The organism is Variovorax sp. N23, from assembly GCF_025486315.1.
In the GTDB taxonomy this organism is placed as follows: domain Bacteria; phylum Pseudomonadota; class Gammaproteobacteria; order Burkholderiales; family Burkholderiaceae_C; genus Variovorax.
In genome coordinates this window covers 228,389-283,375 of the sequence record NZ_JAOOPY010000005.1, presented here as the reverse complement: position 1 = coordinate 283,375, position 54,987 = coordinate 228,389, and the positions used below count along the sequence as shown (strand labels likewise).

Genomic DNA, 54,987 nt, shown 5'->3' with positions numbered 1-54,987 from the left:
CGCATCGCCGGGCTCGGCGATGCGCACGTTCGACGGCCAATCGGGCGCACCTTCGAGCGCCCGTGTGAAGGCCGCGCGGTCGGTGCCGTCGACCAGGCGCAGGTCGATGCGTGTGAGCTGGCCGACGCGCCCGAACAGCTCCTGCGCGGCGCCGATGTCCATCACCGCCAGCGCCGTGCCACCGGCCGAGACGCTGCCGGCAACCTGCACCTCGCGGCGCTGCGTGCCGATCTGCAGCGTGACGCGTTGCACCGTGTCGCCCAGCGCCGTGCGTGCGGCGGCATTGAGGAAGACCTGGCCCGGTGCGAAGAGCGAGAAGCGTTCTGCACCGTCGGCCGGCACCGGCATCAGCGCCGGCGCGAGCGTTGGCAGCACCAGCGCATCGACACCGACGATGCGCAGCGGCAGCCGCCGATCGCCCACCACGGCGGTTGCAGAAGCCTCGACCACCGGGCTGGCCAGCGCCACCTGCGGATGGCGCACCACCCGCGCGAACAGCGCCTCGTCGAAGCTGCCTTGCGCGGCGCGCAGCTCCAGGTCGGGCTGGCCGTTGACCGAGCGCACGGCGCTGGAGAACTCGTCGAGCGCCGAGGCGTTGATGAGGTGCACCGAGAAGGCCAGCGCCACGCCCAGCATCACGGCGACCACGGCGGCCGCGTTGCGCCACGGGTGATGCCGCAGTTCCTGCCAGGAGAAGGTGAGAAGCAGCGCGCGCATCGTTCGATTGTGGCCCGCGGCGTCGGACGCCATGCCGCCATTGTTTCGTTCCCGAGAACACCGTGGTTCATTTCGGCCCGTGTTGCACGTGGGTGTGCGGCGGACAATTCATCCCAACAGAGCAGCAGACGCAACCGGGTTGAAGACGCTGATCTGGGTGAGCTAGGCACCGAGCGCGGTGGCCGCCCCCATCAAGAGGACGGCGCCCCCCGATACCGGTTCGAAATTCATCCAAACTTTTGAAGGAATCATCATGAAGACCCCGCAACTGAAGACCTCGCAATTTCTCGGCGCCGTCGTTCTTTCCATCCTCGGTGTCGCCAGCGGCGCGCAAGCGGAAACGTACCAGGGCGTGCAGACCGTGAACTCGACGGTGAGCCGTGCCGACGTCGCTTCGCAGGCCCGTGTGGCGGCGCGTGCCGGTGATCAATTCAGCGAAGCCTCGTACGGCGGCGTCGCTCCGGTGACGGACTCGGGCCTGAGCCGCGCTGCCGTCCGCGCGCAAGCCAGCCAGGCCGCTCGCCAAGGCGACATCTACAGCGATGCGGCGATGTATGGCTTCCCGGCACCGACCGTTGGTCAGGCCGATCGCGCCACGGTCCGTGCGGAGGCCCGCGAGGCCGCACGCAACACGACGGCCATGCCGCTCTGATCCGCGCCGCCAGCTTCGCTGGCTTTGAAACGAGGCCGTCGTCGAGAGACGGCGGCCTTTTTCATGCCCAGGGGTGTGCACGGTGGCGGAGGCGATCCGCTAAGCTTCCCGCATGATTTCACTGCCCACCTACGACGATGTGGCCGCCGCCTCCGAACGGCTGGCGGGCCACGCCCACCGCACCCCGGTGCTGCGTTCGGCCACCGCCGATGCGCGCTGGGGCGCGCAGTTCTTCTTCAAGTGCGAGAACTTCCAGCGCATGGGCGCCTTCAAGTTCCGCGGTGCCTTCAACGCGCTGTCGCGCTTCGATGCGGCGCAGCGCCGGGCCGGCGCCATCGCCTTCTCCTCGGGCAATCATGCGCAGGCCGTCGCGCTGTCGGCCCGGCTGCTCGGCATGCCGGCCGTGATCGTCATGCCACTGGATGCGCCGGCCGCCAAGGTGACGGCCACGCGCGGCTACGGTGCCGAGGTGGTGACCTACGACCGCTTCACCGAAGACCGCGAGGCCATCAGCAAGCGCCTGGCGAGCGAACGCGGCATGACGCTGATTCCACCGTACGACCATCCGGACGTGATCGCCGGGCAGGGCACCGCAGCGAAGGAACTGATCGAGGAGGTCGGCCCGCTCGATGCGCTGTACGTATGCCTGGGCGGCGGCGGGCTGACCAGCGGCTCGGCGCTTGCGGCGCATGCGCTGTCGCCCGGCTGCAAGGTCTACGGCGTCGAGCCCGAGGCCGGCAACGACGCGCAGCAGTCGCTGCGCGCCGGCCACATCGTGCACATCGAGACGCCCAAGACCATCGCCGACGGCGCGCAGACGCAGCACCTGGGCGCGTACACCTTCGGCATCATCCGCCGCGATGTGGCGGACATCCGCACCGTGAGCGACGCGCAACTGGTCGAGGGCATGCGCTTCTTCGCCGAGCGCATGAAGATGGTGGTCGAGCCGACCGGCTGCCTGGCCTTCGCCGGCGCGGTGGCCGATGCGCCGTCGCTGCAGGGCGCGAAGGTCGGCGTGATCGTGAGCGGGGGCAACGTCGACCTGGCGCGCTATGCGGCGCTGTTGACGACCGGCGCCTGAGACGCCCGCGCGCCCGCGGCGCTCAGCGCGCGATGCCGTCCGCCTGCAGGTGCAGCACGCGATCGGCGCGCGCCGCGGCGGTCTCCGAATGCGTGACGAGCACCAGCGACGCGCCATGCTCGCGCGTCTGCGCGAGCAGCACGTCCATCACCTTGGCGGCGGTGGTCGGGTCGAGGTTGCCGGTCGGCTCGTCGGCCAGCAGCAGGGCGGGGCGGTGCACCAGTGCGCGGGCGATGGCGACGCGCTGCAGCTGGCCGCCACTGAGTTGCTGCGGCAGGCGCGCGCCGAAGCCGGCCAGGCCGACCACCTCGAGCATGCGCGCGACGCGCGCATCGTCGCGTTGCTTGAGCAGCATCAGCGGCAGCGCCACGTTCTGCGCGACGTCCAGGTGCGGCAGCACGTGGAAGGCCTGGAAGACGAAGCCGACGTGGCTGCGCCGCCAGATCGCGCAGGCCTCGGCGTCGAGCGCACCGATGTCGGTGCCGTCGTGCACGATGCGGCCGGCGTCCCAGCGGTCGAGGCCGGCCATGCAGTTGAGCAGCGTCGACTTGCCGACGCCCGATTCGCCGACGATGGCGACGAACTCGCCGGGCGCCACGTCGAGCGAGACGTTGGCGAAGACGGTCGCGTCGCCGTAGCGCTTGGCCAGGCCGTCGACGTAGAGGGTCATTGAATTTCCAGAATGCGGTCGACCACCTGCGCGGTGGCGTCCGGTGCCTCGGCGGCGACGACGTGGCGCTGCGGCATGCTGCGCAACCAGGTGATCTGCCGCTTGGCGAGCTGGCGCGTGGCGGCGATGCCGCGCTCGCGCAACTCGGCCAGGGGAAAGTCGCCGTCGAGCGCTTCCCAGGCCTGGCGGTAGCCCACGCAGCGCATCGACGGCAGGTCGGGGTCGAGGTCGCCGCGTGCGCGCAGCGTCTGCACCTCGTCGATGAAGCCGCCGGCCAGCATGGCGTCGAAGCGCTCGGCGATGCGGCTGTGCAGCCAGGCGCGGTCGGTGGGTTCGAGCGAGACCAGCAGCGCGCAGACGGGCCGATCGGTGGCCGATGCGGCCTTGCCCGCGGCATGAAAGTGCGACAGCGGCTGGCCGCTCGTGTGCCAGACCTCCAGCGCCCGCTGGATGCGCTGGCTGTCGTTGGGCGCGAGCCGCGCGGCCGTCACCGGGTCGACCTCGGCCAGGCGCGCATGCATCGCGGGCCAGCCATGCGCCGCGGCGTCGGCCTCGAGCCTGGCGCGCACGGCCGGGTCGGCCGCGGGCATGGCGTCGATGCCGTCGGCCAGCGCCTTGAGGTACAGCATCGTCCCGCCGACCAGCAGCGGCAGCCGGCCGCGCGCCGTGATCTCGCCGATCAGGCGCGTCGCGTCGGTCACGAAGGCGGCGGCGCTGTAGCGCTCGCGCGGATCGCGGATGTCGATCAGGTGGTGCGGCACCGCGGCGCGCTCGGCTGGCGTGGGCTTGGCGGTGCCGATGTCCATGCCGCGGTAGACCAGCGCCGAGTCGACGCTGACGATCTCCACGGGCCGCCGCGCCGCCACGGCCAGCGCGGCGGCGGTCTTGCCCGACGCGGTGGGGCCGGCGATGGCGGCATAGCGCAAGCCGCGTTCAACCATGCTTCTGCACCACCGTCCACGCCAGCAGCGCCACGCAGACGCTCCAGAAACCCATGCCGTAGGTCAGCGGCAGCACCGTGCCGTCGAGGTGCGTGCCCAGCCAGCCGCCGACGCCGAAGACGGCCAGCATCATGACGAAGCCGTTGAGCGCCGACGCCGCGCCCGCCGCCTGCGGGAACGGGCCGACCGCGCCGCTCTGACCGCAGGGCTGGTGCACGCCATGGCCCAGCATCATGAGCGTGAGCGGGCCGACGATCGCCGCCGTCGAGCGGACGCCCGCGAAGGCCAGGCCGGCCATCAGCAGCCCGCCCGACAGCGTGAGCACCGCGCCGCGCGCCACGCTGCCGCGCACGCCGTGGCGCGCGAGCCAGTAGCGGCAGACGAAGGTGCCGCCGATGTACGACAGCGAATTCCACAGCATCACGAGCCCGTACTGCGTCTTCGTCAGGCCCAGCACCTGGATGAACACGAAGGACGAGGCGGCCAGAAAGGTGAAGAGCAGGGCGTACGACGCGGTCGTGAGCGCGCAGAAGGCCTGGAAGGTGGGCTGGCGCAGCACCGTCGCCCAGGTGCGGACCAGCGTGCCGGGCTGCAGCGCCTGCGGGTCGCGGCGGGCCAGCGATTCGTCGAAGCGCCAGGCGACCAGCCCGAACGACACGGCGCCGAACAGCGCCGGCACGAGCAGCGCAACGCGCCAGCCGGCCAGGTCGGACACCAGCCCGCCGACCGGCGCGCAGAGGCAGGCGATCACGCCCAGGCCGGTGAGCGCACGCGACATGACGCGCGCGCCGTCGGCCGGTTGATACAGGTCGCGCACGATGGCGCGGGCCGCCATCACCGCCGCGCCCATGGCCGCGCCCTGCAGCGTGCGCCAGACGATCAGCAGCGCCATCGATGGTGCCAGCGCCGCGCCCACCGCCGCCAGCACATAGGCCGCCAGGCCCCACAGCAGCACCGGCCGGCGGCCGAAACGGTCGGACAGCGGGCCGAGCAGCAACTGCGAACAGCCGAAGGCGAGCAGCAGCGCCGTGAGCGTGAGCTGCGCATGCGCCACGGGTGCGCCGAAGCCGCTCGTCAGCGCCGGCAGCGCGGGGAGATAGAGGTCGGTGGTGACAGGCTGGATGCCCAGCAGCAGGGCCAGCGTGAGGACGACCAGTTCGGGCGGCATGCCGAGGGCGGGCCGCGCGGAGGGCGAGACGGCCTGTGCAGGCGAAGAGGGCGGCATGCGCCCAAGGGTAACAAATGAAGCGTGCCCCGCGCGTCGGCCGGGCCGGCCGCTCAGCCTCTCAGATGGCGTGCGCGTTATTGCCGGCGACGTCGGTGCCCGGCGGCTTCATGCGGAACAGCTGCGACAGCGCGGCCCGGTACTGCGCCGCGCCGACCGAGTTGGTGTTGTGGTGCGAGCCGCCCTCGACCAGCACGAACATCTTCGGCACCTTGGCCGCCTCGTAGAGCTTGCGGCCGAGCGTCGGGTTGATCAGGCTGTCGGCGGTGCCGTGCACCACCAGCAGCGGCGCGCCGATGTTCTGCACCTTGCTGATGGCCTCGAAGCGCTGGGTGATGAGCGCGCTGAAGGGCAGCCAGCCCCACTTGAAGCTGCCCACCACGTCGGCGATCGAGGTGAAGGTGCTCTCGACGATGGTGCCGCTCTCGTCGTTGACGCTGGCGGCCAGGTCGATGCCGATGGCCCCGCCCAGCGAGTGGCCGAAGATGTAGCGGTGCTGTTGCGGGTGACGGGCGGCCAGCCAGGTCCAGGCGGCGCGGGCGTCTTCGCGGGCGGTGGCTTCGGACGGCAGGCCGGCCGAACTCTTGCCGAAGCCGCGGTAGTCGATCGCCAGCACCGAGAAGCCGAGGTCATGCATGCGCCGCATGCGGGGGGCCGAACCGGCGACGTTGTAGCGGGCGCCGTGCAGGTACAGCAGCACGGGGGTGTCGGCCCTTTCGGGCGCGCCGCCCAGCCAGAGCCCGTGCAGGCGGGCCGGCTCACCGGTGACGTTGGACTTGAAATCGATCCAGACGTGGTCCATGCCCTCGGTCATGGCTTCCGAATTGCCCCAGCTGCGGTCGCTGGGCTGGAAGATCCACTCGCGCTGGCGCTCGTCGAGCGTCGAGCAACCGCCGGCCAGCAAAGCGAGGGCCGCGGTGGCCGTGGCGAACAGGGACCAGTGTTTCATGCGTGGGCAGACAGACAGGCGATGACGTCGGAAAGTTCCGACAGGGAGCCCATGCAACGTGCGTGCCCGCTCGGCCGATGACGATCGGAAACCCCGATATAACTTTTGTTACCGGCCGCGCAGGAAAAGCCCGTCGAGCTCCCGCACCGAGAGCTGCCGCCAGGTCGGGCGGCCGTGGTTGCACTGGTCGGAGCGCTCGGTGGCCTCCATTTGTCGCAGCAGCGCGTTCATTTCGTCCACGGTCAGCTTGCGGTTGGCGCGCACCGCGCCGTGGCAGGCCATGGTGCCGAGCAGCTCGTTCTGGGCGCGCTGGACCACGGTGCTGGCGTCGTGCTGCGCCAGCTCGGCCAGGACGCTGCGCGCCAGTTCGACCGGGTCGCCGTCGGCCAGGGTCCCCGGCACGGCGCGCACCGCCAGGGTGCGGGGCGAGAAGGGCGTGATCTCCAGCCCCAGCGTCGGCAGCACCCCGGCGCAGGCCTCGGCCGTGGCGACTTCCTGGGGGGTGGCCGCAAAAGTTGCGGGAATCAGCAAGGGCTGGCTGCTGATGGCCGCGCCGGCGAGCTGGGTCTTGAGACGCTCGTAGACGATGCGCTCATGCGCGGCGTGCATGTCGACGATGACCAGGCCCTGGGCGTTCTCGGCCAGGATGTAGATGCCGTGCAGCTGGGCCAGGGCGCGGCCCAGCGGCCAGACCGGGGCGGTGTCGGGGGCCGACGTGGGTGCAACGGCGCTGGCCGCAGGCGTGCCGAGCCCGAGGTCCGCCCAGGTCCGGGGGGCTGCCGGGGCCGCAGCGGGCGCGCCGGGCCACATCGCGGCGGCGTCGCCGGTGCCGCGCTCGGCGGCGAAATGCATGCGCGGCTGGGTCCAGACGGGCAGGGCCGGTGTCGGAGCGGGCGGGGGAAACAGGGTCGCAGCGGCGGGCGTTTCGGCCTCCCCGGCGCGCGGCGCCGCCAGGGCCTTCTCGACCGCCTGGCGCACCGCCTGGTGCACCTCGCGGCCATCGCGAAAGCGCACCTCGATCTTGGTCGGGTGCACGTTGACATCGACCCGGGCCGGGTCGATGGTCAGGTACAGCGCATACACCGGCTGGCGCTGGCCGTGCAGCACGTCCTCGTAGGCGCTGCGCACGGCGTGGTTGAGCACCTTGTCGCGCACGAAGCGGCCGTTGACGTAGAAGAACTGCTGGTCGCCCCGCGCGCGGGCCGCATCGGGAATGCCGGCGCGGCCTTCGACGCGCACTGCGCCGAGCAGATGCTCGACCGCGACGCTGCGCGCGACGAAGTCGTCGCTGAGCGCGTCGGCCAGGCGCGGGTCGCGTGCGGTGGTGGCACGCCACTGCTCGACCAGCTTGCCCTCGTGCCACACCGCGAAGCCGACGTCGGGCCGCGCCAGCGCATGCCGGCGCACGGCCTCGACGCAGTGCGCGAGCTCGGTCGCGTCGGTCTTCAGGAATTTGCGCCGGGCCGGCGTGGCGTAGAACAGCTCGCGCACCTCGACCGTGCTGCCGACCGAGCGCGCCACCTGGCGCAGTTCGCCGGTGCGGCCGTCGAGCGCATAGGCCGCGTCGGCGCCGCGGGCGCGCGAATGCAGCGTGAGTTCGGCGATGGAGTTGACGGCGGCCAGCGCCTCGCCGCGGAAGCCCATGGTGCCGACGGTCTCGAGGTCGCCCAGGCTGGCGATCTTGCTGGTGGCGTGGCGGCGCAGGGCCACCGACAACTCGTCGCGCGGAATGCCGTGGCCGTCGTCCTCCACCGAGATCAGGCGCACGCCGCCGGCCGACAGCCGCACCGTCACCTGCGTGGCGCCGGCGTCGAGCGCGTTGTCGACCAGCTCGCGCACCACCGACGCGGGCCGCTCGACCACCTCGCCGGCGGCGATCTGGCTGATCAGCTCGTCGGGCAGCTCGCGGATGGGGCGGCGGGCGCTGGCGTCGGCGTCGGGCGGAATGGGCAGGGGAATGGGCACAGAGGAGGGAAGAGCACTCACCGGGGCATTCTAGAAGTCGGCATCGGGATAATGCGCGGCATGGACATCGTGCACTTTCTTCTGGATTTCATCCTCCACATCGACAAACACCTCGAGGCCTTCGTGATCGCCTACGGGCCCTGGGTGTATGCGCTGCTCTTCGCCATCGTGTTCGTGGAGACGGGCGTCGTCGTGATGCCCTTCCTGCCGGGCGACTCGCTGCTCTTCATCGTCGGGGCCTTGTGCGGCATCGGCCTGATGAGTTTCCCCATCGCCTGCGCGGTGCTGATCGCCGCCGCCATCCTGGGCGACCAGTGCAACTACAGCATCGGCCGGTATTTCGGGCCGAAGGTGTTCCAGTGGGAAGACTCGCGCTTCTTCAACAAGAAGGCCTTCAACCAGGCGCACGGCTTCTACGAGCGCTATGGCGGCGTGACCGTCATCCTGGCGCGCTTCATGCCCTTCATCCGCACCTTCGCGCCCTTCGTGGCCGGCGTCGCCGAAATGAACCGCGCCAAGTTCACGATGTTCAATGTCGTCGGCGCGCTGATCTGGGTGCTGGGCATCGCCACGGCAGGTTACTTCTTCGGCAATCTGCCCCTGGTGCGCCAGCACCTCGAGAAGATCATCTGGGGCCTGATCCTCGTGCCCGGCCTCGTCGCCATCTTCGGCGCCTGGCGCGCCGGCCGCGCCGAGAAAGCGCGGGCTGCAACAACCCCAGGTTCCTGATCGCCAAACGGAGTAAGGCGCACAACGTGCGCCTTACGACTGTTCCAGAGATACCGCGGAACCGGCTCTGCCGGGCCGCAGGTATCGCCCCCGGTGAGGGGGTGGGCGGCTACACGCAGTGAGCCAACCTGGGGGAGAGCCTAGTACCGGGGACCATTGTTCGGGTAGTAAGAACGTTGTTGGTTGCGCTGATCGGCATTGCGGCCGACTTCGTTGCCCACCAGTCCGCCGATGGCCGCGCCGCCGACCGTCGCCGCCGTGCTGCCGCCGATCGCATTGCCGATCAGGGCGCCGCCGACGGCACCGCCTGCCACACCCAGTTGCTGGTTGGGGCCCGTGCCGGCGCAACCGACCAGGGTCACGAGGGAAGCGGCCGCCGCCGCGCTGATCCAGAGACGTGTCTTCATGGTGTCCACCTTTCGATGATGTGATGAAGCCATTGTCTGGACCGTCCGCGCCGAACCTGTAGGAGCAGACCACCGCTGCCTGCGCGACACGGCGCGCCATCCCTGCGGGACGGCCTGGCTCACCTGGCTCACAACTGCCGGCTGCGCGCCAGCGGCGGGTTCTGCGCGAAGTAGCGCTGGATGCCGCGCATCAGCGCATCGGCCAGGTTCTCCTGGTACTGCGTGCTGCGCAGCTTGGCTTCCTCGTCGGGGTTGCTGATGAAGGCGGTCTCGACCAGCACGCTGGGGATGTCCGGCGCCTTCAGCACCGCGAACCCGGCCTGCTCGACGCTGCCCTTGTGCAGGCGCGCCCCGATGTTGCGGATCTCGCCCAGCATGGCGCTGCCGAGCTTGAGGCTGTCGTTGATCTGCGCGGTGGTGCTCATGTCGAGCAGCGCCCGCTGCACCTGCACCTCGTGCTCGCCCATGTTGAGCCCGCCGACCTTGTCGGCCTGGTTCTCCTTGTTGGCCATCCAGCGCGCGGCGCTGCTGGAGGCGCCCGACTGGCTCAGCGCGAACACGCTCGCGCCGCTGGCCGCGGGCGTGGTGAAGGCGTCGGCGTGGATGCTGACGAACAGGTCGGCCTGCACGCGCCGCGCCTTCTGCACGCGCACGCCCAGCGGCACGAAGAAGTCGGCGTCGCGCGTGAGGAAGGCGCGCATCGGGCTGCCGTTCACGCTGGCCGCGTTGATGCGCTCGCGCAGCCGGTGCGCCACCTGCAGCACGATGTCTTTCTCGCGCGTGCCGGCGGGGCCGATGGCGCCCGGGTCTTCGCCGCCGTGGCCGGGGTCGAGCGCGATGATGATGATGCGGTCGGTGCGGCTGGCGGTGGCCGTGGTGGGCGGTGCGCTGCGTGATGGTGCGGGTGCGGGCGGCGCGGCCGGTTTCAGCGGTGCGGTCGCCACCACCGGCGGCAGTTGCGGTGGCGCGACCAGCGACGGCGCGCCCGAGGTTTGCGTTGCCGGTCGGGTCGACTGCTGCGCCATCAGGTCACCCAGCGGGTCGACGCCGGGCGGGGCCGCGCGCGTGGGTGCGGGCGGCGCACCGAGTGTGGCCAGATCGCGTGGCGCGATGCCGGCCACCGTTGTGTCACTGCTCCCGGCGCGCGGCGCGTCGCGCAGGCGCTCGGCGATCAGCGCTTCCATCGGGTCCACCGGCCGCTCCGGGAAGAGGTCGAGCACCAGCCGGTGCCGGTAAGCGGCGATCGGCGCGAGCGAGAACACCTGCGGCTGCACCGCCTGCTTGAGGTCGAACACGATGCGCACCACGCCGGGTGCGAACTGGCCGACGCGCAGCCCGTTGATGAACGGGTCGCCCGGCTTGATCTTGCCGACCAGCTCGCGCAGCGCGGGGTTCAGTTCGATGCCCTGGATGTCGACCGCCAGCCGCGGTGGGCTGCCCACCGTGAGCTGTTGCGTCTGCAGCCGGCCGTCGGACTCGATGGTGACGCGCGTGTAGTCGTCGGCGGGCCAGACGCGCACCGCCATGATGGTGGCGCCGCGCGCGATCTCCTGCACGCCCAGCAGCAGCACCAGGCTGCCGGCCTTCAGGAAGGCGCGGCGCGGCGACGGGAGGAGGGGCTGCGCCTTCGTCATGCGGCGGCGGCCGCCAGCAGCGTGTGGCCGCGCGGCGTGCCGGCGGTCAGGTGGACGGTGCGGGTGTCGTCGGTCATGGCTTCGATCCTAAGGGTGAGGTCCGCGGGCGGCAGGTGGCCCGCGGCGTGGTCCGGCCACTCCGCCAGCTTGAGGCCGGGGCCCGCGAACAGATCGCGAAAGCCCGCGTCTTCCCACTCGCGTGGGTCGCTGAAACGGTAGAAGTCGAAATGGAAGATGGGCAGGCCGTCGGGCGCCTCGTGCGGCTCGACGACGGCGTAGGTCGGGCTCTTGATGCGGCCGGTGATGCCGAGCGCGCGCAGCAGGTGCCGCACGAAGGTGGTCTTGCCGGCGCCCAGTTCGCCCTGCAGCGCGATGAAGGCATCGCGCAGCGCCGGGGCGCTCGCGAGCGCACGCGCGAAGGCCTCGGTGTCGGCTTCGCCTTGCCACGTCAAGGTGGCGCTGGGCGTTTCTACAATCGGCAGGTGATCGGCAGCCATCAACTCGTCAATCGGATTCAGGCCTGGGCCCGGGAACTGGGATTCTCCCAAATCGGCGTCGCGGGCATCGATCTGTCGAGCGCCGAGGCGGGTCTGATGCAATGGCTGGCCCAAGGGTTCCATGGCGAGATGCATTACATGGCCGCCCACGGCACGCGCCGTGCCCGGCCGGCCGAGCTGGTGCCGGGCACCGTGTCGGTCATCACCGCGCGCATGGACTACCTGCCGCGCGCCACCGCCGATGACTGGCAGGCCGTCGAGTTCGACCGGCTGACGCGGCCCGGCGAGGCGATCGTCTCGCTGTATGCGCGGGGCCGCGACTACCACAAGGTCTTGCGCAGCCGGCTCGCGAAACTGGCCGAGCGCATCGCGCAGGAGGTCGGCCCCTTCGGCCACCGCGCCTTCACCGATTCGGCGCCGGTGATGGAAGCCGAACTCGCCTCACGCAGCGGCCAGGGCTGGCGCGGCAAGCACACGCTGGTGCTCGACCGCGACGCCGGCTCGATGTTCTTCCTGGGCGAGATCTATGTCGACATGGCCCTGCCGCCGAGCGAGCCGGTCAGCGCGCACTGCGGATCGTGCAGTGCCTGCATCGACGTGTGCCCGACGCAGGCCATCGTCGCGCCGCAACGGCTCGACGCACGGCGCTGCATCTCGTACCTCACCATCGAGCACCCGGGTGCCATCCCGCTGGAACTGCGCGCGCTGATGGGCAACCGCATCTACGGCTGCGACGACTGCCAGCTGATCTGCCCCTGGAACAAGTTCGCGAAGAAGAGCGCGCTGCCCGACTTCGATGCGCGCGACGGGCTCACCGGCCGCATGCTCGCCGACCTGTTCGCGTGGACCGAGGACGAGTTCCTGCGCCATACCGAAGGCAGCCCGATCCGCCGCATCGGCCACGAGCGCTGGCTGCGCAACATCGCCGTGGCGCTGGGCAACGCGGCGCGGGCCGGGCAGGGCGAGGCCGTTGCGGCGCTCGCGTCACGCCGGGACGATCCGAGCCCGCTGGTGCGCGAGCATGTCGCGTGGGCCCTGGCGCAGGCCGTCTGAAGACGCGCTATTCGTCGTGCGAATCGTGCGTCGCGGCCGTGCCCGCGCGCCAGTAGCCCGAGGCACGGATCCACTTCGGGTTGGCGCGGCATTCGTCGATCAGGTGCGCGCGCAGCGCCTTGGCATGGGCGGACTCGCAGCCGATCCATGCGTGGAAGGCGCCGGTCGGCAGGCGCGTGGCGTGCAGCGCGGCCAGCAGCGGCGGCGTGTCGGCGATGGCGCCGGTGCGGTGGACCCAGGTGATGTCGACGTCGGCCCCGCTCGGCAGCTCGACATGGTCGGCAGCGCTGTCGACTTCGGCCAGCACGACGGCGCGCGCGCCCTTCGGCAGTTCGGCCAGGCGCCGCGAGATGGCCGGCAAGGCGGTGTCGTCGCCGATCAGCAGATGCCAGTCGAACGCGGTCGGCACGATGAAGGAGCCGCGCGGGCCGCCGACGCCCAGGCGCTGGCCGACGGCCGCCTGTTCGGCCCAGCGCGTGGCGGGGCCGGCTTCGTGCAGCGCGAAGTCGATCTCCAGCGTCTGCGCCGTGGCGTCGAAGTGGCGGGGCGTGTAGTCGCGCATCGTCGGCTTGCGGCCTTCGGGCCAGATCGGGCCGTCCGGGCCGACGGTCGGCAGCGTCAGCGCGCCGGTGGCTTCGTCGGGGAAGAAGAGCTTCACGTGGTCGTCGAAGCCGGGGCTGGTGAAGCCGTCGAGCGCCTCGCCGCCGAGCGTGATGCGCACCAGGTGCGGCGTGACGCGCTGCACCGCCTGCACCGCGAGCTCGCGAAAGCGCAGCGTGTGGCGCACGCGCTGCGGCGTGCGGTCGGGGAGGAGGGAGGTGTCGTTCATGGCTAGATCTGTTCGAGCTGTTGGGCCGCATGGTCGAGCACCGCGGCGAAGGCGTTGGCTTGCTCGGGTGTCAGCGCTTCGCGCGACAGCCGCATCCGCATGGCGAGCTTGAGGTTCTCGATGGCGCGCGTGACCTGCGGTGGCCGGCCGCCTCGCGGGCCGGCGCCGTCGACGCCGCCCTGCATGCGCGCCAGCATGGCGTCGGCGGTGGCGCGGTTGTCGGCCAGGAAAGCCTGGCCGGCGTCGGTAATGCGGTAGCGCTTGCGGCCGCCGGCATCGGCCTCCTCGACGCTGAGGCAGCCCTGTTCTTCCATCAGCGTGAGCGTCGGGTAGACGGTGCCCGGGCTCGGGCTGTAGGCACCGCCGAGGCGGTCCTCGATGGACTTGATCAGTTCGTAGCCATGGCTGGGCTTGTCGGCGATCAGCTGCAGCAGCACGAAGCGCAGGCCGCCGTGGCCGAAGATGCGGCCGCCGCGCGGGCCGTCGCCGTCGCCGCGGTGGCCGCGGCCGCCACCCAGGCCGTCGTCGTGCTCGCCGCGACGGATGCAGGCGTGGTGATGGCCGTGGGCAGGGTGGTGGTGATGAGAAGGGTGCATGACATCTATTTCGTTGTATCGAATTTAATAACGATATATCTAAATAGAGTCTAAGTCAACCTCGCCGAACGCTTCTTCGCTAGGGCGTGGCCGTCATCGCCTGCTGGACCAGCGCGCTGTCGACGTACTGCTCCATGCTCTGGATCTTGCCGTCCTTGAGCCTGTAGAGATGCGCGAAGGTCGCGCTCATGGACTTGCCGGTCTTCGCGTAGGTCCCGGAGTACACGCCGAAGGCCGCGACGCGATCGCCGTCGGCCAGGTAGGTATGGACCGCGGCCTTGTAGCCCACCCACTCGGTCGCCAGCCGGCGAAAGACTTCGTCGAAGATTTCCTCGGGGCCGGTGTAGGTGCCGGCGTAGGGGAAGCCGGCCGCTTCGGTCCAGGTGGCGTCGGGGGCCAGGGCGGCGAGCAGGTGCTTGCCGTTCTCTTCCGACGGGCCTTCGTAGGTCGCGCGGATGATGTCCAGGTTGGTGCTCATCGCATCAACCCCACTTCATCTCGCCCTTGGCGACTTTCGCTCCGATCTGCAGCGCGACGCCCATGCCGGCCGTCGGATAGCGCCGGGTCATGGCGGCGATGAGGGCGGCGCTGTCGGCGGCCTTGGCCAGTTCTTCCTCGAACGCCACGAGGTAGTCGCGGGTGTAGCGGATCGCCGATGCGTCCGTCGCGGCGCCGGGTGCCATGTGGCCCGGGATCACCACGGCCGGCTTGCGGGCCGCCATCGCATCGAGCGTCCTGACCCAGGCGCGGCGACCCTCGGCGCCCGGGGTGTCGGCTGTCCACACGTGCACGCCAGCGAACACCAGCACGCCGCCGAAGAGGGCGTCGAGCGACTTGACCGCGAGGTAACGGCGGTTGGCGAGGCCATCGGCATCGACGATCTCGATGGACTGGCCTTCCAGCGCGATCGAGGCGCCGTCGAACACCTCGGGCATTACGATGTCCGACAGGGTCTGCGGGCCGTTCTCCTTGAGCTGGGGACCCCAGGTCGCGAGCTTCTTCTCGACGCTGCTCTTGATGGCCGCGATGGTGGCCGACGCGGCGATGACGCGCGCCGCAGGAAACGCCGCCTTGATCGGGCCCAGGCTGAAGTAGTAGTCGGGATCGCTCTGGCTGATGTAGAGGGTCGTCAGTGTCTTGCCATTGGCCTTGATCGCTTCGGCGAGGGCCTTGCCGTCGGGCAGCGTGAAGCCGCCGTCGATCAGCACGGCCTCGCGCGCGCCGGAGACCAGGACCGGGGCACGGAAGAAGCCTTGTTCACCGGCGGGGAAATGCTGGAGGGTCAGGGGGGTCGATGCAGCCATGGCGTTGTTCACTCCGAGGATGGCCGTCGCGACACCCGCGGCGGCGAAAGTCTGAATCAGGTCTCTGCGTGTTGTCATCGTGTTTTCCTTTGGGAAAGTAAGAAGAGGTTTTCAGGCGCGTTGCAGCTGGCTGATCAGCGCGCGTGGATCGGTGTAGGCGGCACCGGCATCCACCTGCCAGCGCTTCGCGCCGGACTCGGCGATCAGGGTCGGCACGCCGCGCGCGCCGAACTCCCGCATCAGTGCCTGGCCCCGGCCCACACGGGCCCGGTCGGCGGCGACAAGCGCCGCGTCTGGTTGCGCGAGCCGCGCGGCCGCCTGCGCGAGCCCCAGCCCTGTCAACAGCTCGGCCAGCGTCGTCAGCGAGGTCACGTCCTTCCCGTCGACGTAGCGTGCGTGCTGAATGGCCTTGAGGGTTTCGAGTTCGCGGGCCGGGTCGGTCAAGGACACCGCGGTCAGCGCCAACATGGCGGGACCGCTGTCGAAGGGCCGCTGGCGATCACCGAGCACCTGCTGGCGATAGCGTTCGGTGAAGCGCTGCCCGGTCAGCTGTTCGATGCGCTGGTCGTTGGTCCACGCGAAGGCGGCGAAACCATCGTCCATCGCCCGCGCACCCGCACCGGAGAACAGGCCGGTGGCCCGCAGTTCGACAGCGATGCCGGGCTCGTCGGCCAACGCTGAAATGGCGGGCGTGGCGCCGTAGCACCAGCCACACAGCGGGTCGAACAGGTAGTGCAAAGTGATGTCCATGAGCCTGGGTCTTTCGTTGTCGGGTGCATCGTAGGCAGCCTGCATTGATTCTTAAATACATACGTGATAAACACACTGTGTGCTTAAAACAAACAATCAAGGGGATGAGGGCCCAGGCGGACTGGGAAACCTGCGGCGCCTGGCCTACTTCGTCGCCGTGGTCGAAACCGGGTCGTTCACCGCCGCCGCGGAACGCCTCGGCATCACCAAGGCCGTGGTCAGCCAGCAGGTGGCTCGGCTGGAGCGCGAGTTCCGGACCTCCCTGCTGGTGCGCACCACGCGCAAGGTGCAGGCCACGGAAGTGGGCCGGGCCTTCTACGAGCGGTGCGCCGTGGTCCTGCGCGAGGCGGAGCATGCGTTCGATGGCCTGGCCGAGCGGTCGGCCGAGCCCTCGGGCATGCTGCGGCTCACCGCGCCTTTCGACTATGGCGTCGGCGTGGTCGTGCCTGCCATCGCCGCGTTCACGAAGCGCTATCCCGCGTGCAAGGTCGACGCCGTGCTCAGCGACCAGACGCTGGACCTGATGTCCGGCAACATCGAGATGGCCATCCGCGTCGGATGGCTGACCGAGACGGGCGAGCAGGCGCGAAAGATCGGCGCCTTCCGCCAGTTGCTCGTCGCGTCGTCGTCCATGCGGCGGGAGGTCGCGGCGCTCGAGCGCCCCGCGGACATGGCCGCCTTGCCGTTCGTGGCCAACACCGCCTTGCGGGATCACCTCCGATGGCGTTTCTCCCTGGACGGGACCGAGGACCAGGTGGTTCAGGTGCAGGCCTCCATCTTCCTGGACGCGACGCTCGCCGTCCGCGAGGCCGTGCGTCAGGGTGCAGGGCTGTCGGTGCTCCCGGACTACGCGGTCGCCGACGATCTTGCCGCCGGGCGGCTCATCGAAGTGCTGCCGCGCTGGCACCTGCCTTCCGGCGGCATCCATGTCGTTTTTCCGGCGGCGCGTTATCGCCCCGCGAAGGTTCGTGCCTTCGTCGATCTGCTGGCGGACAGAGAATCGCAAAGACAGGGCGACAACAGTGCGCGCAGCGGCTCGGCCGATGCCGTACGTTGATTAACCACCCTCGCTCACCCGCACGTCGGGCGCACGTGACCCTCGTTCAGCGCGAGGGCGACAGACCGCCACTCAGTTGCGGCGATGCGCCAGTTGGAAACTCTCGATGCGCTCGTCGGCGCCGAGCACCTGCGCGAGTTCGGCCATCGGCAAGTGCGTTTCTCGCGTTGCAGCAGTGGCGATGAAGTGCCACTCTGCCAAGCTGTCTTTCATGCTGATCGATAGCGTACCGGGTGCGATCTTGTAACCCTGTTCGTGAACCGACCGCTCGAGTGTTTCAGCGAGCGGCGCCGCACCTGGCTTGAAGCGAACGACGACGGCGATGCCAGCGTGTGCCGGAAGCCACTTCTCGAGACGATGTCCCCACATCATGCAGACAAGTGAAAGTGCCGAAAGCGAGATTGCGGCACCGTAGAAACCAACGCCGACCAGAATACCGATGACACTTGACGACCAGACCGACGCTGCAGTCGTCAAGCCACGGATATTCAGCCCGTCCTTGATGATGATTCCGGCGCCGAGAAAGCCTATTCCGGTGACGATGCCCTGCACCACGCGCGTCGACGCCACCGCGCGCGTCCGCCCAGACCCATTCCAGATCGCGCTCGGTCCCTGCCTTGAGCAGCACCTGGTAGGAGGCCTTGTGCTTCAGCAGTTCGAAAAGGCCGAGCATCTCGCCGGCCAGTTCGGGGCTATTGACGAACAAGCCGAATTCGGTGTTCAGCGCCTGGGAACGGGGGTCGAAGTTCACGGAGCCGATGAACACACGCTCCCTGTCGACCAGGGCGGCTTTCGTGTGCAGGCGCAGCAGGGTGTTCGACGCCTCGCCCGGTAGCAGCAGTTGCTGACCGAGACGGGGATGCAGTTCGAACAACTCCATGCCAGCCCGCAGCATCTTGTCGCGGTAGCGCCGATAACCTGTGTGCACCACGGGTTCGTCTGTGGCGGCCAGCGAGTTCGTGAGCACGCTGATGCGAACACCTCGCTGGACGCTCGCACGTGCCCCTTTCAGACCCTCGGCACCGGGAATCAGGTACGGCGAGGAAAGCAAGATCTCGCTTTGGGCGGTGTCGAACAAAGCCGTCAACAGTCCGCGGCTGCTGTCCAGCAATGCCCCACTGGGCAGTCGCTCAGTCTCCAGCAAGCCCGACGCCTTTGCCGGCGAGTCGGCGAAGGCCTGTGCGGTCCCGTATGCCATGCGCACGCGACCCGCGGTCAACTCGTCGCCCACCGGCGCATGGCCCAGCCGGTCTCGTCCCCGAAAAGGGAGGGGATCGGGGGTGTCGGCGCCGTCCACGCGCGCATCGAAGATGCGGCGCAAGTCCTCTGCCTGTTCGGTCGGGTGCAGTACCGAGGCGGCCGTACGCACCTCGGGGGCATTCCAGTACGCATCAAACAGGCTGGCCGCTTGCGAGATCACCGGGCCGGCCATGAGCACGTCGTAGTCGAAGAAATTCGATTCGGCGCTGCGCATGAAATACTCGTCGCTCAAGTTGCGCCCACCCGTGACGGCCAATGCGCCATCGGCGATGAACAGCTTGTTGTGCATCCGGTGATTGAGGCGGCGGAAGTCGAACAACGCTTGCGCAAACCGCGTCGGGATGGTGCCCCGCGTGGGGAAGGGGTTGAATAGGTGGGCAACCAGGTGCTGTGCATCATGGATGCGGCGTCCTTGCTGATCCCCTTCATCACCAGCGGCAAGCTGCGCCCGATTCTGGTGACGGGCAATGCACGGCTGCCCGCGCTGCCGGACGTTCCCACCGCTAAGGAGCTCGGGGTCAAGGACTTTGTCGTGACCGTCTTCGTCGGCCTCTGGGGCCCGCCCAAGCTGCCGGCCAGCCAGGTGGCGCAGCTCAACGCCGCGATGAACGCGGCGCTGTCGGAGCCAGCCATCGCAGAGCAGATCACCAAGAACGGCGATGTGGTCGGTGGTGGTACCGCGGAGCGATTGAGCGTCCTCACACGCGAGAACTACAAGCTCTGGGGCGAGGTCGCCCAAAGGAACAAGATTCGCGCGGAATGAGGCGCGCAGTCGGGGCCTGACCGCCACTGCCCAAGCAGCACTCGGCGCGGCTGCCCAACAGGAACCGGCCTCCGATCAGAAGCGTCGGTGGCCGCCGTCGAGCGACATCGGTCCTCCTGATCTATGGAAAACCCTAAGCAATCAGTCCGTGAATCGGTTGAAATATGAAGCGCTTCAAATTAGCATGAAAGGCGCGTTCTTTGCGAAGAAATCGCCTGACTTCACGAAACAAATGAAGCGCTTCAAGTTTTTGTTTTTAATCGGAGACACCATGCAGCCCCTCAAGACCCTCGTCGCCTCGCTGGCGTGCATCGCGGCACTCGCCGCGCCCGTGGCCCATGCGGCCGACCTCAAGCTCGGCGCGCTCTATCCGTTCAGTGGCGGCCTCGCCCTGCTGGGCGACGAGAGCTTCCGCGGGGTGCAGTTGGCCGTGGACGAGCGCAATGCCGCTGGCGGTGTGAACGGCAACAAGATCGTGCTGGTCAAGGCCGATGCGGTCGATGCCAACCAGGCGGTCGGTGAGGCCCGTCGACTGACCTCGGTCGAGAACGTCACGGCCGTGTTCGGCAGCTATGCGTCGGGTGTTTCGGCTGCGGCGACGCAGGTGACCGAACTGGCGGGGGTGCCGTACTTCGAGCTCGGTGCCGTTGCGGACACCATCACGGGACGCGGCATGAAGTACGTTTTCCGCAGCAACTCGACCGCCAAGAACTTTGCCGAGCGCAGCATCGAAGCGGTGGTCAAGGTCATCGCTCCGCAGTTGAAGGTCGACCCCAAGTCGCTGAAGATCGCGATCATCTTCGAGGACGGTTCATACGGCACGCTGGTCAGCAGTTTTCAGAAGGACGAAGCCAAGCGACTGGGCCTGAACGTGGTCGAAAGCCAGTCCTATTCGGCCAAGAGCGTCGACCTGTCCTCCCTGGTCCTCCGCTTGAAGGGAGCCGGCGCCGACGTGGTGCTGCAGACCTCCTACCAGAACGACACGACCTTGTTCTTCAAGCAGGCGGCGAACGCGGGCTTCAAGCCGAAGGCGCTGATCGGTGCCGGCGGTGGCTACTCGCTGACTGACACGGCCAAGCAGCTCGGCGCCGCGATGGATGGCGCCTATGACGTCGACTTCCCGCAGGACACCATGGCCGAAAACGGCGCACCAGGGCTGCGTGCCTTCTCGGCGGCCTACCTGAAGCAGTACGGCACGGCCCCGCGCTCGGGCCACAGCCTGGTGAACTACGTCGGCGCCAAGGCCTTCCTCGATGTGTTGGCCAATGCCAAGTCGACCGACAAGGACAAGATCCGCGAGGCCGTGCTGGCCTACAAGAAGGCGCCGGGCACCAGTGCTTCGGGCTGGGGTTTCGACTTCGCCGAGAACGGCCAGAACAAGCTGGCCACGACCAACCTGATGCAGTGGCAGAAGGGCAAGCTGGAAACGGTCTACCCCGAGGGTGTGGCGACGGCCAAGCCGATCGCCGGCGCCAACTGAGCGACGCTCTTCTGTCCAAAGCTTCAGCCGCGCGCACGCCGCGCGCGGCAGGGGAGACCTCATGTCCATCATTCTCCAACTGCTCGTCAACGGCCTGCTGCTGGGTGGCGCTTACGCCATCATCAGCATCAGCCTGACGCTGATCTTCGGCGTGGTGCGCGTCGTCAACTTCGCGCATGGCGAGCTGCTGATGATCGGCCTCTACGCCACCTGGCTCATCACATCGCACACCGGAATACATCCTTATGCAACGGTCATTCCGGTGGCACTGCTGCTGCTGGTCATCGGCGCCGGGATGCAGCGTTTCGTCATCCAGCCGCTGCTGTCGGCCGAACCGCATATCCAGATCTTCGCCACGGTCGGCGTGTCGACCGCGCTGCTCAACTTGGCACTGATGGTCTTTGGTGCCGACGTTCGCAGCGTCCAGGCGAGCTTCGGTGCGGATGCGTTCCAGATCGGCCCGATCAGCATCGTCACCGGGCAGCTCGTCACCTTCGTCGTGGCACTGCTGGTGGCTCTCGGCGTGTACCTCTTCCTGCAGCACACCTTCACTGGCCGCGGCTTCCGGGCGCTGGCGCAGAACCGTTCGGCCGCCGCGTTGATGGGCGTGAACGTCAACCGCGCGTACGTCCTCGTCTTCGCCATGGGCACCGCACTTCTCGGCCTGGCGTCCGGCCTGCTGGCCGTGCAGTACCCGGTCTTTCCGACCGTGGGCCAGTACTTCGTGTTGACGGCGTTCGTGGTCGTCGTGCTCGGCGGGCTGGGCAGCCTGCCCGGTGCGGTGGTGGGCTCGCTCTTCATCGGGCTCATTGACAGCTTCGCAGGCTTCTATGTCGGCTCGGACCTCAAGGAGGTCGTGTACTTCGTGATCTTCCTGGTGATCCTGACGGTTCGCCCCACGGGACTCTTCGGTCTCGGCCGGGGTTCGGAATAGCGGAACAGGTTGAAACCATGCTCTTTCCACGATTGACTCATCCGCGTGCCTACGTCGGCGCCGCCGCGCTGCTGACGCTCCTGGTCGCGCCGCTCCTCATCAACTCGCCCTTCGTGTTCCACCTCGCGGTGCAGGTCTGCATCTTCGGGGCGCTGGCGACGGCCTGGAACATCGTCGGCGGCTATGCCGGGCAGCTCTCGCTCGGGCATGCCGTGTTCTACGCCATCGGCAGCTATGTCACGACGATGCTGGTGATCCACTTCGGCCTCTCGCCGTGGATCGGCATGTTCGGCGGCGCGGCGGTCGCGGTCGTCGCGGCGCTGGTCATCGCCTATCCGACACTGCGGCTGCGGGGGCCATTCTTTGCGCTGGCAACGATCGCCTTCCTCGAAGTCTGCAAACTTCTCGTCATCCATTTCGAGGGGTTCACGGGCGGCTCAGCCGGCCTGAACGTGCCGCTCAACATCGGGCTGAAGTGGATGATCTTTCGCGAGAAGTGGGCCTACCTGGCGATTGCCTTCGGCTTCCTCGCGGTCACGCTGTGGATCAGCTGGGCCATCCGCTACTCGCGCTTCGGCTTCTACCTGATCGCCGTTCGGGAACGTGAAGACGCTGCGCGTGCCGTGGGCGTCAATGCGGTCCGGGTGAAGATCGCGGCCGCCGTGATTTCGGCTGCACTGACCAGCTTCCTGGGTTCGTTCCACGCGATGTACCTGACCTTCCTGGAGCCGTCGGCCGCCTTCTCGCTCGAACTCTCGATCCAGATCGCGATGTTCGCCCTGATCGGCGGCCTCGGCACCGTGGCCGGGCCGCTGCTGGGCACGGTGCTGGTGCTGCCGGCGGCCGAGCTGTCGCGCGGCTGGCTCAGTGCGCTGGGCAACGGCACGCACGGCTTCGTGTATGGCGTGGTGCTGGTACTGGTGGTGCTGTTCTTCCCGCGCGGGCTGGTCGGCCATCTCGGCGGTCGTGCACTGGCCTTGATCGACCGGCTGCCGGGTGGCCGGCAGCTGGCGCGCAAGCTGCCGGCCACCCGGCACGCGGCCAACGCCGGCGCATCGGCGACGACGACGGTCGGCCAGCCATTGCTGGTCGCTGAAGGCCTGCAGAAGCGCTTCGGCGGTCTGCTGGCCACCGACAACGTGTCGCTGACCCTGCACGAGGGCGAAATTCTGGGCGTGATCGGCCCCAACGGTGCCGGCAAGACGACCGTCTTCAACCAGCTGTCGGGCTTCATCGCGCCGGACGCCGGAACCGTGAAGGTCCGCAAAGCCGACGGCGAATGGACGCAGCCCACCTCGCCGGAAGCGTTTGCACATGCCGGCGTCGGCCGCACCTTCCAGATCGTGCAGCCGTTCTCCGGCCTCTCGGTGCGCGAGAACATCATGCTGGGCGCCTTCATGCGCACGCAGAACACCGAAGAGGCGCAGGCCATCGCCCACGAGGTCGCCGAGCTGACCGACTTGACGAGCCTGCTCGACCACGAGGCTCGCGGCCTCACGGTGGGCGGCATGAAGCGGCTCGAGGTCGCGCGTGCGCTCGCGACCGGACCGAAGGTGCTGCTGCTCGACGAGGTGCTGGCCGGCCTCAACCCGACCGACGTCGCGCGTGCGATCGAGATGATTCGCAAGATCCGCGCTTCGGGCGTCTCGGTGCTCATGATCGAGCATCTGATGCAGGCGACCATGGCACTGTCCGATCGCATCATCGTCATCAACGCCGGGAAGCTGCTGCGCGAAGGCAAGCCGGCCGACGTGGTCAACGATCCTGCCGTCATTGAAGCCTACCTAGGCAAGGGATACCTCGATGCTCAAACTGCGTGATATCAGCGCCGGCTACGGCAAGAGTGAAGTGCTTCGGGGCGTGTCGCTCGATGTGCACCAGGGCGAGGTCGTGACCCTGGTGGGTGCCAACGGCGCCGGCAAGACGACGACGCTCAGGACACTGTGCGGGCTCATTCCGGCCACCGGCGGCAGCATCGAATTCGAGGGCCAGAAGCTCTCGGGCAGGGCGCCGCACGAGATCGTCGAACTGGGTATCAGCATGGTGCCGGAGGGGCGTCAGCTCTTTCCCTTCCTGACCGTGCAGGAGAACCTGCTGATGGGCGCCTACAAGCGCTCGGCCCGCAGTGCCCGCGATCAGCGGCTTGCCGAGGTGCTGAAGATATTTCCCCGCGTCCAGGAACGACTGCCGCAGCTCGCCGGCTCCCTGTCGGGCGGCGAGCAGCAGATGGTGGCCATCGCGCGCGGCATGATGGCCGGGCCGAAGCTGCTGATCATGGACGAGCCGTCCCTCGGCCTGTCGCCGCTGCTCGTCGAGCAGATGTTCGACGTGGTGCGGCTCGTCGCGTCGCGCGGCGTGACGGTGCTGCTGGTCGAGCAGAACGTTTTCCACACACTGAAGCTGGCCGACCGCGGCTACGTGCTCGAGAACGGCACGATCACGCTCACCGGCACGGGCAGTGAGCTGCTGGCCAACCCGCACGTGCGGCGGGCTTACCTGGGGCACTGACATGACCGCTGCACACCCGCTTCAGCACAACGGCCGCGTGGCGTTGATCACCGGTGCCGCCGGCGGCATCGGGTCGGCGCTGGCCGAGGCGTATGCGCGCGATGGCGCGGCCGTCGGCCTGGTCGACTTCGATGCGACGGCCGGACAGGCGCTCGCCGCCCGCCTTTCGGCCGCAGGCCACCGCGTGCACTTCATGCAAGCCGATGTGGCGGACTACGACGCTTGCGTGGCAGCATGCGCCGGCATCGAAGCGGCGCTCGGCGCCATCGACACGCTGGTCAACAACGCCGGCATCTCGCCCAAGCATGCGGGCAAGCCCGCGCCCATCTGGCAGATGGCGCCGTCGGAGTGGCATCGGGTGATCGATGTCAACCTTCACAGCGTTTTCAACTTCGTGCGCGTCCTCTCGCCCGGCATGGTCGAGCGCCGGTTCGGCCGCATCGTCTCGATGTCGTCGGTGGCGGGCAAGGCCTACCTGGACATCGTGGCGGCGCACTACGGCACGACCAAGGCCGCGCTGATCGGCATGACGCGGCATCTGGCCGGCGAACTCGGCCCGCACGGCATCACCGTGAACGCGCTGGCGCCGGGGCGCATCGACACACCGATGGTGGCCGGCGCGCCCCGCGCCGCGAACGACGCGGTGATCGACGTCACGCCCTTGCGGCGCCTCGGCAAGCCGAGCGAAGTGGCCGACACCTGCGTATTCCTCACGTCGCCGAAGGCCGCGTTCATCACCGGACAGGTGGTTGACGTCGCTGGTGGCTGGCTGATGACCTGACTTTCGAATCACGTGGACTCCAAGATGACTGCAGAACTCAAGAAGAATTTCGTCGCTGGCGATTGGCTTGCCGGCACCGACGTGAACCGCAACGTCAACCCGTCCGACACCAGCGATGTCGTCGGCGAGTACGCGCGGGCCGACGAGAAGCAGACGCTGCAGGCCATCGACGCGGCCTTCGACGCCAGGCTGTCGTGGCAGAGAAAAACCGCCGAAGAGCGCGCCGACGCGCTGGACCGCATCGGCACCGAGATCCTCGCGCGCCGTGACGAACTCGGCCGGCTGCTCTCGCGTGAAGAGGGCAAGACGCTGGTGGAGGGCATCGGCGAGGCGACCCGGGCCGGCCGGGTCTTCAAGTTCTTCGCTGGCGAGGCCTTGCGCCTGGGCGGAGAGAAGCTGGCGTCGATTCGTGCCGGCGTCGAGGTCGATGTCGTGCGTGAAGCAGAAGGCGTGATCGGCATCATCACGCCGTGGAACTTCCCCATCGCGATTCCCGCCTGGAAGATCGCGCCCGCCTTGGCCTACGGCAACACGGTCGTGTTCAAGCCGGCCGACCTGGTGCCCGGCAGTGCCTGGGCGCTGTCCGAAATCATCGTGCGCGCCGGTGCCTTGCCGACCGGCGTGTTCAACCTGGTGATGGGCGCGGGCTCCAAGGTGGGGAACACCCTGGTGACTTCGCCCAAGGTGCGCGCCATGACCTTCACGGGATCGACCGGCACCGGCCGACAGATCGGCCTGCGATGCATGGAGCGCGGCGCCAAGGTGCAGCTCGAGATGGGCGGCAAGAACCCGCTTGTCATCCTCGACGACGCCGACCTGGAGCAGGCCGTGTCGGTGGCCATCAACGGATCGTTCTACTCGACCGGGCAACGCTGTACGGGCTCCAGCCGCCTCATCGTGCAGTCTGGCATTCACGACCGGTTCGTGGCCGCCATGACAGAGCGCATGGCAGCGCTGCGCACCGACCACGCGCTCAAGGACGGGACGGACATCGGGCCCGTGGCCTCGAAGGACCAGCTCGACCAGGATCTGTTCTACATCGCGAACGCCAAGGAAGAGGGCGGTCGCATCGCGGCGGGCGGCGAGTTGCTGCAACGCGAGCACCCAGGCTTCTACCTGTCGCCCGCGTTGATCGTCGACACGCACAACGCGATGCGGGTGAATCGTGAAGAGGTCTTCGGCCCGGTGGCCAGTGTGATCCGCGTCAAGGACTACGACGAAGCGCTCGCCACCGCCAACGACACCGAATTCGGTCTCTCGTCGGGCATCTGCACCACGTCGCTGAAGTGCGCGTCGGACTTCAAGCGCAACTCGACGGCCGGCATGGTGATGGTGAACGTGCCGACCGCGGGCGTGGACTACCACGCGCCCTTCGGTGGCCGCAAGGGGTCGAGCTACGGCTCGCGCGAGCAGGGTTCGTATGCGCGCGAGTTCTACACCTCGGTCAAGACGACCTACACGCAAGCCTGAGCATGACGAACATCACCGGACACACGCGCATCTTCGGCATCCTGGCCGACCCGATCCACCACGTGAAGACGCCGCAAGGCATCAACCGCCTGCTCGACGCGCACGGCTTCGACGGCGTGATGGTGCCGATCCACGTGAGTGCGGGCCACCTGGCGGACATGGTGCAGGGCCTGCGCCGCATGAACAACCTTGGTGGCTTCGTGGTCACCGTGCCGCACAAGACGGCCATGCCGGCGCTGTGCGACGAACTGACGCCGGCGGCAGCGCGCATCGGCGCGGTCAACGTCGTGCGCCGCACGGCTGACGGCCGCTTCGTCGGCGGCATGCTCGATGGCGAAGGCTTTGTCGCGGGCCTGCGCGGCGCGGGCATCGAGCCGGCCGGGCGCAGCGCCTACCTCGCTGGTGCCGGTGGCGCGGCGAGCGCCATCGCCTATGCGCTGGCGCAGTGCGGCGTGGCACGCCTGACCGTCGCCAACCGCACCACGGCCAAGGCCGAGGAACTGGTGGCCCGCCTGAAGGAGGATTTCCCCCACCTGTCGATCGCGGTCGGCGCCGACGACCCTTCGCACCACGACCTGGTCGTGAACGGCACGTCGCTGGGCTTGCGTGACGGCGACGCGTTGCCGCTCGACGTCGATCGGCTCACGCCCGAACAGACCGTGGCGGAGATCATCATGCAGCCGGCAGAAACGCCGCTGTTGCGTGCGGCTGCGGCCAAGGGATGCCGGGTGCATTTCGGCGCGCCCATGCTGGCGAGCCAGGTGGCGCTGATGGCGGAATTCATGGGCGGGCCGGCCGCAAAGGCGCCGACCCAAGATGCCCAACCGACCGAGGCGCAGCGACCATGAGCGACACGCTGTTGATCGACGCCCTGCGTGTCATCGTGGGCGAACGCGGCGTCGTGACCGACCCGCACGACCTCGAGAACTACAACGTCGACTGGCGCCACGTCTTCAAGGGCCAGGCGCGCTGCGCGGTGCTGCCGCGGTCGACGCAGGAGGTGGCGGCGGTGGTTCGGCTGTGTGCCGACCAGCGCATCGCCATCGTGCCGTACGGGGGCAACACCGGCCTGTCCGGTGGCGCGACGCCCGACGACAGCGGCCGCCAGGTGGTGCTGTCGCTGGCACGCATGAACGCCATCCGCGACATCGATGTCCTGGGCGAGACGATGGAGGTCGAGGCGGGATGCATCCTGCAGACCGCGCAGGATGCCGCGACGCAGGCGGGGCTGATGCTGCCGATCAGCCTGGCGGCCGAGGGGTCGGCGCGCATCGGGGGGATTCTTTCGACCAATGCCGGCGGCACGAACGTTCTGCGCTACGGCATGTCCAGGACACGGGTTCTGGGCCTGGAGGTCGTGACCGCGCAAGGCGAGATCGTGAGCGGGCTGCGCCGCCTGCGAAAGGACAACGCCGGCTACGACTGGAAGCAGTGGTTCATCGGCGCCGAAGGCACGCTCGGCATCATCACGGCGGCCGTGCTGCAACTGGCGCCGCAGGCGCGCCATCGCGTCACCGCGCTCCTGGCGGTGCCGACGCCCGACGCGGCGCTGAAGGTGCTGCGCGCGGCGCGCCATCACATCGGCGAGACCTTGAACGCCTTCGAGCTGATGTCCGGGGCCGCGCTGGAACTGGTGGCCCGGCATCAAGCGGTCAAGACGCCGCTGGCTTCTTCCGATTGGTTCGTCCTGGTCGAGGCCAGCTCCTGCCTGCCGGGCTTGCGCGATGCCGTGGAAGCACTGTTCGCGCTCGTGCTGGAAGAGGGCGAAGCGACCGACGGTGTCATCGCCGAATCGGAACGCCAGGAAGCCGAGCTGTGGCTGCTGCGCGAATCGATCACGGAGGCCGAGGCCCGCGAAGGGCGCTCGCTCAAGCATGACGTGTCCGTGCCCATCGCGCGCATTCCCGCCTTTCTGCACGAGGCGGACGCGGCGGTGGCGCAGGCGTTTCCCGGCTCGCGCGTCAATGCGTTCGGCCATGCGGGCGACGGCAACATCCACTACAACGTGATCATGAGGGCCGACGCGGACGGCCACGCGTTGAACAGGCTCGTCCACGATCTCGTGGTCCGGCAGGGCGGCAGCATCTCGGCCGAACACGGCATCGGCCAGTACCGCGTGAGCGAACTCGAACGATGCCGAGCCGCTCCCGAACTTCAATTGGCCCGGCGCATCAAGCGGGCCCTGGACCCGGCCGGAACCATGAATCCCGGCAAGGTCATGACGCTCACCCAACAGGCAGACTAGACATGGACGCTTACGACTACGTCATCGTTGGGGGAGGCACCGCCGGGTGCATCCTCGCCAACCGGCTGACCGCCTCCGGCACGAACCGCGTGCTCATGCTGGAAGCCGGCGGCGAGCCCGCCAGCATGTGGATCAACATCCCTGCGGGCTTCAGCAAGCTGCTGACGAACGCGCAATACAACTGGCGCTTCCAGACGGAGGCGGAAGACAACACCAACGGGCGTGTGATCTCGGTGCCACGCGGCAAGGGGCTCGGCGGCTCGACGCTGATCAACGGCATGGTCTACGTGCGCGGGCAGGCCGGCGACTACGACGCCTGGCGCGACGCCGGTGCGCATGGCTGGGGATGGAAGGATGTCGAACCCTACTTCCGCAAGCTCGAGAACTACGAGAAGGGCGGCCCGACGCGCGGCCACGACGGGCCGATGAAACTCGAGCAGGTCAAGGAGCGGTTTCCCATCTCCGATGCCTTCATCGCGGCGGCCCAGGAAGACGGTCTGCCGTTCAACGACGACTACAACGCTGAGCGCCAGGAAGGCGTCGGTTACTACCAGGTGACGCAGAACCGCGGCCGACGCTGGAGCGCCTACGACGGCTACCTCCAGCCGGTGTTGTCCCGGAAGAACCTGACGGTCACGACACACGCCCACGTGCTTCGTTTGGAGATCGACGGCCAGCGCTGCACCGGCGTGACCTACCGCAAGGATGGACAGGAGATCACGGTTGCCGCGCGCGTCGAGGTCGTCCTTGCCGCAGGTGCCATTCAGTCGCCGCAGTTGCTCGAGCTCTCGGGCATCGGCCAGCCTGCGCTGCTGCAGGCGCACGGCATCCCGGTGCGCCACGCGCTGCACGGCGTCGGCGAAAACTACATCGACCATTTCTGCACCCGCATGAACTGGCGCGTGAAGAACGCCGTCACGCTCAACGAGATGTCGCGCAGCTGGCGTCTGGGCCTGGCCGTGTCGCAGTACTACGCGCGGCGCACCGGCATCCTCACGCTGGGCACGGGCCTGGTGAACGCCTTCGTGAAGACGCGGCCCGAACTGGAGACCGCCGACGCCCAGTTCTTCTTCGTGCACGCCAGCTATGCCAATGCGGCGGAGCGCGTGCTGGACAAACTGCCCGGCATGACGATCGGTGTGACGCAACTGCGCCCGCATTCGATCGGCACCATCCACATCAAATCCCCGGATGCCTCCGCCGGGCCGGCGATCCGGCCGAACTTTCTGTCGAACCCGATCGACGAGGAATGCATGGTGCGCAGCATGCAGATCGCCCGCCGCATCGTCGAACAGCCGGCGCTGCGCAACCATGTCGTCGAGGAAATGAGCCCCGGTGCCGCAACCCGGACCGATGCCGATTGGCTGTCGTTCGCTCGCCGCAACGGCCAGACCATCTATCATCCGATCGGCACTTGCCGGATGGGCGAGGACGAGGGCGCGGTGGTCGATCTTCGCCTGCGGCTGCACGGCATGGCGGGCCTGCGGGTGGTGGACGCGTCAGTCATGCCCAGGATGGTGTCCGGCAACATCCAGGCGGCCGTCATGATGGTGGCGGAAAAGGCCGCCGATCTGATTCTGGAGGACGCCGCACGGTGAGCTTGAACAACGCGATGATTTCTGGCTTTCGATGACTCTGGAACGGCGCTCGACCCTCGAAGACGTGGCCCGGCTGGCGGGCGTTTCGCTCGGGAGCGCGTCGCGCGCTCTTTCCGTGCCGGACCAAGTGAAGCCCGCCACGCTGGCCAAGGTCCGGCATGCCGTGTCCCAACTCGGCTACGTTCGCAACGGTGCGGCGCAGGCTTTGGCGTCGCGGCGTACCCGGATGGTGGCGACGATCTACCCGACGCTCAGCAACCCGATCTTCTCGGTGGCGATCCATGAGCTTCAGCAGACACTGTGGAAGTTCGGCTACCAGCTCCTCGTCGCCAGCCACGAATACGAGCCCGAGCGCGAGATCGACCTGCTGAGAACCATCGTCGAGCGGGGCGTCGATGCGCTGGTGCTGGTCGGGACGGACCATTCGAACGAAGTCTTCGAGCTCGCGCGGCAGTACGCCCTGCCGTACGTGATGACCTGGTCGATCGACGGTTCGCACTATCCGCATTGCGTCGGTTTCTCCTACTACGACGCGGCTTTCGATCTTGCGTCGCTGGTGGTGCAGAAAGGGCACCGGCGCATCGCGTTGTGCAACGGCTTCGAGCGCACGAACGAACGCGCGCGCGCACGCGCAGCAGGCACCCGCGCCGCGCTGAAGGCGGCTGGGCTGTCACTCGACCCGTCGCTTGTCACCGAACAGCCCTTCAACTTCGAGGGCGGGCGGGAGGCTGTCCGCCGCTTCCTCGGGCTCGCCGCGCCGCCCACCGTGCTGATATGCGGTACCGACCTGCAGGCCATCGGCGCGATCGACGAATGCCGACGCCGCGGCATCCGGGTGCCCGAAGATCTCTCGATCACCGGCTTCGACGACATCGAGCATGCGGCCATCGTGGTGCCGCCCTTGACAACGGTGAAGGTGCCGACCGAAGAGATCGGCGTGCTGGCGGCCCGCCGTGTCGTTGCGTTGCTGGAGGGCCAGGCCGTACCGCCGGCCAGACCGCTTGAGACGAAGGTGATCGTGCGTGAGAGCCTCGGCGTCCCGCCGACGCGCCAGTGACTGAGCCGTCGTCGGGTCACGTATCTTGCGAGGACATGATGAATGAACTGACGCCGGCGCTGATCGCCGAACATCAGATCGAGGCGGGCTGGCACTTCGGGCTGACGGCCCAGGCACGCTGGAGCGATCTGGATGGCTTTTCGCATGTGAGCCATCGGACGCATCTCGTCTGGTTCGAGGAGGCACGCAACGCCTACTTGGCCGCGCTCGGGTTCCCGCTGGTTTCCGCGGACGTTCCGGGGCCGGTCATCAGGGAACTCGCCTGCAGCTATGAACGGAGCCTGGGCTTCGGCGACGGGGTCGTGATCACTGCACGAACCGTCTGGTTCGGCCGAACCAGCTTCGGGATGGACTACGCGGTCTGGCGCCAGGGTCTGGTTGCGCGCGGCAACGCGATCTGCATCTGGTTTCACAACCGCGCTTCGTCCAAAGTGCCGCTGCCGCTCGCGCTATGCGACGGAATGAGGCTTGACGGCGCAGCATTCCGGTCGACTCAAGCGCCTCGGGAGTCGCGGCTGTTTGGTTTGAGTCAGACAAACCCCGCCGCCGCCTGATCGGCGATTTCCCACCCGGGCGAAAGCCGCGCTGGCAAGCTTCAGTATCTCGTTCGCCCGGCGCAGCCTCGTTTTCGCGCCCAGTCTCAGGGCACGGTCCATGACATCAGAAAGCCTTCAGCTTCCGGCGTTTCAATGAGCCTATGCCTTCGGTGCATCCGGCACCGGGCAGCTCAACCATCCTCCAGGAGTGACGCCATGAAGAAGACCACCACCGCTTTCGTCCTCGCGCTCGGCCTGCTCGGCGCCGCCGCACCTGCGCTCGCGCAGTACACCGGCCCGACGTCTGGCGCGCAGCCCGCGGCAACCGCCGCACCCGGCTATACGGCCCGAGTTCGGTGCCGACGATGACGGTCAAGCAGTTGCTCGACACCGCGACCGATGATCAGCATGTGCGCCTGCAGGGCCGCATCGTGTCGCACGACGGCGGCAAGAACTACACCTTCGCCGACGACACCGGCCGCATGCCGGTCGAGATCTCCGCCAAGCGCTTCCCGGCGGGCCAACCCATCGGTGCCGATCAGCGCGTGGAACTGGTGGGCGAGGTCGACAAGGACTTCCGCAAGATGGAGTTCGAGGTGGAGCAGGTGCGCCCTCTGCCCTGATCAGGCAGGCTGCGGTGCCCCGTCCGGCCGGGCGGCTTTCGGGCTCGGTGCGGCATCGCCGTCCTCCACGCGCAGGCGCGGCAGGAACTGCGGGTATTCGCGCTGCATGTAGCCGATTACGCCTTCGCGCACGGCGCAGCGCAGGTCGAAGGCCAGGCTCGAATTGGTCGCCGTGCACAGCACGCGCAGCTGCATCGTGCGCTCGGTGGTGTCGGTCACCTGCAGGTTGAAGAAGCGGCCGTCCCATTGCGGTGCCGCCTTCACCAGGCGCTCGACCTCTTCGCGCAGCGGCGCGAGCGGCATGCCGTAGTCGGCGTAGATGAAGACCGAGCCCAGCAGCTGCGAGCCCGTGCGCGTCCAGTTCTGGAACGGCTTCTCGATGAAGTAGCTCAGCGGCAGGATGAGCCGCCGGTCGTCCCAGATGCGCAGCACGACGAAGGTGCCGGTGATCTCTTCCACACGGCCCCATTCGCCTTCGACCACCAGCACGTCGTCGATGCGGATCGGCTGCGCCAGCGCGATCTGCAGGCCGGCGATCAGGTTGCTGAAGACCGGCTTGGCCGCCAGGCCCGCCACGATGCCGATCACGCCCGCCGAGGCCAGCAGGCTGGCACCGACCTGGCGCGCGCCGGGGAAGGTCATCAGCATCATCGATGCACCGGCCACCAGCAGCACGCTGTTGGCGGATCGCGCCAGCACGCGCGTCTGGGTCAGCACGCGGCGCGCCTGCAGGTTGTCGGCCGCGTCGTAGGGGTGCTTGGCGATCAGGCCGTCGGCGAAGCCGTTGACGGCGCGCACCAGCACCCAGGTCGCCATGGCGATCAGCAGCAGGCCGTTGAGGTGCCGAACGCCGGCGATGAAGCGCAGGTCGTCAGGTGCCGCCTGCCACACCGCCTGAAGGGCGATCAGCGGCAACAGCGCCTGCGCCGGCACTCTAATGTTGACGAGCAGGGCATGCAGCACCGGCAAGTGGCGAGTCACTCTCTGGAGCACCACGCTGGCCAGTCGATGCGCGATCAGCGCAAGGCACACGGCAATCAGGGCGGAGAGGAGGGGCGGGAACCACGGGTGGCCGAGCAGCATGTCTTTGGTCATCGTTCAGGGGATCCTTTCATGGGACGTCGGTTTCGGGGTGGTCGAGGGATTGCAGGATGCGTGCCGCATCGTCGCGCAGCTGGCTCGAGATGGCCGTGGCGAGGTCGAGTCTGCGCAGCAGCCAGGGGCTCACATCGTTGTCGAACGGGTCCGGCAAGGGGACCGCCCCGGCCAGCGTCGTGGCGGGCGGGCTGGCGGGCAGATTGCTGCCGGCGATCGGGGTGCTGCCGATGGCCGCTTCGATGCGTGCGGCCGTGCGTTCCAGCGGCCCTTCGATGTCCGCGGTCGTGAGCCGGTCGCGCCGCAACACCAGCATCGACTTCACGGCACTCAGTTGCGCCAGCAGCTGGTAGCTGTGGGCCTGCAGATGTTCCAGCGGTGCGATGGGCGGCCGCACGGCGCGGGGTTCGGAGAGCGAACGCTGGGTCGCCTGCACCAGCGCCGAGAGACTGTCGAAGGCCTCCTTGCGCGCCAGCCGCCATTCGAGTTCGTGGCGGGTGTCGACCGCATGCAGCTGGCCGAGGCCGAGCGCGAGCCGCGCGTGCCGTGCCTGCGCCTTCAGCGTGCGCGACACCAGCGATGCGATCTGGTTGCGCTCCCACGAGGGCAGCACGTAGCAGAAGGCCCAGGCCAGGGCAGCGCCGATCAGCGTGTCGGCCATGCGCTCGAACAGCGCGAAGGTCGGGGCCGCGCCGACGTTGAGCATGTGCGCCTGCACCAGGCCCAGCACCGTCGCTGCGACCGAGGTGATCAGGTAGCGCCGTACCGCGAAGCCGTGCGCGATGGCCTGCGCCACCACCGACGCGACCAGCATGCCCATGGGCGAGGGATGCGTCGACAGCAGCGCCACCGCGAAGACGCAGCCCAGCAGCGTGCCGGCCACGCGGCTGTTGCGGCGCTCCAGCGTCTGCGAGAGGCTCCCGCGCAGCACCACCACGATGGTCAGCAGGATCCAGTAGTCGTGCGAGCCCCAGGGCAGCATCAGCGCGATGCCGTAGCCGGCCGCGATGGCGAGCGAGGCGCGGATCGCATGGCGCAGCGGCGGGGCATCCCAGCGCCACAGCGTGAGCAGGGGGCGCCACGACCAGTCGGTCGGGCTCACGAACATCTGCCAGTTGGCGCGGACCACGGCCAGGTCGGGCGCGACGTCGCCGCGCGCCATCGCCACCAGGCGCAGCACCTCGTCGTTGATGTGGCCGATGCGGCTGGCCAGGCCGCGGGCGAGCATGGCGGCGGTGGGGCCGGACGCGCCGTGGGCGTGCGCGGCATCCGGCGCGAGATGGATCGCCGACAGCTGCGGGCGCCGGTCGGGCACCGGCTCGGGTGTGCGGCCCAGCAGCAGGGCGTCGGCCAGGGCGGCGGTGTCGTCGGCCAGCGCTTCGAGCACGCGGCGCATCTCCCGGAGCGCCGGGGCGTGCGCGGGGTTGGACTGCAGCGCTTCCAGGTCGAGTTCGCTGGCGAGCAGCTGGTCGCGCATCTCCAGCACGATCACCAGCATGCCGGCCAGGCGCTGACGGTAGGCGGTGCGGGGCGATTCCAGCACGATGTCGCGCGTGGCCTGCAGCTGGTCGGCCAGCGCTGCCTGCTCGCGCAGCAGGCGGCCCAGCAGCGGCGCGGGCACTTCGCGCACGTCGCCCGACTCCTCGCGCGAACTGAACTGGCTGGCCTCGGTGCGCATCAGCGCCGCCAGCGACAGCAGCACGTCGGCCATTGCCTGCACGCGGTAACGGCGGTTGAGCGCGAGGTTGGCCAGCACGGCGTACACCACGTACAGCGCGGCGCCCAGGCCGAAGATGACCGTGCGGTGCAGTGCCTCGTCCAGCCCCTCGGGCTTGGGCGTGGCCATCGAGAAGATCATCGAGAACATCACCGCGATCGCGATCGGGATGCCGCGCTTGCCCCAGGCCATGGCGGTGAAGGCCAGGAAGGTGGCCGGCACCAGCACCAGCCCGAGGCGGATGGGTGCAGCATGCAGCATCTGCACCGCGAAGAACAGCGGCAGGCCGATGAGCGGTGCCGGCAGCATCTGCCAGAACTTGCCGCGGCGCGGGCCCGGGAGGTCGGGCGGCGCGGTGACGATCACGCCGACCGCCGCCGAAGCCGCTGCCAAGGTGCCGAGCCAGACGTGCACGCCGGCGGAGATCAGGAACAGGCCGAGCGCGACCGACAGGCCGTTGGCGATGTAGTGGCTCAGGCCGATGCGCAGGGCGGCCCGGCTGCGCTGGACGGCGGCGCGCGGCGCCTGCATCAGCGCTCGGCGGTGTCGCCCTCGGCGGGCGGGACGGGGGCGTTGTCGCCCGCCGGGTCGCGGCGGATGCGGGTGAGCTTGCGCGGTGCCGGTGCGGCGGCCGCAGCGGGTGCCGCGTCGGCCGCGGACTCGTCGTCGCTCGCGATGGTGCTGCGCGCATAGATGTCGGCTGACGACGCATCGGCGTTCGGCGCGATCGAGGCCGACACGGCACGCGCGCGGTCGCTCGCGCGCATCTTGGCGTCGAGGCCGGCGAACTTGGAATACTGCGACAGCAGCGGCACCAGCTGGCCGTAGATGCGCGGGGCACCGGCCAGGCATTCGCGCTGCTCGAGGAACTCGGGCTCGCCGGTGAAGTTGCCGATCAGGCCACCGGCCTCGGTCACCAGCAGCGAGCCGGCCGCCACGTCCCAGGGGCTCAGGCCGGTCTCGAAGAAGCCGTCGGTGAAGCCGGCCGCCACGTAGGCCAGGTCCAGCGCCGCGGCCCCGGGGCGGCGCAGGCCGGCCAGCTTGGGCATCAGGTCGGCCATGATGGCCAGGTACTGCTTGAAGTTGTCGCCGGTGCGGAAGGGGAAGCCGGTCGAGATCAGGCACTCGGGCAGCTTGGTCCGCTTGGAGACGCGGATGCGCCGCTCGTTCATGTAGGCGCCGCGGCCCTTGGTGGCGGTGAACAGGTCGTTGCGGCTCGGGTCGTACACGACCGCCTGCTCGACCTTGCCCTTGACGGCCAGCGCGATCGACACGCAGTAGACCGGGAAGCCGTGGATGAAGTTGGTGGTGCCGTCGAGCGGATCGATGATCCAGACGTAGTCGGAGTCCTTGGCGCCGTGCTCGGTGCCGGATTCTTCCGCGAGGATGCCGTGGCCCGGGTACGCGGTGAGCAGCGTCTCGATGATGACGCGCTCGCTGGCGTGGTCGACCTCCGTGACGAAATCGTTCACCTGCTTCTGCGAGATGCGAACGGCTTCGACGTCGAGCGCGGCACGGTTGATGATGGCACCGGCGGCGCGGGCGGCCTTGACGGCCACGTTGAGCATGGGATGGAGGTTGGGCGACGACATGAATTGTGGGAAGAGCGGGCGAGGGCGGGTGCCCCGGGAATGCGGCCCGGCGATGCGGGCGGCGAGAATCGGGGGATTTTACCGGCTCGCCGATTTCCGCGCGCTGCCGGGTTTCCTCTGCCGACGTTTCCAGCCCATGCGCACCCGCTTCATCCTGATCCAGACCAGCCATGCCGGCAATGTCGGCGCCGCCGCCCGCGCCATGAAGACCATGGGCTTCGGCGACCTGGTGCTGGTCGCACCGCGCTGGGCCAACGTGCTGCGCCGCGAAGAAACCATCCAGCGCGCCAGCGGCGCCCTCGACGTGCTGGCCAACGCCCGCATCGTGGAGACGCTCGACGAGGCGCTCGACGGCGTCACGCACCTGTGCGCCACCGCGATGATCCCGCGCGACTTCGGCCCGCCGACGCGCACGCCGCGCGAGCACCTCGAGCCGCTGGCCCAAAGCGACCCGCCGCAGCACGTCGGCTTCCTCTTCGGCTCCGAGCGCTTCGGCATGCGCAACGAGGACGTCTACCGCTGCAACGTGGCGCTGAGCATCCCGGCCGACCCGAAGTTCGGCTCGCTCAACCTGGGCGCGGCGATCCAGCTGATCGCCTACGAATGGCGCCTGGCGCTGGGCGGCTTCCCGGTGACCGAGGCCATCGCGCCGACGCAGGCAGCCGACGCCCAGGCGGTGGCCGGCATGCTCGCGCACTGGGAGCGCTCGCTGGTGCAGATCGGCTTCCTCGACCCGGACGCGCCCAAGAAGCTGATGCCGCGGCTGCAGCAGCTCTTCAACCGCGCCCAGCCGACGCCCGAAGAGATCCACATCCTGCGCGGCATCGCCAAGGCCATGGCCGACGCGAAAACCCCGCCGCCGGCGCGCCCCGACGGCGCGGCTTAGACTGCGCGCCCGCTGTCCTTATAACGACAACATCCATGCTCTCGCGTCTGCGTTCCGACATCCAGTGCATCCTCGACCGCGACCCCGCGGCGCGCACGCGCTGGGAAGTGATCACCCTGTACCCCGGCTTCCACGCCGTGGTGCTGCACCGCGCGGCGCACTGGTGCTGGACGCACGGGCTCAAGTGGGTCGGCCGCTTCGTCTCGCAGTTCTCGCGCTGGGTCACCGGCATCGAGATCCATCCTGGCGCCAGGGTCGGCGAGCGCGTCGTCTTCGACCATGCGATGGGTGTCGTCGTCGGCGAGACCGCCGAGATCGGCGACGGCTGCACCATCTACCAGGGCGTGACCCTGGGCGGCACCTCGCTCTACAAGGGCACCAAGCGCCATCCGACGCTGGGCCGCGACGTGGTCGTGAGCGCCGGCGCCAAGGTGCTGGGCGGCTTCGTGGTGGGCGACGGCGCCAAGATCGGCAGCAACGCGGTGGTCATCAAGCCGGTGCCTGCGGGCGCGACGGCCGTGGGCATCCCGGCGCGGATCATTCCGTCGAAGACCGGCGCCAGCGCCGACGTGACCGGCACCGAGCGCAAGTTCTCGGCCTACGGCATCACGCTGGACGACGACCCGCTGTCGCAGGCGATGCGCGGGCTGATCGACAGCGCCAAGGGGCAGGAGCACCAGATCGCGCTGATCTGGGAGGCGATCGAGAAGCTCTCGTCGAGCACGGCCGACAGGGGCGACTGCATGCCCTGCGATGCCGCGCGCGAGGAGTGCTTCGAGGCGGAGAAGCTGACGCAGCTGGTCGGCAAGTGAGCCGACCGAGGCCGCGGGCCTACATCCCCACGTAGTTCGGCCCGCCGCCGCCCTCGGGCGTGACCCACACGATGTTCTGCGTCGGGTCCTTGATGTCGCAGGTCTTGCAGTGCACGCAGTTCTGCGCGTTGATCTGCAGCCGTTCTTTGCCGGCGCTGGCCTCGTCGGGCACGAACTCGTACACGCCGGCCGGGCAGTAGCGCGCCTCGGGGCCGGCGTACTCGGGCAGGTTGATGCGCACGGGCACCGTCGCGTCCTTGAGCGTCAGGTGCGCCGGCTGGTTCTCTTCGTGGTTGGTGTTGCTGATGAACACGCTGGAGAGCCGGTCGAAGGTGAGCTTCCCGTCGGGCCGGGGGTAGGCGATCTTCTTGCACGCGCTTGCGGGCTTCAGGCGTGCGTGGTCGGCCTCGGTGCGGTGGATGGTCCACGGGATGTGGCCGCGCAGCACGAACTGCTCGATGCCGGTCATCACCGTGCCGACCGTCAGGCCCTTCTTGAACCACTGCTTGAAATTGCGCGCCTTGTTCAGCTCGGTGTGCAGCCAGCTCTTCTCGAAGGCGGCCGGGTAGGCGGCGAGTTCGTCGTGCTGTCGGCCGGCAGTCACGGCCTCGAAGGCGGCCTCGGCCGCCAGCATGCCGGTCTTGATCGCGGCATGGCTGCCCTTGATGCGGCTCGCGTTCAGGTAGCCGGCTTCGCAGCCGACCAGCGCGCCGCCCGGGAACACCGTCTTGGGCAGCGACAGCAGGCCGCCGGCCGTGATGGCGCGCGCGCCGTAGCTCAGGCGCTTGGCCGGCTTCAGGCCCTTGTCCTGGCCTTCGAGGTACCAGCGGATGTTCGGGTGCGTCTTGAAGCGCTGGAACTCCTCGAAGGGGCTCATGTGCGGGTTCTGGTAGTCGAGCCCGACCACGTAGCCGATGATGAGCTGGTTGTTCTCCGCGTGGTAGACGAAGGAGCCGCCGTAGGTGTCCGAGGGCAGCGGCCAGCCGGCCGTGTGGATGGCCAGGCCCGGCTCGTGGCGGGCCGGGTCGATCTCCCACAGCTCCTTGATGCCGATGCCGTAGCTCTGCGGGTCCTTGCCGTCGTCGAGCTTGTACTTCGCGATGAGCTGCCGGCCGAGGTGGCCGCGCGCGCCTTCGGCGAACACCGTGTACTTGCCCAGCAGCTCCATGCCGAGCTGGAAGTTCTCGGTCGGCTCGCCGTCCTTGCCGATGCCGAGGTTGCCGGTGGCCACGCCGCGCACCTGGCCGTCGTCGGTGTAGAGCACCTCGGCCGCCGGGAAGCCGGGGAAGATCTCCACGCCGAGTTCCTCGGCCTGCTGCGCCAGCCACTTCACCACGTTGCCGAGGCTGACGATGTAGTTGCCTTCGTTGTGGAAGTTGTGCGGCAGCATGAAGTTCGGCGTGCGCGTGGCACCGGTCTCGCTGAGCATGAGGAAGGTGTCGGCCGTGACCGGCTGGTTCAGCGGTGCGCCGCGTTCCTTCCAGTCGGGGATGAGTTCCGACAACGCGCGCGGGTCCATGATGGCGCCCGAGAGGATGTGCGCGCCGGGCTCCGACCCTTTCTCGAGCACCACCACCGAGATCTCCTTGTCGTTCTGCGCCGCGAGCTGCTTGAGGCGGATCGCGGTCGAGAGCCCGGCAGGCCCGCCACCGACGACGACGACGTCGTACTCCATGGATTCGCGCGGGCCGAACTGGGCGAGGATTTCGTCGTGGGTCATGGGTCTGTTCGATAATGGGTTTTGAGCGCATCGGCACATGAAATGCTGCCGAACAACGGCGCATTTTATGCGGCGGCTTTCGGCGGGCCCTGTCGTCCACGGTCGCCAATGCAAGGCGCAGCCGGTCACCTTCGCGACTCGTCAGTTCCGGTCCATCACGCCATCCTTCCCCCATGAAGATCGAAATCCCCGAGAAGAAAAAGCTGGTCTACGAGATGTCCATCGCCATCCGCTGGGGCGACATGGACGCGATGGGCCATCTCAACAACGGCAGCTACTTCCGCTACATGGAGACGGCGCGCATCGACTGGATGCGCTCGATCGGCTTCGAGCCCGACCCGAGCGGCGAGGGCATGGTCATCGTCAATGCCTTCTGCAATTTCTACCGCCAGCTCGAGTACCCGGGCGACGTGCTGCTGAAGATGTACGCCAGCGACCCGGCCCGCACCACCTTCGAGACCTGGGCCACCCTGGCGCGCGCCGATGCGCCCGACGTGATCTGCGCGGCCGGCGGCGCCACCACCATCTGGGTCGACTTCCCCAAGCAGAAGGCCATGGCGCTGCCCGAGTGGCTGCGCGAGCTCGTCAGCGCCTGACGCAGGCGCCGGACGCTCAGGCCCGCATCAGCGTGATGCGCGCCTCGAAACCATGCGCCGCACCCGGCGGCGGCGACAGCAACTCGAGTTGCGCATCGTGTTTCTGGACGATCGTCGCGACGATCGACATCCCCAGCCCGTAGCCGGCGCGCTCCGCGCTGTGGCGCACATGGCGCAGCTGCAGGGTGCGCAGCTCGCCCTCGGTGACGCCCGGGCCGAAGTCGCGCACGATGAGGCGGCCATCGGCGTCGACCTCGATCTCCACCGCGGCGCCCTGGGCATAGTGCAGCGCGTTCTCCACCAGGTTGCGCAGCGCGATGGCGAGGGCGTCGAAGTCGCCCAGCGCGACCGGTGCGTCACCGCTGTCGGGCACCTTCAGGCCGAGCCGGTCGATCACGGCCGGGTCCTGCCAGAAGTCCTGTGCGACCGTGGCCGCGAGCTGCATGAGGTCGATGCGTTCGCGCGTGAACGATGCACCCGATTCGGCGCGCGAGAGCTGCAGCAGCTTCTCGGTGCGGTGGCTCAGCGTGCGCAGCGCGCCGAGCGCCGCGACCACGTCGTCGCGGCGCAGGTCGTGGTCGAGCGCGGTCTGCAGCCGCAGCCTCGCTGCAGCCAGTGGCGTGCGCAGTTCGTGCGCCGCGTTGGCGGCCAGGGCGCGCTCGACGTCAAGCGCCTGGGCCAGCCGGTCGAGCAGCCGGTTGACGTGGTCGCCCACGGTCTGCAGCTCGCGCGGCAGGCCGGGCAGGGCGAGCGGCCGCAGGTCGGTGCCGCTGCGCTGGCCGATCTCGGTGGCCATGGTCTGGAGCACCTGCAGTTCCTCGCGTGCGATCTTGCGCAGCATCCAGGCCAGCAAGGGCAGCACCGCCCCCAGCGGGATGATGAGCCCGAAGAGCGTGCGGTTGAGCGTCTCGCGCCGCCTGTCCAGCGGGTCGCCGACCTGCAGATACAGATCGCGCTTGGGATGGCGCACCGTATAGACGCGCCACGCCGCGTCGTTGGCGAAGCCGGTGGACAAGGGCACGTCGAAGGTGTCGCCCGGGGTCTCGGTCGAACGCAGCAGCACACGCCCGCCGGGGGCGACCACCTGGAACATCACCGCCGCGTCGGCGAAGGTCGGCGCCGGGGCGATCAGGATGCGCTCGCTGGTGGCCTCTCCCTGGCGGCGGTCGAGCTCGTCGAGCGCGAGGTCGAACATGCGGTGCGACACCTCGACCAGCTCGTTGTCGAAGTTGTAGTTGATCTCACCGTCGACGTACCAGACCACGCCGACGACGCACAGCAGCCAGACGCCGCCGACCCACAGGATCAGCGTGCGGATGAGCCGTCCGGCCAGCGTCTCGCGCGGCGGGGGCACGGTCGTCGCGCTCACGGCGCGTCGCTGCCCGCGTTCACCAGGCGGTAGCCCAGCCCGCGCAGCGTCTGGATGTGTTCGCGGCCCAGCTTGCGGCGCAGCCGGCTGATGAACACCTCCAGCGTGTTGCTGTCGGCCTCGTCGTTGAAACCGTAGAGCGCGTCCTGCAGGTTGTCGCGGGTGTGGATGCGGTCGGGCCGGGTGGCCATCACGCGCAGCAGCGCCCATTCCTTCTGGGTCAGCGCAACCGGCACGCCGCGGCTGCGCACCAGTTCGCGTGTCAGGTCGATCTCCAGGTCGCCCAGTTGCAGCACCGGCGCGGTGGACGTGCTGCGGCGGCGCTCCACCGCGCGCAGGCGTGCCAGCAGCTCGCCCGGGTCGTAGGGCTTGATGAGGTAGTCGTCGGCGCCGGCGTCGAGGCCGCGGATGCGGTCGGTCACCTGGTCGCGCGCGGTGAGCACGATGACGATGGGGCGGTCCTTCAGCGCGCGCACCTGCGGCAGCAGCGACAGCCCGTCGCCGTCGCCCAGGTGCAGGTCGAGCAGCACGGCGGCGTACTGGGCGCCATGCAGCGCCGCGCTGGCCTGCGCGAGGCTGGGCACGGCGTCGACCACGAAGGCCTTGGCCCGCAGGTAGCCGCAGACTGCTTCCGACAGGGCAATGTCGTCTTCGACGAGCAGGACGCGCAAGACGGTCTCCGAAAAATGAAGGAGTCTAGGGCCTCCCCGGGGCGCGGCCTTCAGGCGCGGTTCATGCGGCGCCGTTAGGCTCGGTTGCCTCCATCTTCGATGCTGCCCGGGGCGCGCTGCGCCCGTCCAGACATGACCCGTCGGTACCCCACCGCTTTCTCTCGGCTCTCTCTTTTCACGTTCACCGCGCTGCTGCTGATCCTGCTGTGGGACCTCGCCGGCCTCGACCTGCCGATGGCCCGGCTCGCCGGCGGCTCGAGCGGCTTCGCGCTGAGCGACGATGCGGCGCTGGTGCTGTGGCTGCACGAGGTGCCGCGCTTGCTCAGCTGGGGCTGCGTGGCGGTGCTGTTCGCCGCGGTTCGCTGGCCCTTCGCGATCCTGCGCGGGCTGAGCCGGCGCGAGCGCCTCCAGCTGGCGCTGACGGTGATCGCCTCGGTGATCGCCGTCTCGCTCCTCAAGACCAGCAGCCGCACGAGCTGTCCGTGGGATCTGGCCGAGTTCGGCGGCACGGCGCGCTACGTGTCGCACTGGGCCTGGGGCGTGCACGATGGCGGTCCGGGCCGGTGCTTCCCGGCCGGCCACGCGTCGGCGGCCTTTGCCTACCTGGGCGGCTGGTTCGTCTGGCGGCGCTCGATGCCGCGCGCCGCCTGGGTCTGGCTGGCGACCGCGGCTTTGCTCGGACTGGTGCTGGGCCTCGCGCAGCAATGGCGCGGCGCGCACTACATGAGCCACACCCTGTGGACGGCCTGGGTGTGCTGGGCCGCGGGCTGGGCGGTCGACGGGGCCTTCCATCGCCAGCGGCCGGCCGCTGATCTGCGCGCGACGCCGAAGCTGAACGAAAGCTGAGCGCCTCGTTCAGGCTGATTTCAGTCCCGGTTTCCAGTATCGGGGGATGATCGTTTCTCCCGAAGCCGCGGACCGCGCGCACCCGGCCGCGGCCGGCACCGGCTTTTCCGCCCCCCTCTCCCTGCGCTGGCCCGACGCGCTGTTGAAGTTCGATGCCTGGCTGTCGCGCCCCCGGTCCGCCCGGGCGGTGGTGGCGGCGCTCTCCGTCTATCTGCTGCTCGCCGCCAACTGGCCGCTGTGGATGGAGCTGGCGCGCATCGGCGGCGCGCCGAGCGTGTACCTGCGCTCGATCGGCGGGATGGCGCTGCTCACCGGCTTCGGCACGGTGGCCGTGCTGTCGCTCAGCGCATGGACGCGTGGCATGAAGCCACTGTGGTTCGCCGTCGTGCTGCTGGCCGGGGTCGTGCAGCACTACATGCTGACCTACCACGTCGTGATGGACCCGACGATGGCGGCGAACGCCATGCAGACCGACTTCCACGAGACGCGCGACCTGCTCAGCTGGCGTCTGCTGTTCAACGTGCTGATGGTCGGCGCGCTGCCGGCCTGGGGGCTGCTGCGCGTGCGCATCGTGCCGATGCGGCCGCTGTCGCAGCTGTGGCGCAACGCGGTGCTGTGCATCGCGGCCCTCGCGGTGGTGGTGGCGAGCGCGGTGACGATGTCGCGCGAACTGGCACCGTTGATGCGCAACCACGTCACGCTGCGCTACATGATGAACCCGCTCGCGAGCCTGTATTCGGCCGGCGTGGTGGTGCTCAAGCCGCTTCTCCAGCACAGCCGAAAGCTGATCCCGATCTCCGGCGGCGCGGCGCTGGGCGCCAGCTATGCGGCGCAGAGCAAGCCGCCGCTCTTCGTCGTCGTCGTGGGCGAGACGGCGCGGGCCGATCACTTCGGGCTCAACGGCTACGCGCGCAACACCACGCCCGAACTCGCCGCGCGCCAGGTGATCAGCTGGTCCAACGTGCATTCCTGCGGCACCAACACGCTCGCCTCTGTACCGTGCATGTTCTCGCACCTCGGCAAGGAAGGGTACGAGGGGCGCAAGGACGACTACGAGACCTTGGTCGACGTCGCGCAGGCCGCCGGGCTGGCGGTGCTGTGGATCGACAACCAGGCCGGCTGCAAGGGCGTGTGCGTGCGCGTGCCCAACGTGTCGGCCGCCGAGGGCCTCGACGACGCCACGCGCAGCGCGCTGTGCAGCGGCGACGAATGCCTGGACGACGTGATGCTCAAGAACATCGACCAGCGTATCGCGGCGCTGCCGGCCGAGCGCCGCAACCGCGGCGTGCTGCTGGTGCTGCACCAGATGGGCAGCCACGGGCCGTCCTACGCCAAGCGTTCGGCGCCCGACACCAAGCGCTTCATGCCCGAATGCACGACCAACGTGCTGGCTGACTGCAGCCATGGCGAGTTGATGAACGCCTACGACAACTCGATCGTCCATACCGACCGCTTCCTGGCGCGCACCATCGACTGGCTGCAGGCCCAGTCGTCGCACTACGACACCGGCATGCTCTACATGAGCGACCACGGCGAATCGCTCGGCGAGTACGGGCTGTTCCTGCACGGCCTGCCCTACAACATCGCGCCCGACGTGCAGAAGCATGTGCCGATGGTGGCCTGGTTCGGCGACGGCCTGAAGGCGCGCGAGCACCTCTCGACCACCTGCCTCGCGAAGGGCCGCGACGCCGCCCTCACGCACGACAACCTGTACCACACGGTGCTGGGCGTGATGGACCTGAAGACGCCCACCTACAAGCCGGCGCTCGACGCCTTCGCGGGCTGCCGCGGCCCGGCGGCGTAGCCGCTACTTCCTGTCCTTCGGGATGCGTCCCATCAGGAAGAACTCGGTGTTCGGCTGCATGCCGGCGAAGCTCGCCATGCGGTTCGACAGGCCGAAGAAGGACGTGATGGCCGCGATGTCCCAGATGTCCTCGTCGTCGAAGCCGTGCGCATGCAACGCGCTGAAGTCGGTGTCGGCTATCTCGTGCGACCGGTCGCACACCTTCATCGCGAAGTCGAGCATCGCGCGCTGGCGCGGCGTGATGTCGGCCTTGCGGTAGTTCACCGCCACCTGGTCGGCCACCAGCGGCTTCTTCTCGTAGATGCGCAGCAGCGCGCCATGTGCTACCACGCAGTAGAGGCACTGGTTGGCCGCGCTGGTGACGGTCACGATCATCTCGCGATCGCCCTTGGTCAGCGAGCCTTCTTCCTTGAGCATCAGGGCGTCGTGGTACGCGAAGAAGGCGCGCCACTCGGCGGGGCGGCGAGCGAAGGCGAGGAACACGTTGGGCACGAAGCCGGCCTTCTCCTGCACGGCGAGTACCGCCGTGCGGATGTCGTCGGGCAGGTCCTTCAGGTCGGCCATGGGATAGCGCGGTGCTGCATGAGAGGGCATGGTCTGTCTCCTTGTGGGTAGGTCGTCGGCGGACATCATGCACCGCCGGAGCGCTTGGCCGATTCGCACCAAACTTTGGCCGACTTCATCGGTGGAAAGTGACCTCTGCCGATTGCCTCGACGCCGTCGCAGTGCCATGCTGGACTCATAACAACACAGCGGCCTCATGCTGCACATCCATCGATGACAGACGTTCCCTCACCGGGTCGGCGCGGTTTCCTGCGTCGGTCCATCGCGATCGTTCCCGCCGCCAGCGCACTCACGGCGACCGGCTTCGTGGCCGGCCAGCAGGTGGCAGCGCAACCGGTCCCGGCACCCGCCGGCCCCGCTTCGCCGCCGTACACGCCGGCGTACTTCCATGCCGACGAGTGGGCCTTCATCCAGGCCGCCGTGGCCCGGCTCATTCCCTCCGACGAGACCGGCCCCGGCGCCATCGAAGCCGGCGTGCCGGAGTTCATCGACCGGCAGATGGAAGGCGCCTTCGGCCATGCGGCCATCTGGTACATGCAGGGGCCCTTCGTGCCCAGCTCGCCGCTGTTCGGCTACCAGGGCAAGATGCCGCCGCGCGAGGTCTACCGGGCCGGCATTGCCGCCACCGATGCATGGTGCACGCAGCAGAAAGGCGGCAAGCGCTTCGCCGAACTCGATGCAGCGACACAGGACGAGGTGCTCAAGGGCCTCGACGGCGGCACCCTCCAGTTCGCCGAGGTCGGCGCCAAGGACTTCTTCACCTTCCTGCTGCAGAACACCAAGGAAGGCTACTTCAGCGACCCGATCCACGGCGGCAACAAGAACGCCGTGGCCTGGAAGATGATCGGCTTCCCCGGCGCCCGCGCCGACTTCCTCGATTGGGTGCAGAAGCCCGGCGTCCATTACTCGCTGCCCCCCGTCAGCATCAACGGGCCGCAAACATGAATCACCCCCGAAGCGCCTGCGGCGCCTCCCCCTCAAGGGGGCGATACCAGCGGCCCGGCAAAGCCGGTTCCGCGGTATCCCTGGAATGTGGCGGCGTCAACCTCGTGTGTCGCGGATATCGCAATAGCGCGGTGGAGAATTAGCATGGCCACCATCAAGAAACCCAGCGTCGACGCCGTGCTGGTCGGCTTCGGCTGGACCGGCGCCATCATGGGCATGGAACTCACCGCCGCCGGCCTGCAGGTGCTGGCACTGGAGCGCGGCGAGAACCGCGACACCGTGCCCGACTTCGCGTACCCGCGCATCACGGACGAGCTGAGCTACGGCATCCGCGGCAAGCTGTTCCAGAACCTCTCGAAAGAGACCGTCACCATCCGCCACACGCCCGCCGACGTGGCCGTGCCGTACCGCCAGCACGGCTCCTTCCTGCTGGGCGACGGCGTGGGCGGTGCCGGCGTGCACTGGAACGGCCACCACTGGCGCGCGCTGCCGGCCGACCTGCAACTGCGCAGCACCTATGAAGCGCGCTACGGCAAGAAGTTCATCCCCGAGGGCATGTACCTGCAGGACTTCGGTGTGAGCTACGACGAGCTCGAGCCGCACTTCGACCAGTTCGAGAAGATCTGCGGCACTTCGGGCAAGGCCGGCAACCTCAAGGGCCAGATCCAGGCCGGCGGCAATCCCTTCGAGGGGTGGCGTGCGAACGAATACCCGCTGCCGCCGCTGGCATCGCCCAACAGCGCCGTGCTCTTCGAGAAGGCCGCGCGCGAGCTAGGCTACCACCCCTTCCCACAGGCCGCGGCCAATGCGTCCCGGGCCTACACCAACCCGCACGGCGCGCAGCTCGGGCCGTGCAACTTCTGCGGCTTCTGCGAGCGCTACGGCTGCTACATGTACGCCAAGGCCTCGCCGCAGACCACGCTGCTGCCCACGCTGATGAAGCGCTCCAATTTCGAGCTGCGCACCCGTTCGCACGTGCAGCGCGTGACCATGTCGCCCGACGGCAAGCGGGCCACCGGCGTGACCTACATCGACGCCCAGGGCAACGAGGTCGAGCAGCCCGCCGACCTGGTGGTGCTGTGCGCCTACCAGATGCACAACGTGCGCCTGCTGCTGCTGTCGAACATCGGCAAGAAGTACGACCCGGCCACCGGCGAGGGTGTGGTCGGCCGCAGCTATGCGTACCAGTTGAACGGCGGTGCCACGCTGCATTTCGACAAGGACCAGCCGATGAACCCCTTTGTCGGCGCCGGCGCCAGCGGCCATGCGATGGACGACTTCGACGGCGATAACTTCGACCACGGCCCGCTGGGCTTCGTCGGCGGCGCCACCATCAACTGCATCAACACCGGTGGTCGTCCGATCCAGCAGCTCAGTCTGCCGGCGGGCACGCCGACCTGGGGCGCAGCGTGGAAGAAGGCGGCCAAGGAGAACTACGTCTACCAGACCAGCGTCGGCAGCCAGGGTTCGGTGATGGCCTACCGCGACAACTACCTCGACCTCGACCCGACCTACAAAGACGCCTTCGGCCAGCCGCTGCTGCGCATGACCTTCGACTGGAAGGACAACGACATGGCGATGACCGCCTTCATCGGCACCAAGGTCGAGCAGATCGCCAAGGCGATGGGGCCCAGGCACATCAGCATGGGCTTCAAGACGAAGGGTCAGCATTACGACGTGCGGCCCTACCAGTCGACCCACAACACCGGCGGCGCGATCATGGGCACCGACCCCAAGACCAGTGCCATCAACCGCTACCTGCAGACCTGGGACGTGCCGAACGTGTTCGTGATGGGCGCCAGCGCCTTCCCGCAGAACTTCGGCTACAACCCGACGGCTGTCGTCGGCGCGCTGGCCTACTGGTCGGCCAAGGCGATCCGCGAGACCTACCTGAAGAACCCGGGAGCGCTGGCATGAACGCCGCGACCAAGACGCGCCTGCGCGTGACCGGGCTCGGCATCGTCGTCGCGGCGCTGCTGTCGACCTGGGCTTTCGGGCAGAAGGCGAACCCTGTCAGCGGGGGCGTGGCCTCGGCACCGGTCGTGGCCACCACCGCGGCCAGCCAGGCGCCGTCGTCCGACCCCACGGTCGAGCGCGGCCGCTACCTCGCGCGCGCCGGCGACTGCGTCAGCTGCCACACCGGCCCGTCGAACGTGCCCTTCGCCGGCGGCCTGCCGATGGCGACGCCCTTCGGCACCATCGTCTCGAGCAACATCACGCCCGACAAAAGCGCGGGCATCGGCGGCTACACCGAGGCCGAGTTCGCCCGCGCCCTGCGCGAAGGCGTGCGGCGCGACGGCCAGCACCTGTACCCGGCCATGCCGTACCCCTCGTTCGCCAGGTTGAACGACGAGGACACGCATGCGCTCTACGTCTACTTCCAGCAGGGCGTGCCCGCATCGGCCGCCAAGCCGCCGCCGACCGACCTGCCATGGCCCTTCAGCATGCGCTGGCTCATGATGGGCTGGAACATGCTGTACCTCGACAAGGGCGCCTACCAGCCCGACAGCGCACGCAGCGCCGAGTGGAACCGCGGCGCCTACCTGGTCCAGGGACTGGGCCACTGCGGCGACTGCCACACGCCGCGCAGCCTGACCGGCGGCGTGAAGGCGGCCAACGAGCGCCAGGGCGACAGCTACCTGGCCGGCACGCTGATCGACGGCTGGCTCGCGCAGCCGCTGCGCCACAGCGAGCGCGGCGGCGCGGCCCAGTGGTCGACCGACGACTTGGTCGCCTACCTGCAGACCGGCCGCACCGCGCACACCGCGGCCTTCGGCCCGATGTCGCAGGTGGTGCAGAACAGCACGCAGTACCTGAGCCGCGAAGACCTGGCGTCGATCGCGACCTACCTGCAGTCGATCGGCACGGCACCCGCGACGCCGGCACCGCTGCAGGCTGCCGTGGTGTCCGCGGCCGAAACGCACCCGAGCACGCAGAAGCTGCGCGCGGGCACGGTCGAAGGGGCGGGCGGCATGGTCTACCTGAACAACTGCAACGCCTGCCACCGGTCGAGCGGTGCAGGCGCCGAGGGGGTGTTCCCGTCACTGGCAGGCAACAGCGTGGTGAACGCGAAGGACCCGACCTCGCTGATCCGCATCGTGCTCGCCGGTTCGGCGATGCCCAGCACCGAGACCCGACCGTCGGCGCTCGCCATGCCCGGCTTCGGCTGGCGCCTGAGCGACGACAACGTGGCGGCGCTGCTGAGCTTCGTGCGCAGCAGCTGGGGCAACCGGGGCGAAGCGGTCACGCCGGCGCAGGTGGCGAAGGTGCGCAAGGGAATCCCGCCACCGTGATGGCGCCTGGCCGCGCGTGTCAGCCGCGCTTGGCCAGCATCTCGTCCGGCGCCGCCGCCCCGCGCTGCGCGCCGGTCAACAGGAAGTAGCCGTAGGCCAGTGCCATCAGCACGAGGAACAGCAGCGTCAGCATGCCGTTGAACCAGACCATTGCGCCCAGGCACACCACGCCCAGCCCCAGCGCGATGGCCGGGAACACGGGGTAGAAGGGCGCGCGGTAGGTGCGCGCCAGGTTCGGTTCGGTGCGGCGCAGGCGGAACAGCGCGGCCATCGACACCAGGTACATCACGATCGCGCCGAGCACCGCCATCGTCACGATGTTGGCGGTGAGCGTCTGGCCGCCGAAGCGCACCCATTCGTCGCTGAAGATCGCCACGATGCCCACCACGCCGCCGGCCAGCAGCGCGCGGTGCGGCGTGTCGAAGCGCGGGCTCAGCCCGGCGAAGTAGGCCGGCAGGTAGCCCGCCCGCGCCAGCGCGAAGATCTGGCGCGAGTAGCCCATGATGATCCCGTGAAAGGACGCGACCAGCCCGAAGAGGCCGATCCACACCAGCATGTGCAGCCAGCCGCTGTTCTCGCCAACCACGGCCTTCATCGCCTGCGGCAGCGGGTCGTTGATGTTGGCCAGCGTGCGCCAGTCGCCCACACCGCCCGCGAAGACCATCACGCCGAAGGCCAGCACCACCAGCGTGACGATGCCGGTGGTGTAGGCGAGGGGGATGGTGCGGTGCGGGTCGCGCGCCTCCTCGGCCGCCATCGCCGCGCCCTCGATGGCCAGGAAGAACCAGATGGCGAAGGGGATCGACGCGAAGATGCCCGAGACCGCCGCGCCGTTGAGCACCTCGCCGCCGGCCCAGCCGTGGGCCACGAAGTTCGCGAGCGACCAGCCCGGCGCGACCACGCCCATGAACACCAGCAGCTCGACGATGGCCAGCACCGTCACGAACAGCTCGAAGGCCGCCGCGATGCCGACGCCGACCCAGTTCAGGCCGATGAAGAGCACGTAGGCGCCCAGCGCGAACCACTTCGGGTTGACGGCCGGGAACTGCACGTTGAGGTAGGCGCCGATGGCCAGCGCGATGGCCGGCGGCGCGAAGACGAACTCGACCAGCGTCGCGAAGCCGGCGACGAAGCCGCCGGTGGGTCCGAAGGCGCGCCGCGCATAGGCGAAGGGGCCGCCCGCATGCGGGATGGCGGTCGACAGCTCGGTGAAGCTGAAGATGAAGGTGGTGTACATGGTCGCCACCAGCACCGTGGCCACCAGGAAGCCGAGCGTGCCGGCGGTGGCCCACCCATAGCTCCAGCCGAAGTATTCGCCGGAGATCACCAGCCCGACGGCGATGCCCCACAGCTGGAAGGGGCCGAGCACTTTCTTGAGACCGGATGTCACGGGCTGTTCTCCTGGTTGAGAAGTCCCCCTGCAATAACGGTGCCATCGCCCGCGGGACGCGGTCGCCCGCAGGTGCCTCGGATCGATCAGCCGGGCGTTCGGGTCGCGATCAGCACGGCGTTGGTGCCGCCGAAGGCAAAGGAATTGGACAGCGCGTGCCGCAGGCCCGGTGCGGCCCGGGCGGTGCCGCGCACGAGGTCGAGATGGATGCCGGGGTCGACCGTGTCCAGGTTCGCCGTGGCCGGGAGACGGCCATGGGCGAGGGCGCGCAGGGCCACGATCAACTCCACCGCGCCGCCGCCACCCAGCAGGTGCCCGTGCAGCGGCTTGGTCGAGCTGATCGGCACCGACGGCCCGAAGACCGCCGCCACTGAGCGGGCCTCGGCGTCGTCGCCGGCCTGCGTGCCGGTGCCGTGCGCATTGATGTAGCCGATGTCCGCGGGCTGCAGGCCGGCGTCCGCCAGGGCGGCGCGCATGGTGCGGGCCTGGCCGGCCGGATCGGGCTGGGTCATGTGGGTGCCGTCGCAGTGGGTCGCGTAGCCGGCCAGCGTCCATGGCACTGCGGCGCCACGCGCCTGCGCATGCGCGGCCGATTCGATCACCAGGGCCGCCGCGCCTTCGCCGAGCGCGAAGCCGGTGCGGTCCGTCGCGAACGGGCGGCAGCTGGCGCCGGGGTCGTCGCCCGGCGGCGCGGTCACGCGCATCGCATGCCAGCTCGCCAGCGTCCCCGGCGTGAGCATCGCTTCATGCCCGCCGACGATGGCGACGTCGATCCAGCCGCCGCGAATCGCGCGCATCGCCTCGCCGATGGCCACCGCGGACGAGGCGCAGGCGCAGGCATAGGACAGCGCCGCGCCGCGCGCGCCGATCTGCAGGGCGATCTCCGCGGCTGCGGCGTTCGGCATCGTGGTCAGCACGGTGGTCGGCCGCACCCGCTGCGCATCGGCGTACAGCCCGCGGGCCGTGGCGTCGAAGCTGGCGCTGCCGGCCATGCCGCTGCCCCAGTAGACGCCCAGACGATCGCCGTCGAACGCCTGCGCACCGAGCCCGGAGGCCGTGAAGGCGGCGCGGGCAACGGCCATCGCCATCGCCGTGCCCCGGTCGAGCGGCAGGCGCGAGCTGCTGCGCTCGCCGTCGTCGAAGTCGCAGGCCGCGATGCCCATCGTGAAGGGCGCCATGCGCGGCAGCGCCACGGTGTGCGAGCGCACGGCCGAGCGCGCGTTGAACAGCGCGTCGTCGAAGGCCTCCAGCGTGGTGCCCAGCGGTGTGATCAGGCCCAGCCCGGTGACGGCGATCTGGCCGGTGCGTGGCATGGGCCGCCGTGGGGCGACGGCGGCCGCGGCATACGGATCTCTCATGCGTGGGTGGCCAGCGGGGCGATGGCCGTGGCGGGCCCGTCCTGCATGTCCTCGACCACGTCGCACAGCTGCGCGAGCGTGAGGCCGGCCTCGCGCGGGTCGAGCCGGTCTTCCGGAATGCGCAGACGGAAGGCGTCCTCCACGGCGAAGACGAACTCCATCAGCGCCAGCGAGTCCAGGCCGAGGTCGACCAGCGTCGTGTCGGGGCGGATCTGTCCGGGAGAGATCTTGAAATCGCCTTCGAGGATGGCGGCGATGCTGTTGTAGACCGGGGAGGGCATGCGAAGGATTCCTTGGTGTGCGAAGGCGAGCCGCGCCTTCAGGCGGTGTCGTGCGCGAGCGCAGCGGCGAACTCGGTCGTCTCGCGGACGACCTCGTGACGGTCGTTGTCGATGGTGATCATGTGGAAGCTGTTGCCCAGCACCACGGCGCGGAACGATCCGCAGCGCAGCCCGCGTGCCAGGATGGCGACGTTCTCGAGGCTGGCCACTTCGTCCTCGCGCGCATGAAGCACGAGCACGCGGGCGCACACGACCTGGTCGAGGCGCGCGCGCACGTGGCGCAACAGGCGGTCGTGCTCGCGAAGATGGCCGATGTCGATCACGGCGCTGCCGGCGCGCGAGATCCGGCGCGCTTCGAGCTCGCGTGCGATCCAGGCACGCACCCGCTCGTTCTTGACGCCATACGGCGGGCGTTCCCTGTAGCGCCAGAAGCGGCCGAGCGGGGTGTAGAGCGCCAGCGGCAGCAGCGCATGCAGCCGCGGAATGGCCCAGCCGTCGAAACGCAGCGGGGTGGACATCAGCACCAGCGCGTCGATGCGCGCGCCGCAGCGGATCGCCGTGCCCAGCGCCAGCGTCGCACCCGCGGAGATGCCGACGAGCATCACGCGCGCATGCGTCGCGCGGAAGGCGTCGACCTGGCGTTCGATGGCGTCGATCCAGCTCGACCAGGGGGCCGCCGTCTGCACGATGGCGGCGGGATCGAAGGCATAGCCGTCGACGCGCAGCGCTTCGACGGTGTAGCCGAGGCTGCGCAGCGGGGTGTCCACGGCCCGCAGTTCGTCGGGCGTGCTGCACAGGCCGTGCAGCAGCAGCACGGCTGTGCGCGCAGCGGCCGAATGGTCGCCGTGCAGCGCTTCGGACCATGCGTCGCGCCCGCTCATGCCAAAGGCTGGAAAGTCATCGGCGGTTTATCGTCCCGGGGCCCTGACCGAGCGCTGACGTGCCATTTGTGGTGTTAATCGATCGCCTGATAGCCTTGGCGGATGCGAATCCTCGTGGTCGAAGACGACGCTGTTCTCAGCGATGTGATGTTGCGCAGCCTGACCGATGCCGGCCATCGAATCGATCTGGCCGCCAACGTGGCGGACGCCGACGCCCTATGGCAGGTCCAGATCTTCGATGCGGTCCTGCTCGATCTGAATCTGCCGCCGACCACCGGCTCTGCCCGTGCCTCGGGCAACGACAGCAGCGGCCTCGTGGCCCTGCGCAAGGCACGGGCGCGCGGGGATCGCACGCCCGTGCTGGTGCTCACGGCCCGCAACCGCACCGAGGAGCGCATCGCGGGCCTCGATGCGGGGGCCGACGATTACCTCGGCAAGCCCTTCGATCTCGCGGAGGTGGAGGCCCGCCTGCGTGCCCTCGTGCGGCGGGCCAAGGACACCGAGGACTACGTGTCGGTGGCGGCGTTGAACCTCGATCGCAAGCTGCACCGGTTCAGCATCGGTCGCGACCCGCTCGAGCTGCCGGCGCGCGAGTTCGAGGTGCTGGTCGAGCTGATGACGCCGCCCGGCCGGGTGGTGAGCAAGCGAACCCTCTCGGACAAGCTCTCCAGCTTCGACGATGCGCTGGGCGACAACGCCCTGGAAGCGTTCGTCTCGCGGCTTCGCAAGAAGCTCGTCGGTAGCGGGGCCGGCATCCGGACGCTGCGCGGCATCGGCTATCTGGTGGAGCCCGAGACCTGAGCAGCGGCGCGCCCATCACCCTGGACACGGTGCATGGCAATAATGGATGCTTCCA

54 protein-coding genes and 2 pseudogenes (1 of these 56 running past the window's edge) are annotated in these 54,987 nt (G+C 68.9%); 28 read left to right on the top strand and 28 right to left on the bottom strand.

Translation table 11 applies throughout. The features are described from left to right. Nucleotides 1–717, bottom strand: the beginning of a protein-coding gene (locus tag N8A90_RS10470) for an FtsX-like permease family protein (protein ID WP_262074788.1). It extends 1,830 nt beyond the left edge of the window; 717 of the gene's 2,547 nt are visible here — the first part of the coding sequence; its start codon is at nt 715–717; its stop codon lies beyond the left edge, outside the window. 178 nt (nt 718–895) lie between these two features. On the opposite strand from N8A90_RS10470, the gene N8A90_RS10465 reads away from it, so the two are divergent. Beyond that, nucleotides 896–1,369: a helicase SNF2 gene (locus tag N8A90_RS10465; protein WP_262074787.1), complete on the top strand. Its 474-nt coding sequence runs from the start codon at nt 896–898 to the stop codon at nt 1,367–1,369. Between the two features lie 112 nt (nt 1,370–1,481). Beyond that, entirely contained in the window at nt 1,482–2,450 is a 969-nt protein-coding gene (locus N8A90_RS10460) for a threo-3-hydroxy-L-aspartate ammonia-lyase (protein WP_262074786.1), read from the top strand. 22 nt (nt 2,451–2,472) lie between these two features. Here the strand turns inward: N8A90_RS10460 and N8A90_RS10455 are convergent, their stop codons facing one another. The 5 genes from N8A90_RS10455 to mutL all read right to left on the bottom strand — a co-directional run bounded on the left by N8A90_RS10455 (nt 2,473) and on the right by mutL (nt 8,221). Beyond that, the gene (locus tag N8A90_RS10455; protein WP_262074785.1) at nt 2,473–3,120 is read right to left on the bottom strand and encodes an ABC transporter ATP-binding protein; all 648 of its coding nucleotides are present in this window, start codon (nt 3,118–3,120) and stop codon (nt 2,473–2,475) included. Next, on the bottom strand, nt 3,117–4,061 hold the full coding sequence (gene miaA / locus N8A90_RS10450) for a tRNA (adenosine(37)-N6)-dimethylallyltransferase MiaA (RefSeq protein WP_262074784.1): 945 nt from the start codon (nt 4,059–4,061) through the stop codon (nt 3,117–3,119). Before miaA ends, N8A90_RS10455 begins: the two co-directional genes overlap by 4 nt. After that, on the bottom strand, nt 4,054–5,286 hold the full coding sequence (locus N8A90_RS10445; RefSeq protein ID WP_262074783.1) for a Bcr/CflA family efflux MFS transporter: 1,233 nt from the start codon (nt 5,284–5,286) through the stop codon (nt 4,054–4,056). The genes miaA and N8A90_RS10445 overlap by 8 nt, the downstream gene beginning before the upstream one ends. A gap of 61 nt (nt 5,287–5,347) precedes the next feature. Then, a complete protein-coding gene (locus N8A90_RS10440) occupies nt 5,348–6,235 on the bottom strand; it encodes an alpha/beta hydrolase (protein ID WP_262074782.1) in 888 nt (295 codons plus the stop codon). A gap of 108 nt (nt 6,236–6,343) precedes the next feature. After that, entirely contained in the window at nt 6,344–8,221 is a 1,878-nt protein-coding gene (gene mutL / locus N8A90_RS10435; RefSeq protein ID WP_410087659.1) for a DNA mismatch repair endonuclease MutL, read from the bottom strand. Nucleotides 8,222–8,260: 39 nt separating this feature from the next. On the opposite strand from mutL, the gene N8A90_RS10430 reads away from it, so the two are divergent. Further along, nucleotides 8,261–8,929: a DedA family protein gene (locus N8A90_RS10430; RefSeq protein WP_262074781.1), complete on the top strand. Its 669-nt coding sequence runs from the start codon at nt 8,261–8,263 to the stop codon at nt 8,927–8,929. Between the two features lie 140 nt (nt 8,930–9,069). On the opposite strand, the gene N8A90_RS10425 is transcribed toward N8A90_RS10430, so the two are convergent. The 3 genes from N8A90_RS10425 to tsaE form a co-directional block, all read right to left on the bottom strand. Continuing rightward, a complete protein-coding gene (locus N8A90_RS10425) occupies nt 9,070–9,336 on the bottom strand; it encodes a glycine zipper domain-containing protein (RefSeq protein WP_262074780.1) in 267 nt (88 codons plus the stop codon). A 128-nt stretch (nt 9,337–9,464) separates the two neighbouring features. Beyond that, on the bottom strand, nt 9,465–10,970 hold the full coding sequence (locus N8A90_RS10420) for an N-acetylmuramoyl-L-alanine amidase (protein ID WP_262074779.1): 1,506 nt from the start codon (nt 10,968–10,970) through the stop codon (nt 9,465–9,467). Beyond that, nucleotides 10,967–11,467: a tRNA (adenosine(37)-N6)-threonylcarbamoyltransferase complex ATPase subunit type 1 TsaE gene (gene tsaE / locus N8A90_RS10415; protein WP_262074778.1), complete on the bottom strand. Its 501-nt coding sequence runs from the start codon at nt 11,465–11,467 to the stop codon at nt 10,967–10,969. Before tsaE ends, N8A90_RS10420 begins: the two co-directional genes overlap by 4 nt. Between tsaE and queG the strand changes: the two genes are divergently transcribed. Continuing rightward, nucleotides 11,453–12,520 (top strand): tRNA epoxyqueuosine(34) reductase QueG, encoded by a 1,068-nt coding sequence (gene queG, locus N8A90_RS10410; RefSeq protein ID WP_262074777.1) that lies wholly within the window; start codon nt 11,453–11,455, stop codon nt 12,518–12,520. The genes tsaE and queG overlap by 15 nt on opposite strands. 7 nt (nt 12,521–12,527) lie before the next feature. Here queG and N8A90_RS10405 read toward each other — a convergent pair whose 3' ends face one another. The 5 genes from N8A90_RS10405 to N8A90_RS10385 form a co-directional block, all read right to left on the bottom strand. After that, entirely contained in the window at nt 12,528–13,349 is an 822-nt protein-coding gene (locus tag N8A90_RS10405; RefSeq protein WP_262074776.1) for a siderophore-interacting protein, read from the bottom strand. Between the two features lie 2 nt (nt 13,350–13,351). After that, nucleotides 13,352–13,945, bottom strand: coding sequence for a PadR family transcriptional regulator (locus N8A90_RS10400; RefSeq protein WP_262074775.1), 594 nt, complete (start codon nt 13,943–13,945; stop codon nt 13,352–13,354). Between the two features lie 79 nt (nt 13,946–14,024). After that, complete coding sequence (locus N8A90_RS10395) at nt 14,025–14,423, bottom strand: nuclear transport factor 2 family protein (protein ID WP_262074774.1); 399 nt, start codon at nt 14,421–14,423, stop codon at nt 14,025–14,027. Nucleotides 14,424–14,427: 4 nt separating this feature from the next. After that, nucleotides 14,428–15,327: an MBL fold metallo-hydrolase gene (locus N8A90_RS10390; protein ID WP_262074773.1), complete on the bottom strand. Its 900-nt coding sequence runs from the start codon at nt 15,325–15,327 to the stop codon at nt 14,428–14,430. Nucleotides 15,328–15,360: 33 nt separating this feature from the next. After that, a complete protein-coding gene (locus tag N8A90_RS10385) occupies nt 15,361–15,999 on the bottom strand; it encodes a DsbA family protein (protein WP_262074772.1) in 639 nt (212 codons plus the stop codon). 79 nt (nt 16,000–16,078) lie between these two features. On the opposite strand from N8A90_RS10385, the gene N8A90_RS10380 reads away from it, so the two are divergent. Further along, nucleotides 16,079–17,056, top strand: a complete 978-nt coding sequence (locus tag N8A90_RS10380) for a LysR family transcriptional regulator (protein ID WP_262074771.1) — start codon at nt 16,079–16,081, stop codon at nt 17,054–17,056. Nucleotides 17,057–17,128: 72 nt separating this feature from the next. Here the strand turns inward: N8A90_RS10380 and N8A90_RS10375 are convergent, their stop codons facing one another. The 3 genes and pseudogenes from N8A90_RS10375 to N8A90_RS25475 form a co-directional block, all read right to left on the bottom strand. Next, nucleotides 17,129–17,269, bottom strand: coding sequence for a hypothetical protein (locus N8A90_RS10375; RefSeq protein WP_262074770.1), 141 nt, complete (start codon nt 17,267–17,269; stop codon nt 17,129–17,131). Nucleotides 17,270–17,461: 192 nt separating this feature from the next. Continuing rightward, nucleotides 17,462–17,608 (bottom strand): annotated as a pseudogene (locus tag N8A90_RS25480) (MgtC/SapB family protein); the annotation flags it as partial. A 115-nt stretch (nt 17,609–17,723) separates the two neighbouring features. Further along, a pseudogene (locus N8A90_RS25475) lies at nt 17,724–18,254 on the bottom strand (phospholipase D-like domain-containing protein); the annotation flags it as partial. Between the two features lie 435 nt (nt 18,255–18,689). Here N8A90_RS25475 and N8A90_RS10365 point away from each other — a divergent pair. The 14 genes from N8A90_RS10365 (at nt 18,690) to N8A90_RS10300 (ending at nt 32,311) form a co-directional block, all read left to right on the top strand. Beyond that, entirely contained in the window at nt 18,690–19,079 is a 390-nt protein-coding gene (locus N8A90_RS10365) for a tripartite tricarboxylate transporter substrate-binding protein (protein ID WP_262074849.1), read from the top strand. Nucleotides 19,080–19,350: 271 nt separating this feature from the next. Beyond that, entirely contained in the window at nt 19,351–20,559 is a 1,209-nt protein-coding gene (locus tag N8A90_RS10360; RefSeq protein WP_262074769.1) for an ABC transporter substrate-binding protein, read from the top strand. Between the two features lie 61 nt (nt 20,560–20,620). Further along, the gene (locus N8A90_RS10355; protein ID WP_262074768.1) at nt 20,621–21,493 is read left to right on the top strand and encodes a branched-chain amino acid ABC transporter permease; all 873 of its coding nucleotides are present in this window, start codon (nt 20,621–20,623) and stop codon (nt 21,491–21,493) included. Between the two features lie 17 nt (nt 21,494–21,510). Then, the gene (locus N8A90_RS10350; protein ID WP_262074767.1) at nt 21,511–23,313 is read left to right on the top strand and encodes a branched-chain amino acid ABC transporter ATP-binding protein/permease; all 1,803 of its coding nucleotides are present in this window, start codon (nt 21,511–21,513) and stop codon (nt 23,311–23,313) included. After that, nucleotides 23,297–24,001, top strand: coding sequence for an ABC transporter ATP-binding protein (locus tag N8A90_RS10345; RefSeq protein WP_262074766.1), 705 nt, complete (start codon nt 23,297–23,299; stop codon nt 23,999–24,001). Before N8A90_RS10350 ends, N8A90_RS10345 begins: the two co-directional genes overlap by 17 nt. Before the next feature lies 1 nt (nt 24,002). After that, nucleotides 24,003–24,782, top strand: a complete 780-nt coding sequence (locus tag N8A90_RS10340) for an SDR family oxidoreductase (RefSeq protein WP_262074765.1) — start codon at nt 24,003–24,005, stop codon at nt 24,780–24,782. 24 nt (nt 24,783–24,806) lie between these two features. Then, nucleotides 24,807–26,252, top strand: a complete 1,446-nt coding sequence (locus tag N8A90_RS10335) for an aldehyde dehydrogenase family protein (RefSeq protein WP_262074764.1) — start codon at nt 24,807–24,809, stop codon at nt 26,250–26,252. Nucleotides 26,253–26,254: 2 nt separating this feature from the next. Then, a complete protein-coding gene (locus N8A90_RS10330; RefSeq protein WP_262074763.1) occupies nt 26,255–27,100 on the top strand; it encodes a shikimate dehydrogenase family protein in 846 nt (281 codons plus the stop codon). Continuing rightward, nucleotides 27,097–28,497 carry an FAD-binding oxidoreductase gene (locus N8A90_RS10325; RefSeq protein WP_262074762.1) on the top strand — a complete coding sequence of 467 codons (1,401 nt, stop codon included), beginning with the start codon at nt 27,097–27,099 and terminating at the stop codon, nt 28,495–28,497. Before N8A90_RS10330 ends, N8A90_RS10325 begins: the two co-directional genes overlap by 4 nt. Before the next feature lie 2 nt (nt 28,498–28,499). Further along, entirely contained in the window at nt 28,500–30,095 is a 1,596-nt protein-coding gene (locus tag N8A90_RS10320) for a GMC family oxidoreductase (protein WP_262074761.1), read from the top strand. A 31-nt stretch (nt 30,096–30,126) separates the two neighbouring features. Beyond that, nucleotides 30,127–31,152, top strand: coding sequence for a substrate-binding domain-containing protein (locus tag N8A90_RS10315; protein ID WP_262074760.1), 1,026 nt, complete (start codon nt 30,127–30,129; stop codon nt 31,150–31,152). 35 nt (nt 31,153–31,187) lie between these two features. Beyond that, nucleotides 31,188–31,706, top strand: a complete 519-nt coding sequence (locus tag N8A90_RS10310; RefSeq protein WP_262074759.1) for an acyl-CoA thioesterase — start codon at nt 31,188–31,190, stop codon at nt 31,704–31,706. A gap of 198 nt (nt 31,707–31,904) precedes the next feature. Next, nucleotides 31,905–32,057, top strand: coding sequence for a hypothetical protein (locus N8A90_RS10305; protein ID WP_262074758.1), 153 nt, complete (start codon nt 31,905–31,907; stop codon nt 32,055–32,057). Continuing rightward, nucleotides 32,054–32,311, top strand: coding sequence for a NirD/YgiW/YdeI family stress tolerance protein (locus N8A90_RS10300; protein ID WP_262074757.1), 258 nt, complete (start codon nt 32,054–32,056; stop codon nt 32,309–32,311). The genes N8A90_RS10305 and N8A90_RS10300 overlap by 4 nt, the downstream gene beginning before the upstream one ends. Here the strand turns inward: N8A90_RS10300 and N8A90_RS10295 are convergent, their stop codons facing one another. The 3 genes from N8A90_RS10295 to N8A90_RS10285 are packed head-to-tail and all read right to left on the bottom strand — an operon-like array spanning nt 32,312 to nt 36,715. After that, a complete protein-coding gene (locus N8A90_RS10295; RefSeq protein WP_262074756.1) occupies nt 32,312–33,406 on the bottom strand; it encodes a mechanosensitive ion channel family protein in 1,095 nt (364 codons plus the stop codon). It lies immediately after the preceding gene. 16 nt (nt 33,407–33,422) lie between these two features. Further along, on the bottom strand, nt 33,423–35,654 hold the full coding sequence (locus N8A90_RS10290) for an FUSC family protein (protein WP_262074755.1): 2,232 nt from the start codon (nt 35,652–35,654) through the stop codon (nt 33,423–33,425). Next, nucleotides 35,654–36,715: an inositol monophosphatase family protein gene (locus tag N8A90_RS10285; RefSeq protein WP_262074754.1), complete on the bottom strand. Its 1,062-nt coding sequence runs from the start codon at nt 36,713–36,715 to the stop codon at nt 35,654–35,656. Before N8A90_RS10285 ends, N8A90_RS10290 begins: the two co-directional genes overlap by 1 nt. A gap of 136 nt (nt 36,716–36,851) precedes the next feature. Between N8A90_RS10285 and N8A90_RS10280 the strand changes: the two genes are divergently transcribed. Continuing rightward, nucleotides 36,852–37,601: an RNA methyltransferase gene (locus tag N8A90_RS10280; RefSeq protein ID WP_262074753.1), complete on the top strand. Its 750-nt coding sequence runs from the start codon at nt 36,852–36,854 to the stop codon at nt 37,599–37,601. Nucleotides 37,602–37,636: 35 nt separating this feature from the next. After that, nucleotides 37,637–38,413, top strand: coding sequence for a serine O-acetyltransferase (cysE, locus tag N8A90_RS10275; RefSeq protein ID WP_262074752.1), 777 nt, complete (start codon nt 37,637–37,639; stop codon nt 38,411–38,413). A 19-nt stretch (nt 38,414–38,432) separates the two neighbouring features. Here cysE and N8A90_RS10270 read toward each other — a convergent pair whose 3' ends face one another. Beyond that, complete coding sequence (locus N8A90_RS10270) at nt 38,433–40,133, bottom strand: electron transfer flavoprotein-ubiquinone oxidoreductase (RefSeq protein WP_262074751.1); 1,701 nt, start codon at nt 40,131–40,133, stop codon at nt 38,433–38,435. Nucleotides 40,134–40,306: 173 nt separating this feature from the next. On the opposite strand from N8A90_RS10270, the gene N8A90_RS10265 reads away from it, so the two are divergent. Next, entirely contained in the window at nt 40,307–40,729 is a 423-nt protein-coding gene (locus tag N8A90_RS10265; protein WP_262074750.1) for an acyl-CoA thioesterase, read from the top strand. A 16-nt stretch (nt 40,730–40,745) separates the two neighbouring features. Here N8A90_RS10265 and N8A90_RS10260 read toward each other — a convergent pair whose 3' ends face one another. Then, a complete protein-coding gene (locus N8A90_RS10260; RefSeq protein WP_262074749.1) occupies nt 40,746–42,098 on the bottom strand; it encodes a sensor histidine kinase in 1,353 nt (450 codons plus the stop codon). Continuing rightward, complete coding sequence (locus tag N8A90_RS10255; protein WP_262074748.1) at nt 42,095–42,769, bottom strand: response regulator transcription factor; 675 nt, start codon at nt 42,767–42,769, stop codon at nt 42,095–42,097. Before N8A90_RS10255 ends, N8A90_RS10260 begins: the two co-directional genes overlap by 4 nt. Nucleotides 42,770–42,901: 132 nt before the next feature. Between N8A90_RS10255 and N8A90_RS10250 the strand changes: the two genes are divergently transcribed. Both N8A90_RS10250 and N8A90_RS10245 read left to right on the top strand, forming a co-directional pair. Continuing rightward, complete coding sequence (locus tag N8A90_RS10250) at nt 42,902–43,615, top strand: phosphatase PAP2 family protein (protein ID WP_262074747.1); 714 nt, start codon at nt 42,902–42,904, stop codon at nt 43,613–43,615. A 46-nt stretch (nt 43,616–43,661) separates the two neighbouring features. Beyond that, on the top strand, nt 43,662–45,419 hold the full coding sequence (locus N8A90_RS10245; protein ID WP_262074746.1) for a phosphoethanolamine transferase: 1,758 nt from the start codon (nt 43,662–43,664) through the stop codon (nt 45,417–45,419). A 3-nt stretch (nt 45,420–45,422) separates the two neighbouring features. Here N8A90_RS10245 and N8A90_RS10240 read toward each other — a convergent pair whose 3' ends face one another. Then, nucleotides 45,423–46,013 (bottom strand): peroxidase-related enzyme, encoded by a 591-nt coding sequence (locus N8A90_RS10240; protein ID WP_262074745.1) that lies wholly within the window; start codon nt 46,011–46,013, stop codon nt 45,423–45,425. A gap of 183 nt (nt 46,014–46,196) precedes the next feature. On the opposite strand from N8A90_RS10240, the gene N8A90_RS10235 reads away from it, so the two are divergent. The 3 genes from N8A90_RS10235 to N8A90_RS10225 all read left to right on the top strand — a co-directional run bounded on the left by N8A90_RS10235 (nt 46,197) and on the right by N8A90_RS10225 (nt 50,221). Beyond that, nucleotides 46,197–46,928 carry a gluconate 2-dehydrogenase subunit 3 family protein gene (locus tag N8A90_RS10235; RefSeq protein ID WP_262074744.1) on the top strand — a complete coding sequence of 244 codons (732 nt, stop codon included), beginning with the start codon at nt 46,197–46,199 and terminating at the stop codon, nt 46,926–46,928. A 144-nt stretch (nt 46,929–47,072) separates the two neighbouring features. After that, complete coding sequence (locus N8A90_RS10230; RefSeq protein ID WP_262074743.1) at nt 47,073–48,845, top strand: GMC family oxidoreductase; 1,773 nt, start codon at nt 47,073–47,075, stop codon at nt 48,843–48,845. Further along, complete coding sequence (locus N8A90_RS10225; RefSeq protein ID WP_262074742.1) at nt 48,842–50,221, top strand: cytochrome c; 1,380 nt, start codon at nt 48,842–48,844, stop codon at nt 50,219–50,221. The genes N8A90_RS10230 and N8A90_RS10225 overlap by 4 nt, the downstream gene beginning before the upstream one ends. Nucleotides 50,222–50,240: 19 nt before the next feature. Here N8A90_RS10225 and eat read toward each other — a convergent pair whose 3' ends face one another. The 4 genes from eat to N8A90_RS10205 form a co-directional block, all read right to left on the bottom strand. Beyond that, nucleotides 50,241–51,611 carry an ethanolamine permease gene (gene eat, locus N8A90_RS10220; protein ID WP_262074741.1) on the bottom strand — a complete coding sequence of 457 codons (1,371 nt, stop codon included), beginning with the start codon at nt 51,609–51,611 and terminating at the stop codon, nt 50,241–50,243. 86 nt (nt 51,612–51,697) lie between these two features. Beyond that, a complete protein-coding gene (locus N8A90_RS10215) occupies nt 51,698–52,924 on the bottom strand; it encodes a beta-ketoacyl-[acyl-carrier-protein] synthase family protein (protein WP_262074740.1) in 1,227 nt (408 codons plus the stop codon). Between the two features lie 41 nt (nt 52,925–52,965). Beyond that, nucleotides 52,966–53,250 carry an acyl carrier protein gene (locus N8A90_RS10210; RefSeq protein ID WP_262074739.1) on the bottom strand — a complete coding sequence of 95 codons (285 nt, stop codon included), beginning with the start codon at nt 53,248–53,250 and terminating at the stop codon, nt 52,966–52,968. Between the two features lie 38 nt (nt 53,251–53,288). Further along, on the bottom strand, nt 53,289–54,131 hold the full coding sequence (locus N8A90_RS10205) for an alpha/beta hydrolase (RefSeq protein WP_262074738.1): 843 nt from the start codon (nt 54,129–54,131) through the stop codon (nt 53,289–53,291). Nucleotides 54,132–54,233: 102 nt separating this feature from the next. Between N8A90_RS10205 and N8A90_RS10200 the strand changes: the two genes are divergently transcribed. Continuing rightward, a complete protein-coding gene (locus N8A90_RS10200) occupies nt 54,234–54,932 on the top strand; it encodes a response regulator transcription factor (RefSeq protein ID WP_262074737.1) in 699 nt (232 codons plus the stop codon). Nucleotides 54,933–54,987: the final 55 nt, after the last annotated feature.

Excerpts from the sequence above, each read along its gene's own strand:
- N8A90_RS10460 (WP_262074786.1), top strand. The coding sequence starts at position 1,482 with ATGATTTCACTGCCCACCTACGACGATGTGGCCGCCGCCTCCGAACGG.
- N8A90_RS10455 (WP_262074785.1), bottom strand. The coding sequence starts at position 3,120 with ATGACCCTCTACGTCGACGGCCTGGCCAAGCGCTACGGCGACGCGACC.
- miaA (WP_262074784.1), bottom strand. The coding sequence starts at position 4,061 with ATGGTTGAACGCGGCTTGCGCTATGCCGCCATCGCCGGCCCCACCGCG.
- N8A90_RS10445 (WP_262074783.1), bottom strand. The coding sequence starts at position 5,286 with ATGCCGCCCTCTTCGCCTGCACAGGCCGTCTCGCCCTCCGCGCGGCCC.
- N8A90_RS10440 (WP_262074782.1), bottom strand. The coding sequence starts at position 6,235 with ATGAAACACTGGTCCCTGTTCGCCACGGCCACCGCGGCCCTCGCTTTG.
- N8A90_RS10430 (WP_262074781.1), top strand. The coding sequence starts at position 8,261 with ATGGACATCGTGCACTTTCTTCTGGATTTCATCCTCCACATCGACAAA.
- N8A90_RS10425 (WP_262074780.1), bottom strand. The coding sequence starts at position 9,336 with ATGAAGACACGTCTCTGGATCAGCGCGGCGGCGGCCGCTTCCCTCGTG.
- N8A90_RS10420 (WP_262074779.1), bottom strand. The coding sequence starts at position 10,970 with ATGACGAAGGCGCAGCCCCTCCTCCCGTCGCCGCGCCGCGCCTTCCTG.
- tsaE (WP_262074778.1), bottom strand. The coding sequence starts at position 11,467 with ATGGCTGCCGATCACCTGCCGATTGTAGAAACGCCCAGCGCCACCTTG.
- N8A90_RS10405 (WP_262074776.1), bottom strand. The coding sequence starts at position 13,349 with ATGAACGACACCTCCCTCCTCCCCGACCGCACGCCGCAGCGCGTGCGC.
- N8A90_RS10400 (WP_262074775.1), bottom strand. The coding sequence starts at position 13,945 with ATGCACCCTTCTCATCACCACCACCCTGCCCACGGCCATCACCACGCC.
- N8A90_RS10395 (WP_262074774.1), bottom strand. The coding sequence starts at position 14,423 with ATGAGCACCAACCTGGACATCATCCGCGCGACCTACGAAGGCCCGTCG.
- N8A90_RS10390 (WP_262074773.1), bottom strand. The coding sequence starts at position 15,327 with ATGACAACACGCAGAGACCTGATTCAGACTTTCGCCGCCGCGGGTGTC.
- N8A90_RS10385 (WP_262074772.1), bottom strand. The coding sequence starts at position 15,999 with ATGGACATCACTTTGCACTACCTGTTCGACCCGCTGTGTGGCTGGTGC.
- N8A90_RS10375 (WP_262074770.1), bottom strand. The coding sequence starts at position 17,269 with ATGAAAGACAGCTTGGCAGAGTGGCACTTCATCGCCACTGCTGCAACG.
- N8A90_RS10360 (WP_262074769.1), top strand. The coding sequence starts at position 19,351 with ATGCAGCCCCTCAAGACCCTCGTCGCCTCGCTGGCGTGCATCGCGGCA.
- N8A90_RS10355 (WP_262074768.1), top strand. The coding sequence starts at position 20,621 with ATGTCCATCATTCTCCAACTGCTCGTCAACGGCCTGCTGCTGGGTGGC.
- N8A90_RS10350 (WP_262074767.1), top strand. The coding sequence starts at position 21,511 with ATGCTCTTTCCACGATTGACTCATCCGCGTGCCTACGTCGGCGCCGCC.
- N8A90_RS10345 (WP_262074766.1), top strand. The coding sequence starts at position 23,297 with ATGCTCAAACTGCGTGATATCAGCGCCGGCTACGGCAAGAGTGAAGTG.
- N8A90_RS10340 (WP_262074765.1), top strand. The coding sequence starts at position 24,003 with ATGACCGCTGCACACCCGCTTCAGCACAACGGCCGCGTGGCGTTGATC.
- N8A90_RS10335 (WP_262074764.1), top strand. The coding sequence starts at position 24,807 with ATGACTGCAGAACTCAAGAAGAATTTCGTCGCTGGCGATTGGCTTGCC.
- N8A90_RS10330 (WP_262074763.1), top strand. The coding sequence starts at position 26,255 with ATGACGAACATCACCGGACACACGCGCATCTTCGGCATCCTGGCCGAC.
- N8A90_RS10325 (WP_262074762.1), top strand. The coding sequence starts at position 27,097 with ATGAGCGACACGCTGTTGATCGACGCCCTGCGTGTCATCGTGGGCGAA.
- N8A90_RS10320 (WP_262074761.1), top strand. The coding sequence starts at position 28,500 with ATGGACGCTTACGACTACGTCATCGTTGGGGGAGGCACCGCCGGGTGC.
- N8A90_RS10315 (WP_262074760.1), top strand. The coding sequence starts at position 30,127 with ATGACTCTGGAACGGCGCTCGACCCTCGAAGACGTGGCCCGGCTGGCG.
- N8A90_RS10310 (WP_262074759.1), top strand. The coding sequence starts at position 31,188 with ATGATGAATGAACTGACGCCGGCGCTGATCGCCGAACATCAGATCGAG.
- N8A90_RS10305 (WP_262074758.1), top strand. The coding sequence starts at position 31,905 with ATGAAGAAGACCACCACCGCTTTCGTCCTCGCGCTCGGCCTGCTCGGC.
- N8A90_RS10300 (WP_262074757.1), top strand. The coding sequence starts at position 32,054 with ATGACGGTCAAGCAGTTGCTCGACACCGCGACCGATGATCAGCATGTG.
- N8A90_RS10295 (WP_262074756.1), bottom strand. The coding sequence starts at position 33,406 with ATGACCAAAGACATGCTGCTCGGCCACCCGTGGTTCCCGCCCCTCCTC.
- N8A90_RS10290 (WP_262074755.1), bottom strand. The coding sequence starts at position 35,654 with ATGCAGGCGCCGCGCGCCGCCGTCCAGCGCAGCCGGGCCGCCCTGCGC.
- N8A90_RS10285 (WP_262074754.1), bottom strand. The coding sequence starts at position 36,715 with ATGTCGTCGCCCAACCTCCATCCCATGCTCAACGTGGCCGTCAAGGCC.
- N8A90_RS10280 (WP_262074753.1), top strand. The coding sequence starts at position 36,852 with ATGCGCACCCGCTTCATCCTGATCCAGACCAGCCATGCCGGCAATGTC.
- cysE (WP_262074752.1), top strand. The coding sequence starts at position 37,637 with ATGCTCTCGCGTCTGCGTTCCGACATCCAGTGCATCCTCGACCGCGAC.
- N8A90_RS10270 (WP_262074751.1), bottom strand. The coding sequence starts at position 40,133 with ATGACCCACGACGAAATCCTCGCCCAGTTCGGCCCGCGCGAATCCATG.
- N8A90_RS10265 (WP_262074750.1), top strand. The coding sequence starts at position 40,307 with ATGAAGATCGAAATCCCCGAGAAGAAAAAGCTGGTCTACGAGATGTCC.
- N8A90_RS10250 (WP_262074747.1), top strand. The coding sequence starts at position 42,902 with ATGACCCGTCGGTACCCCACCGCTTTCTCTCGGCTCTCTCTTTTCACG.
- N8A90_RS10245 (WP_262074746.1), top strand. The coding sequence starts at position 43,662 with ATGATCGTTTCTCCCGAAGCCGCGGACCGCGCGCACCCGGCCGCGGCC.
- N8A90_RS10240 (WP_262074745.1), bottom strand. The coding sequence starts at position 46,013 with ATGCCCTCTCATGCAGCACCGCGCTATCCCATGGCCGACCTGAAGGAC.
- N8A90_RS10235 (WP_262074744.1), top strand. The coding sequence starts at position 46,197 with ATGACAGACGTTCCCTCACCGGGTCGGCGCGGTTTCCTGCGTCGGTCC.
- N8A90_RS10230 (WP_262074743.1), top strand. The coding sequence starts at position 47,073 with ATGGCCACCATCAAGAAACCCAGCGTCGACGCCGTGCTGGTCGGCTTC.
- N8A90_RS10225 (WP_262074742.1), top strand. The coding sequence starts at position 48,842 with ATGAACGCCGCGACCAAGACGCGCCTGCGCGTGACCGGGCTCGGCATC.
- N8A90_RS10215 (WP_262074740.1), bottom strand. The coding sequence starts at position 52,924 with ATGCCACGCACCGGCCAGATCGCCGTCACCGGGCTGGGCCTGATCACA.
- N8A90_RS10210 (WP_262074739.1), bottom strand. The coding sequence starts at position 53,250 with ATGCCCTCCCCGGTCTACAACAGCATCGCCGCCATCCTCGAAGGCGAT.
- N8A90_RS10205 (WP_262074738.1), bottom strand. The coding sequence starts at position 54,131 with ATGAGCGGGCGCGACGCATGGTCCGAAGCGCTGCACGGCGACCATTCG.
- N8A90_RS10200 (WP_262074737.1), top strand. The coding sequence starts at position 54,234 with ATGCGAATCCTCGTGGTCGAAGACGACGCTGTTCTCAGCGATGTGATG.